58 protein-coding genes (1 of these 58 only partly in view) are annotated in these 53,787 nt (G+C 65.7%); 38 read left to right on the top strand and 20 right to left on the bottom strand.

Annotated features, from left to right (window positions below):
• A protein-coding gene (locus AC30PD_RS07525; RefSeq protein ID WP_489535030.1) for a PRTRC system protein D crosses the window boundary here: on the bottom strand, positions 1-441 show its 5' portion. The gene continues 675 nt to the left of window position 1, outside the view; only the first 441 of its 1,116 coding nucleotides appear in the window; it begins with the start codon at positions 439-441; its stop codon lies beyond the left edge, outside the window.
• A gap of 1,117 nt (positions 442-1,558) precedes the next feature.
• On the opposite strand from AC30PD_RS07525, the gene AC30PD_RS07520 reads away from it, so the two are divergent.
• The gene (locus AC30PD_RS07520) at positions 1,559-2,776 is read left to right on the top strand and encodes an integrase domain-containing protein (RefSeq protein WP_489535029.1); all 1,218 of its coding nucleotides are present in this window, start codon (positions 1,559-1,561) and stop codon (positions 2,774-2,776) included.
• Positions 2,777-2,824: 48 nt separating this feature from the next.
• Here the strand turns inward: AC30PD_RS07520 and AC30PD_RS07515 are convergent, their stop codons facing one another.
• The 6 genes from AC30PD_RS07515 to AC30PD_RS07490 all read right to left on the bottom strand — a co-directional run bounded on the left by AC30PD_RS07515 (position 2,825) and on the right by AC30PD_RS07490 (position 10,429).
• Positions 2,825-4,855, bottom strand: coding sequence for a ParB/RepB/Spo0J family partition protein (locus AC30PD_RS07515; protein WP_489535028.1), 2,031 nt, complete (start codon positions 4,853-4,855; stop codon positions 2,825-2,827).
• Between the two features lie 375 nt (positions 4,856-5,230).
• Positions 5,231-7,186 (bottom strand): DUF3732 domain-containing protein, encoded by a 1,956-nt coding sequence (locus AC30PD_RS07510; RefSeq protein ID WP_489535027.1) that lies wholly within the window; start codon positions 7,184-7,186, stop codon positions 5,231-5,233.
• A complete protein-coding gene (locus tag AC30PD_RS07505) occupies positions 7,183-7,698 on the bottom strand; it encodes a three component ABC system middle component (RefSeq protein WP_489535026.1) in 516 nt (171 codons plus the stop codon). The genes AC30PD_RS07510 and AC30PD_RS07505 overlap by 4 nt, the downstream gene beginning before the upstream one ends.
• Positions 7,695-8,909, bottom strand: a complete 1,215-nt coding sequence (locus AC30PD_RS07500) for an ABC-three component system protein (RefSeq protein ID WP_489535025.1) — start codon at positions 8,907-8,909, stop codon at positions 7,695-7,697. The genes AC30PD_RS07505 and AC30PD_RS07500 overlap by 4 nt, the downstream gene beginning before the upstream one ends.
• 100 nt (positions 8,910-9,009) lie before the next feature.
• Entirely contained in the window at positions 9,010-9,723 is a 714-nt protein-coding gene (locus AC30PD_RS07495; RefSeq protein WP_489535024.1) for an RES family NAD+ phosphorylase, read from the bottom strand.
• On the bottom strand, positions 9,716-10,429 hold the full coding sequence (locus tag AC30PD_RS07490) for a hypothetical protein (RefSeq protein ID WP_489535023.1): 714 nt from the start codon (positions 10,427-10,429) through the stop codon (positions 9,716-9,718). The genes AC30PD_RS07495 and AC30PD_RS07490 overlap by 8 nt, the downstream gene beginning before the upstream one ends.
• Before the next feature lie 487 nt (positions 10,430-10,916).
• Between AC30PD_RS07490 and AC30PD_RS07485 the strand changes: the two genes are divergently transcribed.
• On the top strand, positions 10,917-11,102 hold the full coding sequence (locus AC30PD_RS07485; protein ID WP_489535022.1) for a hypothetical protein: 186 nt from the start codon (positions 10,917-10,919) through the stop codon (positions 11,100-11,102).
• Positions 11,096-11,296 (top strand): hypothetical protein, encoded by a 201-nt coding sequence (locus AC30PD_RS07480; protein WP_489535021.1) that lies wholly within the window; start codon positions 11,096-11,098, stop codon positions 11,294-11,296. Before AC30PD_RS07485 ends, AC30PD_RS07480 begins: the two co-directional genes overlap by 7 nt.
• On the opposite strand, the gene AC30PD_RS07475 is transcribed toward AC30PD_RS07480, so the two are convergent.
• Positions 11,256-11,543: a hypothetical protein gene (locus AC30PD_RS07475; RefSeq protein WP_489535020.1), complete on the bottom strand. Its 288-nt coding sequence runs from the start codon at positions 11,541-11,543 to the stop codon at positions 11,256-11,258. The two genes, AC30PD_RS07480 and AC30PD_RS07475, sit on opposite strands and share 41 nt — an antisense overlap.
• A gap of 106 nt (positions 11,544-11,649) precedes the next feature.
• Between AC30PD_RS07475 and AC30PD_RS07470 the strand changes: the two genes are divergently transcribed.
• Both AC30PD_RS07470 and AC30PD_RS07465 read left to right on the top strand, forming a co-directional pair.
• On the top strand, positions 11,650-12,168 hold the full coding sequence (locus AC30PD_RS07470; RefSeq protein WP_489535019.1) for a hypothetical protein: 519 nt from the start codon (positions 11,650-11,652) through the stop codon (positions 12,166-12,168).
• A 250-nt stretch (positions 12,169-12,418) separates the two neighbouring features.
• Complete coding sequence (locus AC30PD_RS07465) at positions 12,419-13,000, top strand: hypothetical protein (protein ID WP_489535018.1); 582 nt, start codon at positions 12,419-12,421, stop codon at positions 12,998-13,000.
• A gap of 85 nt (positions 13,001-13,085) precedes the next feature.
• On the opposite strand, the gene AC30PD_RS07460 is transcribed toward AC30PD_RS07465, so the two are convergent.
• On the bottom strand, positions 13,086-13,322 hold the full coding sequence (locus AC30PD_RS07460) for a hypothetical protein (protein WP_489535017.1): 237 nt from the start codon (positions 13,320-13,322) through the stop codon (positions 13,086-13,088).
• Between the two features lie 331 nt (positions 13,323-13,653).
• On the opposite strand from AC30PD_RS07460, the gene AC30PD_RS07455 reads away from it, so the two are divergent.
• From AC30PD_RS07455 to AC30PD_RS07435, 5 genes are all read left to right on the top strand, one after another.
• The gene (locus AC30PD_RS07455) at positions 13,654-14,325 is read left to right on the top strand and encodes a JAB domain-containing protein (RefSeq protein WP_489535016.1); all 672 of its coding nucleotides are present in this window, start codon (positions 13,654-13,656) and stop codon (positions 14,323-14,325) included.
• A gap of 267 nt (positions 14,326-14,592) precedes the next feature.
• Complete coding sequence (locus AC30PD_RS07450) at positions 14,593-14,898, top strand: DUF5983 family protein (RefSeq protein WP_489535015.1); 306 nt, start codon at positions 14,593-14,595, stop codon at positions 14,896-14,898.
• Positions 14,898-15,227, top strand: coding sequence for a hypothetical protein (locus AC30PD_RS07445; protein ID WP_489535014.1), 330 nt, complete (start codon positions 14,898-14,900; stop codon positions 15,225-15,227). Before AC30PD_RS07450 ends, AC30PD_RS07445 begins: the two co-directional genes overlap by 1 nt.
• Positions 15,228-15,314: 87 nt before the next feature.
• Positions 15,315-15,998: a hypothetical protein gene (locus AC30PD_RS07440; RefSeq protein ID WP_489535013.1), complete on the top strand. Its 684-nt coding sequence runs from the start codon at positions 15,315-15,317 to the stop codon at positions 15,996-15,998.
• On the top strand, positions 15,998-16,534 hold the full coding sequence (locus tag AC30PD_RS07435) for a hypothetical protein (protein ID WP_489535012.1): 537 nt from the start codon (positions 15,998-16,000) through the stop codon (positions 16,532-16,534). The genes AC30PD_RS07440 and AC30PD_RS07435 overlap by 1 nt, the downstream gene beginning before the upstream one ends.
• On the opposite strand, the gene AC30PD_RS07430 is transcribed toward AC30PD_RS07435, so the two are convergent.
• The 5 genes from AC30PD_RS07430 to AC30PD_RS07410 all read right to left on the bottom strand — a co-directional run bounded on the left by AC30PD_RS07430 (position 16,474) and on the right by AC30PD_RS07410 (position 24,121).
• Complete coding sequence (locus AC30PD_RS07430; RefSeq protein ID WP_489535011.1) at positions 16,474-19,017, bottom strand: DNA repair protein; 2,544 nt, start codon at positions 19,015-19,017, stop codon at positions 16,474-16,476. The two genes, AC30PD_RS07435 and AC30PD_RS07430, sit on opposite strands and share 61 nt — an antisense overlap.
• Before the next feature lie 81 nt (positions 19,018-19,098).
• Entirely contained in the window at positions 19,099-20,418 is a 1,320-nt protein-coding gene (locus AC30PD_RS07425) for a metallophosphoesterase family protein (RefSeq protein WP_489535010.1), read from the bottom strand.
• Positions 20,415-21,683, bottom strand: a complete 1,269-nt coding sequence (locus AC30PD_RS07420) for a recombination directionality factor (protein ID WP_489535009.1) — start codon at positions 21,681-21,683, stop codon at positions 20,415-20,417. The genes AC30PD_RS07425 and AC30PD_RS07420 overlap by 4 nt, the downstream gene beginning before the upstream one ends.
• A 78-nt stretch (positions 21,684-21,761) precedes the next feature.
• Complete coding sequence (locus tag AC30PD_RS07415; RefSeq protein WP_489535008.1) at positions 21,762-22,964, bottom strand: DUF1173 family protein; 1,203 nt, start codon at positions 22,962-22,964, stop codon at positions 21,762-21,764.
• A gap of 218 nt (positions 22,965-23,182) precedes the next feature.
• Positions 23,183-24,121 carry a site-specific integrase gene (locus AC30PD_RS07410; protein WP_489535007.1) on the bottom strand — a complete coding sequence of 313 codons (939 nt, stop codon included), beginning with the start codon at positions 24,119-24,121 and terminating at the stop codon, positions 23,183-23,185.
• 627 nt (positions 24,122-24,748) lie between these two features.
• On the opposite strand from AC30PD_RS07410, the gene AC30PD_RS07405 reads away from it, so the two are divergent.
• Complete coding sequence (locus tag AC30PD_RS07405; protein WP_489535006.1) at positions 24,749-25,384, top strand: hypothetical protein; 636 nt, start codon at positions 24,749-24,751, stop codon at positions 25,382-25,384.
• A gap of 350 nt (positions 25,385-25,734) precedes the next feature.
• Here the strand turns inward: AC30PD_RS07405 and AC30PD_RS07400 are convergent, their stop codons facing one another.
• Positions 25,735-26,055, bottom strand: a complete 321-nt coding sequence (locus AC30PD_RS07400) for a helix-turn-helix transcriptional regulator (protein WP_489535005.1) — start codon at positions 26,053-26,055, stop codon at positions 25,735-25,737.
• A 485-nt stretch (positions 26,056-26,540) separates the two neighbouring features.
• Entirely contained in the window at positions 26,541-27,317 is a 777-nt protein-coding gene (locus tag AC30PD_RS07395) for a DUF1845 domain-containing protein (RefSeq protein WP_489535004.1), read from the bottom strand.
• Between the two features lie 514 nt (positions 27,318-27,831).
• Between AC30PD_RS07395 and AC30PD_RS07390 the strand changes: the two genes are divergently transcribed.
• The 6 genes from AC30PD_RS07390 (at position 27,832) to AC30PD_RS07365 (ending at position 33,441) form a co-directional block, all read left to right on the top strand.
• Positions 27,832-28,395, top strand: a complete 564-nt coding sequence (locus AC30PD_RS07390; RefSeq protein WP_489535003.1) for a hypothetical protein — start codon at positions 27,832-27,834, stop codon at positions 28,393-28,395.
• 61 nt (positions 28,396-28,456) lie between these two features.
• Positions 28,457-28,729, top strand: a complete 273-nt coding sequence (locus tag AC30PD_RS07385; RefSeq protein ID WP_489535002.1) for a hypothetical protein — start codon at positions 28,457-28,459, stop codon at positions 28,727-28,729.
• A 10-nt stretch (positions 28,730-28,739) separates the two neighbouring features.
• Complete coding sequence (locus AC30PD_RS07380; RefSeq protein ID WP_489535001.1) at positions 28,740-29,066, top strand: hypothetical protein; 327 nt, start codon at positions 28,740-28,742, stop codon at positions 29,064-29,066.
• A gap of 53 nt (positions 29,067-29,119) precedes the next feature.
• Positions 29,120-30,730, top strand: a complete 1,611-nt coding sequence (locus AC30PD_RS07375) for an ATP-binding protein (protein ID WP_489535000.1) — start codon at positions 29,120-29,122, stop codon at positions 30,728-30,730.
• A gap of 353 nt (positions 30,731-31,083) precedes the next feature.
• Positions 31,084-32,091, top strand: coding sequence for a DUF7146 domain-containing protein (locus AC30PD_RS07370; RefSeq protein WP_489534999.1), 1,008 nt, complete (start codon positions 31,084-31,086; stop codon positions 32,089-32,091).
• Positions 32,092-32,379: 288 nt separating this feature from the next.
• Positions 32,380-33,441, top strand: a complete 1,062-nt coding sequence (locus AC30PD_RS07365; RefSeq protein WP_489534998.1) for a DUF932 domain-containing protein — start codon at positions 32,380-32,382, stop codon at positions 33,439-33,441.
• A 99-nt stretch (positions 33,442-33,540) separates the two neighbouring features.
• On the opposite strand, the gene AC30PD_RS07360 is transcribed toward AC30PD_RS07365, so the two are convergent.
• Complete coding sequence (locus AC30PD_RS07360; protein ID WP_489534997.1) at positions 33,541-34,254, bottom strand: S24 family peptidase; 714 nt, start codon at positions 34,252-34,254, stop codon at positions 33,541-33,543.
• 311 nt (positions 34,255-34,565) lie between these two features.
• Between AC30PD_RS07360 and AC30PD_RS07355 the strand changes: the two genes are divergently transcribed.
• Both AC30PD_RS07355 and AC30PD_RS07350 read left to right on the top strand, forming a co-directional pair.
• Positions 34,566-34,859, top strand: coding sequence for a hypothetical protein (locus AC30PD_RS07355; RefSeq protein ID WP_489534996.1), 294 nt, complete (start codon positions 34,566-34,568; stop codon positions 34,857-34,859).
• A gap of 37 nt (positions 34,860-34,896) precedes the next feature.
• Entirely contained in the window at positions 34,897-35,520 is a 624-nt protein-coding gene (locus AC30PD_RS07350; RefSeq protein ID WP_489534995.1) for a FlhC family transcriptional regulator, read from the top strand.
• 187 nt (positions 35,521-35,707) lie between these two features.
• Here the strand turns inward: AC30PD_RS07350 and AC30PD_RS07345 are convergent, their stop codons facing one another.
• Entirely contained in the window at positions 35,708-36,190 is a 483-nt protein-coding gene (locus AC30PD_RS07345) for a GreA/GreB family elongation factor (protein ID WP_489534994.1), read from the bottom strand.
• A 330-nt stretch (positions 36,191-36,520) separates the two neighbouring features.
• Between AC30PD_RS07345 and mobH the strand changes: the two genes are divergently transcribed.
• Genes mobH through AC30PD_RS07330 form a run of 3 tightly spaced genes read left to right on the top strand, consistent with a single transcriptional unit; the run spans position 36,521 to position 40,708 of the window.
• Positions 36,521-38,176: a MobH family relaxase gene (gene mobH / locus AC30PD_RS07340; RefSeq protein ID WP_489534993.1), complete on the top strand. Its 1,656-nt coding sequence runs from the start codon at positions 36,521-36,523 to the stop codon at positions 38,174-38,176.
• A gap of 1 nt (position 38,177) precedes the next feature.
• The gene (traD, locus tag AC30PD_RS07335) at positions 38,178-40,088 is read left to right on the top strand and encodes a conjugative transfer system coupling protein TraD (protein ID WP_489534992.1); all 1,911 of its coding nucleotides are present in this window, start codon (positions 38,178-38,180) and stop codon (positions 40,086-40,088) included.
• A 26-nt stretch (positions 40,089-40,114) separates the two neighbouring features.
• Entirely contained in the window at positions 40,115-40,708 is a 594-nt protein-coding gene (locus tag AC30PD_RS07330) for an IncC plasmid conjugative DNA transfer DtrJ family protein (protein WP_489534991.1), read from the top strand.
• A 124-nt stretch (positions 40,709-40,832) separates the two neighbouring features.
• Here the strand turns inward: AC30PD_RS07330 and AC30PD_RS07325 are convergent, their stop codons facing one another.
• Positions 40,833-41,078 (bottom strand): helix-turn-helix domain-containing protein, encoded by a 246-nt coding sequence (locus tag AC30PD_RS07325; protein WP_489534990.1) that lies wholly within the window; start codon positions 41,076-41,078, stop codon positions 40,833-40,835.
• A gap of 84 nt (positions 41,079-41,162) precedes the next feature.
• On the opposite strand from AC30PD_RS07325, the gene AC30PD_RS07320 reads away from it, so the two are divergent.
• The 4 genes from AC30PD_RS07320 (at position 41,163) to AC30PD_RS07305 (ending at position 43,653) form a co-directional block, all read left to right on the top strand.
• Positions 41,163-41,471 (top strand): DUF5983 family protein, encoded by a 309-nt coding sequence (locus AC30PD_RS07320; RefSeq protein WP_489534989.1) that lies wholly within the window; start codon positions 41,163-41,165, stop codon positions 41,469-41,471.
• Between the two features lie 74 nt (positions 41,472-41,545).
• On the top strand, positions 41,546-42,118 hold the full coding sequence (locus tag AC30PD_RS07315; RefSeq protein ID WP_489534988.1) for a hypothetical protein: 573 nt from the start codon (positions 41,546-41,548) through the stop codon (positions 42,116-42,118).
• On the top strand, positions 42,108-42,452 hold the full coding sequence (locus AC30PD_RS07310; RefSeq protein WP_489534987.1) for a hypothetical protein: 345 nt from the start codon (positions 42,108-42,110) through the stop codon (positions 42,450-42,452). The genes AC30PD_RS07315 and AC30PD_RS07310 overlap by 11 nt, the downstream gene beginning before the upstream one ends.
• A 1-nt stretch (position 42,453) precedes the next feature.
• Complete coding sequence (locus AC30PD_RS07305; RefSeq protein WP_489534986.1) at positions 42,454-43,653, top strand: hypothetical protein; 1,200 nt, start codon at positions 42,454-42,456, stop codon at positions 43,651-43,653.
• On the opposite strand, the gene AC30PD_RS07300 is transcribed toward AC30PD_RS07305, so the two are convergent.
• The gene (locus AC30PD_RS07300; RefSeq protein WP_489534985.1) at positions 43,597-44,223 is read right to left on the bottom strand and encodes a hypothetical protein; all 627 of its coding nucleotides are present in this window, start codon (positions 44,221-44,223) and stop codon (positions 43,597-43,599) included. The two genes, AC30PD_RS07305 and AC30PD_RS07300, sit on opposite strands and share 57 nt — an antisense overlap.
• A 110-nt stretch (positions 44,224-44,333) precedes the next feature.
• Here AC30PD_RS07300 and AC30PD_RS07295 point away from each other — a divergent pair, with 110 nt between their 5' ends.
• The 12 genes from AC30PD_RS07295 to traC form a co-directional block, all read left to right on the top strand.
• Positions 44,334-44,474: a hypothetical protein gene (locus AC30PD_RS07295; RefSeq protein ID WP_489534984.1), complete on the top strand. Its 141-nt coding sequence runs from the start codon at positions 44,334-44,336 to the stop codon at positions 44,472-44,474.
• A gap of 351 nt (positions 44,475-44,825) precedes the next feature.
• Entirely contained in the window at positions 44,826-45,323 is a 498-nt protein-coding gene (locus AC30PD_RS07290) for a hypothetical protein (RefSeq protein ID WP_489534983.1), read from the top strand.
• 160 nt (positions 45,324-45,483) lie between these two features.
• Positions 45,484-46,029, top strand: coding sequence for a lytic transglycosylase domain-containing protein (locus AC30PD_RS07285; protein WP_489534982.1), 546 nt, complete (start codon positions 45,484-45,486; stop codon positions 46,027-46,029).
• Complete coding sequence (locus AC30PD_RS07280) at positions 46,026-46,763, top strand: OmpA family protein (RefSeq protein ID WP_489534981.1); 738 nt, start codon at positions 46,026-46,028, stop codon at positions 46,761-46,763. The genes AC30PD_RS07285 and AC30PD_RS07280 overlap by 4 nt, the downstream gene beginning before the upstream one ends.
• 169 nt (positions 46,764-46,932) lie before the next feature.
• Positions 46,933-47,289, top strand: a complete 357-nt coding sequence (locus AC30PD_RS07275) for a hypothetical protein (RefSeq protein ID WP_489534980.1) — start codon at positions 46,933-46,935, stop codon at positions 47,287-47,289.
• A 30-nt stretch (positions 47,290-47,319) separates the two neighbouring features.
• On the top strand, positions 47,320-47,619 hold the full coding sequence (gene traL, locus AC30PD_RS07270; RefSeq protein WP_489534979.1) for a type IV conjugative transfer system protein TraL: 300 nt from the start codon (positions 47,320-47,322) through the stop codon (positions 47,617-47,619).
• A 16-nt stretch (positions 47,620-47,635) separates the two neighbouring features.
• The gene (traE, locus tag AC30PD_RS07265; RefSeq protein ID WP_489534978.1) at positions 47,636-48,202 is read left to right on the top strand and encodes a type IV conjugative transfer system protein TraE; all 567 of its coding nucleotides are present in this window, start codon (positions 47,636-47,638) and stop codon (positions 48,200-48,202) included.
• Entirely contained in the window at positions 48,189-49,073 is an 885-nt protein-coding gene (locus tag AC30PD_RS07260) for a type-F conjugative transfer system secretin TraK (protein ID WP_489534977.1), read from the top strand. The genes traE and AC30PD_RS07260 overlap by 14 nt, the downstream gene beginning before the upstream one ends.
• The gene (locus AC30PD_RS07255; protein ID WP_489534976.1) at positions 49,070-50,458 is read left to right on the top strand and encodes a TraB/TrbI/VirB10 family type IV secretion system protein; all 1,389 of its coding nucleotides are present in this window, start codon (positions 49,070-49,072) and stop codon (positions 50,456-50,458) included. The genes AC30PD_RS07260 and AC30PD_RS07255 overlap by 4 nt, the downstream gene beginning before the upstream one ends.
• Complete coding sequence (locus tag AC30PD_RS07250; RefSeq protein WP_489534975.1) at positions 50,442-51,251, top strand: DsbC family protein; 810 nt, start codon at positions 50,442-50,444, stop codon at positions 51,249-51,251. Before AC30PD_RS07255 ends, AC30PD_RS07250 begins: the two co-directional genes overlap by 17 nt.
• Positions 51,248-51,856 (top strand): type IV conjugative transfer system lipoprotein TraV, encoded by a 609-nt coding sequence (traV, locus tag AC30PD_RS07245; RefSeq protein ID WP_489534974.1) that lies wholly within the window; start codon positions 51,248-51,250, stop codon positions 51,854-51,856. The genes AC30PD_RS07250 and traV overlap by 4 nt, the downstream gene beginning before the upstream one ends.
• Positions 51,857-51,867: 11 nt before the next feature.
• Positions 51,868-53,787, top strand: a 1,920-nt coding sequence (gene traC / locus AC30PD_RS07240; protein ID WP_489534973.1) for a type IV secretion system protein TraC, incomplete at its 3' end; no start/stop codon positions are given.

Raw genomic sequence — 53,787 nt, 5'->3', positions numbered from 1 at the left:
CGCCTTCTTGCCCATGAAGTGCGACACCGGCAGGCCCACCACCAAAAGGTCGATGCTGGGAACCTTCATCAGAGCGAGCGCACACCGCAGCAGCGCCATGTACTCGGGTGTCTCGGTGTAGCGATCGTGCAAGTGGGTGGCGCGAAGGTTGTCCGTCGCCAGCGCCACGTCCTGCCCCACCTCGTAGTACAGACCGTTGATCGGAATCGCCATCGTCTTGCGACGTTCGGCGGCGGGCAACGTGGCGGGATCGCGCGCGCTCGGGTAAGCCAGCGAGGGAATGCTGGCGCAACGAATATCGCCCCCGGCGACTCCGGTGATGAACTTGGTGTTGCCGAAGCCGACATCCACCGCTCTGACGATCAGTTCCATGACAAAGCTCCGCTTCAAAGTTGCAATCCCGCCAGCATCGACGGGCAGTTCCAGGTCATCCACGCGCATGTCATCGGTTCCGTGCCGGCTTTCGGGATCAGGTCCGAATGGACCGCCGCCAGAGTTCGCTGCTGTCGAACTGCAGCGTGACTTGATAGCCGGTCGCGCGAGGAGGTCTTGCATCGCACCACGGTCGCACCGGCGCCTGCCCTGTCAAGGGCTCGAATCGCAGACTGCGCGCCGCAGCGGCCTCGCACGGCAGCCTTCGAGTGGAGGGATCGAACCAGAGGCGGCCGATGCGCTTGTCAAGCCCCCGTGGCGCCTCGCTCGCGACCCTCTCCTTCAACTAATTGCGGCTCAGCCCCGCGCTTCGACGCGTCGTGTTCGCCACCCGAAATCGATGCACGACGCTTGACCCACGCACTGCTCTGTCGTCAACTGGCGGCTCCCGAAGGCTCCTTGCCCTGCTCCATCGCGGAGTCAAAAAGGCGTTGCGGTCGTTACCCGCCTTTCAAGCGCCGATCCTCGAATCGGCCTGGTCATCGCCCCGAGTTGATGACCCGCAAGCGATCTCCCTCGTAGTGCATACGCCACGGCTTTCCAGCGACCTCGCTGGGCGTTCTTCGAGAACGCGCCGCGGCATGACGCAAACGCTTTGTCGGCACCCGATGCCGATCCGCTGTTCCCGCCCTCCTTCGAGCACGCGTTCCACGCACCGTGCGGCTGTGTTTGCCCTTGTGGGCTCCCCGCACGACCTCGCTCGACAACTCGACACCGCCCTGGACATTCGGTCAGGGGTGGACCCATGCGAGTGGATGGCGCTACGAATCTCGAACTGATCCATCAGGCGCGCTGAGGCTGGACCTCTGCGCCGTTGCCGGCTGTGCCCTCGAGGCTTGCCGGCATCCACAAGCCCGTGATCGCAGAAATGCGTGCCCGGGACGGATCAACCGTTTCATTTTTAAGACCGACCGAGCTGACTTCGCCGTGGCATGCGTGCCGCTGGCCGGATCGGCACAAATCTGGGTGAGCGCAGCACCGCCGGTGGTCGCGTGCTGCGCGATCGACACGACCACCAGCCGTCCGGGCTTCGGAATTCCCCCGGACGGTGGCCCCCATCGGATTCCCCCCATTTGACTGACCTGTCCCCCGTTCGGGCGGTGGCCGGGTGATACCGGAGAGACCCATGTCCGATCCTTCCGTCCGTTCCGCCTCCCGACGCCGCCCGCAAGGCTCGCCCGTCGGCGGCCGTTCCTCGCGCCACCAGCCGGTCCGTCGCCAGGAGTGGGCCGGTCTGAGCACGAACGAGATCCTGGCCCGGCAGAAGCCGGGCGCGGCACCGCCGTTGCGCGTGCTGGAAATTCTGCTGACGCTGTTCAATGCGCAGCACACCGCGCTGGAGAAGACGGTCTCGCACAAGACGCGCCACGAGCGCGCCATGTTCCTGCGCCGCTTCTTCCGTGACCTGAAAACCAAGGGCGGCTTCAAGACCCTGCCCGACCCGCGCAACCTGGGTCACCGCCACATCCAGGCGATGGTCGACGTGTGGCGGCGCGAGCACCTGGCACCGGCAACGATCCAGACCTACCTGAGTTTCCTGCGCGGGCTGGCCATGTGGCTCGGCAAGCACGGCTTCGTGCGCGGCCCGGCGTACTACGGGCTGGAAATCGAGGAGTACCGGCGCCACGAGGTCGCGCTGCGCGACAAGAGCTGGTCGGCCCAGGGCATCGACATCGAAGACATGCTGACGCGAATCGCGACGTACGACCGCTTTGTCGGCGCGCAGTTGCGGGTGATCCTGGCCCTGGGGCTGCGACGCAAAGAGGCCGTGATGTTCAGGCCTTTCGCAAGCGCCATGTCGTTCGACGAGACTGGCCTACCCGACGCAGAGCGCCAGGCGGATCGGTATGTACGGATCAAGGCCGGCAGCAAGGGCGGGCGCGAACGCTTCGTGCCGCTGGACTGCCCGGAGCGACACGCGGCGATGGCGCTCGCCGAAAACGTGACGGTTCATCTGGACGGGCATCTTGGCGACCCAGCCAAAACGCTGGAGCAGAACCTTCGCCGGTTCAGCTACGTCTTGGCCACGTTTGGCCTGAAATTCCGTGAACTCGGCGCCACCGGCCACGGGCTTCGTCACGAGATGCTGAACAACGCCTACCAGGGCGCCAGCGGCTACCTCTCACCCGTTCGGGGTGGCGGGCCGGTACCGCCCGACATTGACCACGCGGCCCGGCTGCAGATTGCCAAACTCGCCGGTCATGGCCGGGCCAAGGCTTCTGGTGCGTACCTTGGCGCGGTTCTCGGCAAGCGTCGGCGACCCTCGGCGCGGGCGGGTGATCCGAGCGGCGGATCGTCTCCCGACCCCGCCGAGAAGGCTCCGCCGGATGTGCCCCCGGCCTGAGTGCGGGCGGCGCCGCAGCACCCTGTGCTGTTTCGCCCTTCGCGCTCGTTACGCGGCCGCCTCAAAGTCGTGTTCGAGGTTCACCGTGTCGGCTGTCGTGTCACCCACGACCGGTGCGCCTGAAGGCACAGCCGAACCCGTGCGCAACATCGGCGGCAGCCATCCCAGGCCTGTCAGCGTCTGCTCGGCGCCCGCTACGACGGCATCCTTCTTCAGCGAGGCCAGCGGGCTGGCGGCGTTGGCGCCCGCCGCTTCGGTCACGACTTCGAGCACCCGGGTTTTCGAGACATGCTCGAAATACGATGAGGCAGTGGCCGTCCACCACTTGCGCATGTCCAGGTCGAGCGCCTCGGCGAGCGCATCGGTGGTCTGCGTCTCACGTTCGATACCGCTCACACCTGTCACGCTTGATGCGACGAGGAACGTCAACAGGCGCATGACCGTGGCCTGATCTTGCTTCATCACCCACGGAAACAGGGTCGGCCCGGCCTCCGGAAGCAGCGACACCCAGTGCACGCGTTCTGTCTCCATGGCCTTCCACGCCGCGCTGCCCGCCATGTCCTCCGTCTCCCGACGCAGACCGTCGTGGGTGTCGCTGACGCTGAGGGTCAGCGCATCGTCGCCGCCGCGATGGCAGCGAAATCCGTCCTTCATCAGTTTCACGGCCAGATGCGCGGTGATCGCCGCCAGCGCGACGTCAGGTCGCTGGATCAGTTCGGCCTGCACGGCCGCGACGCGATGCGCCGTCAGGCGACGCATCAGCTTGTCCGAATGGACGGGTCGGCTCTTCCCCGACGGCAGGGACACGAGCGCATTGTCCGGACCGTCGGTGGGACGCGCCTGCTTTGCGGCCGCGGCCATGCTCGCGCGATCGTCCGGGCGGATCAGGCCAAACTTGACCTCGGCAGTCCCCTTGCTGCCGACGAACAACACGCACCCGGCCTCGGCCATGAGTTCGACCGGCCAGACGCAGAGTGATTCCAGCAACGCCTTCAGTTTCGTTTGCAGCGTCTCTTCCTCGGCTTCGAGTTGCAGGAAGACTTGATCGCCTTGCTCATCGTCATCACCCTGATCGACAAGTGCTTCCATCTGGGGATGTAGTTCAGCGATGCGCGACTCGATGCGCTCGATGGCAGCGGCTTCTTCTTCGCTGGGCTCTCGGCGTGACTTCCGAAGCTCGCCGTAGCTGACGAACTCGTCGAAGGAATAGCGAGCTCGCACTTCGATCCACTTCCAGCCCTGTGCGGCGATCTGCTTCGCTTTCCGTTCGAGCTTCTCGCTGGCCAGCCGGTCCAGCAGGGCCGCATCCAGCAGGTAGGCCTTCTTGTCGTCGTCGCAGAACAGGTCTCGGCGCAACGTGCCGCCGGCCTTCTCATAGGCGGCGAGGGTCACATACCTCGCCACCGGATCGCGGTCGGACTCGATCTCACCCTGCGCGAGCATCTGGCGCAGACAGTCGGGACGGCGGTTCCACGACGGCAGGTTGGCCCAGACCTGTTCCTGCTTCGCATGGTCGTCCACCGAGGCGAGCGCCATGAGGCAGTCGAGGCCGATCTGGTCCGCGCGGAACTGCGCCATCAGCCGGGGCGACACAGTGGCAAGTTTCATGCGCCGCTTGACCACCAAGGGCGTGACGCCGAACGCCGCTGCCACATCTTCGACCGACTTGCCCTGGGCGCTCAGCTTGGCGAAGGCAATGTATTCATCGGCCGGGTGCATGGGCTCGTGGAACACGTTCTCGGCGAGGCTGGCGAGCAAGGCCTGATCGGCCGGCACGATCAGAACAGGTACCGGGTGGTTCTCGGCGATGTCGGCGTTCTGTACCAGCAGCGCCAGCGCGTCGAGGCGGCGACCGCCTGCGCAGACCTCGTGCAAACCACGCGCGCCCTTGATGACGACCAGGTTCTGCAGGACGCCACTGTCCTTGATCGAGGCCGCGAGTTCGGCGATGCTCAACCGGGACCTGCTGTCGCTCGGTCGCGCCTGATAGGTCTCGCAGAGAACGAGCTTGTCGAACGGGACGGTGGTGCGGGGCGACGCCGCGATGATTGCGTCGATTTCGGCTTTGGAGAGTTTCATCTGAGGCTCCTGAACAAGGGCAACGGGACACGCCCTGTGCGTGTCCATGCGTTCAGAATCTCATCCGTGCACGGGCTTTCAAGTGCTTCGGCAGCCGGGGAGAGGCCATGCCAATAGCTGAGTCAGACGGCTCGGTCACGAAGCTACTGCGTGACGTCGGTGCGCAAGAAATCGCTCCACTCCCTCCCCGTTCAAGGCCTCACAGCCTACTCAGCACGGCATTCGCCTCCAGCGACAGCGTCCGCGCCAGACAGTCGGCCGGCAGGCTCCATCATTGACGCGGTACTTCCACGGCGCGCAAGTCCGCCCAGCAAATACCTTGTGACATTGCTCGCGGCGACACGAATCCCGTCAGCCTTGCAACTGCAGCGACGATCACGCGACGTTGTCGGCCTTCGGCCAGTCCTCCGGCACGAATTTCAACCCATCGCGCCACCGCTCCCGCAATGCCGCCTGGAACCGCGCATCGTCGCTGAAGTCGGGGTGGTCCGTGATCAAAACCTGAAACCGCCCCTGAAGGCTCTCGACCACGTCGAAGATCAATCCGAAGAGCGCCTTGACGGCCTTCCTATCCGAGTCCAACTTCTCCTGCTTCACGCCGTCGCGCGGTGCTGCATCCGGCGAAAAGTGAGCCTGCGACAACTGGTCCAACAACAGAAAGGCGGGAACCGGCCGCTGTCGGTTAGCAAACCACGTGTGCAACGCGAGGTGCGCAACGATGTGATAGCCGACATGGTTCTCGCCGCTGCCGATCTCGGACATGGGAACGGGGCGCTCGGGGGTGTCGGCCACGATGGTCAGCGCACGAGGGTCGAGCCGGAGTGGGCTCTCCGAATACTCCAGCCCGATCCGCCGGGCGTAGTCCGACAGGTAACGATTCACGTTCGACAGGCAGGACTCGAGTTTCTGCTGGATCACGTCGGCGCTGACGGCCTGGTCGAGATCCTGCTCCTGCAGCTTCAGTTCGTCCAGCCGGCGTTGCTGCGCCGTGAGGTCGGGCATCTGAGGAATGTTCTCGACATAGAGGCTGATGCGCCCTAGAACCATCGCCCGCCGCGCTTCGGTGTCGGTGGCCAATTGCAGACGCTGGCTTGACCGTTTGACCGCGGTCAGCAACTCACGGTTGCCGTCCATGCGGCGACGGACCTCGACCAACTTGCCCTCCACCTCCTGGATCGCTGACTCGATGCGAGGGGTGGCCGAGTCCATGGCGCCGCTGCGCTCACCGATGTACGCCTGGGCGGCGCGCAGTTCGCCAATCGACGGCGCATTCGATTCCGCAGGCAATCCCTGCAGGCACAGCGGACAGGCATGTCCGTCCACACCCTGCTCGAAGACCGACACGGCATTCAGCCGAGCCGCATGCTCCCTAGCCTCCGACGAGAACCCACGAGAGTTGCCTTCGAAGGCGCGTGCTCGCTCGAGCGTGGCAACCAAGCTGCGTTGCTCGCGGAGCAACTCGTTTCGCTCGTCCGTCAGGCGGCGGAACTCGGCGTCGTCACCACCTTCTGCGAGTGCACTCGGCACGGGCGAGCTTTGCAGCAGGCGCAGCGTTTCGACCTTTTGTTGCCATGTCGCACCGTCTCCCAGCGTTGTCAGGCCCGCCGCCTTGGCCTCGACCAGTAAGGTGTCCGCGCGCGTCACGCCCTCACCTCGAATGGCGGAAGCCTCTGCCAGCCGGCGCTCGATCTGGCGAAGTTCAGTGCGAACGCGTTTCAGCTCCAGTTGCTTGGCGACATAGTCGTCGGTCACCGCACCCAGAAAGTACGGCAGCGTGTCCTTGATCGCTTGAGCCACAAAGCGGTCGCTTGCCCCATGGAACAGGTGGCGGCGCTGGGCAATCTCGTTCTGCGATTGCAAGCAGAACGTCAACGCATGGCCGATGGTTGCAGCCAGCGGCACCCGCGTTTGGCCCGGCGGCGGTTCATGCAGGTAGTCCGACATACCAACCCACGACGCAAGCAGCGATCTGAGCCCTTCCCTGTTCGTGGTCTGACGGAGCTCTGCGTGCGCGGGGATCGTAAGTTCCGAGTCGGCCTTGACGTACACGACCTCGCTGGACTTGGCATCTCCGGCGGGCACTTGCCTCGCCACAAACGCCTGCCCACGCTCGGTTTGAAGCAGCAGACCGAACCAGGAGACGTTGCGGCGCACCTTGCCTTCGGGAACGTCGCACTCCGAGGCCCCGAAGCAATAGTCGATCACCCCCAGCAAGGCGGACTTGCCAGTACGCGAATCGCCCGAAATGATGTTGACGCGCCCCGGCTCCATCTGGATGGCCCTGGACCGTCCATCGTGGCTGTACGCAACGATGGCGACGATCTGAATCATGCTTGCACTCCCAACATTGCCATCACCGTCGATGGTGTACCGCCCTTGTGCAACCAGCGCCCCACAAAGTGAGCCTGGCCAGCGCAGTCCCTGACGTCGGCGCTCGATTGTTTCAAGTAGCTCTTGATCCGCTTGGCGGCGCCCGGCTCACTGGCCACACCACGTCCGGCTATCAACAAAGCGCCATGCTGCGCACCGAACAGCAGGGCCTCGCGCACATACGGACGAAGAATCTCTATACCCTTGGCGACAGCAGAGCGCTCCAGCGGGTGGTCTTGTATCCAGGTGGCGAGTGAAGTGCGCACGGTGCCCGGCAGTTGGCGGCGCGTCTGGCCGCGCAGCACGAAACTGGCACCGACGAAGGCCAGCTCGACGGGCAGCGCCGCCGTCGCGTCGATCACCGTTTCGGCTTCCGCCTGATATCCCGTGGCCACCTGCCACAGCACCACAGCGCAGAACGCCGGATTCAGCAGATTGCGTTGCTCGATGGTTCTGTCCTGCCACTCGGTCATGATGCTGCGCCACCTGAGGGCGCATCGAAGATCGCCTGCATGCGGGCCTCGAAGTCCGGATGCCAACCCAGGCGCCGATCTTCAGCGAGCATGTGAAACGATCCCCGGCACACCCAAGGCACATTGACTCCGGACTTGATGGGTAGGGGTGCGTCCTCAGCCCACTTGAGGATGGCCCGCCCCGCCTTCGTCATCTCGTCTTCGCCGGCCCCTTCACCCAGTTCGTCGCAAACCTGCTCGCGCAGCAGCGCCCACTCGACGAGCAGGCGCTGGTCGTACTGCCGCAGGTCGGCGTCGAACAACAAGTCGTCGCGCATCCAGGCAGAACGCTGTCGAAACGCCTGCAGGTAGCTCGTGATTGCGTTGCGTATGCGACGCGGCCCGGCGCCGACGATTTCGACCTGGCGATAGAACGGGCGATTGGCGAACTCCGGAAGTTGTTCAAGGGCCACCATCAGCGCGTCGATCTCTTCGTCGATGGGCAGCGCATCGCGCTTCAGCGACTCCTGGACCTCGGAAATCTGCGCATCGATCTCTGCCCGTGGGATGCCGGCACCGCCGTGCGCCAGTTCGTGAATCACTCGCTTGAACCACCAGCCCTCGATCATTTGAACCGACAGTGTCTGGTGGTGAAGCGCCACGTGATACAGCTCTGCCTGCAGCTGCGAATGGATGGCGTCCGCATCGGGCTGACCAGCCACCACGTAGATGCTGCTCAACAGTTGCCGCCGCTCGGTCTCATCCAACGCGAGGAACGCCCCGAATGCGTCCTTCAGCTCGGCATTCGTCGAGGTTGTAGCCGCCTGCTTGAGCCGAGTGGACGCGGCTTCGACATTGCGGCTCTCGCTCTCCGGTACCAGCGCCGAACAGGCGGTGCCAGCTGATATCTCCGAAGTGGAGATCAGAAACTTTGCGGTTGTGATGGGTACCTCGCCGCTGAAGCGGCCGACCATCCAGATGCGGAGCGTCTTCCAAAGGTCCGGGCTGAGATCGCTCAAGCCTGATGTGCTGTGGACCGAGTGCTTGGTCTGCAGCACCGCGATGGGATCGCCGTTCGACTCGAAACTCACGTCGTCAAGCGTTTCGACGCTGACCGAGAAGTCCCCGATCCGGCTCTGACGCACGGCCCACAGCAGTGCCACGCGCACTTGGTAGAGGTAGCCCAGCATCGACGCACCGGCATTGAACGTCGCGACAGTTGATTCGCTCATCCTTGCTCCCCTACTCCTTGGTTCTTCGACTCAAGCGCAGCTTCGCACAGCACCCAGCGAACTCCAATCAGCCAATCTGCGGGACCCGATCCGTCCACCGTCAGGCTCGTCCGGCGACGACGAAAACGCCGATCATGTCAGCCAGGGTAAGCAGTTCCGCATACGCCGGCCCGTCATCGAGCAAGGCGCGCGAAGACCCCCGCCGCGTCAACACGCCTGCACCAACGCGGTCACCGAACAGCATCACCGCCATGGCGCTGTCGTCCTGCCGCGAGGTCCAGCACAGGCCCTGTATGTGGGCGTGCTGCGCGTGGATCGCTTGGGCCCACTTGCGGGTCTGCCCGTAGGTGTCCTTCTCGGTGTCGATCAGCTGCTTGCGTTCGACGCCCAGCTTGCGTAGCGGCACGTTGCGCAGATCGGCCAGCGTCAGTGTCGCCGTGATGGCCAGCACCGAATGCAGTTGTCCTTCGAGCTTGTGCTTGGCGAAGGTCTTCAGCCCAGGTGCGAACGGCACGTCGTGGAAGACGGTTTCCATGGCCGCGCAATTGAAGCTCGTGCCACCGTACAACGTCGGGATCGGTTTTCCTACGGCGTTGACGATGGGGCTGAACCTCGCATTGCCTTTGATGCCCGGATTGAACGCGTCTGCTGCGTAGACGTCCAGGTGAACGCGGTGCAGCACGGTGCCGGCCTTCCACGTTACCGGGGTGATGTGCAGAACAGCCGGCGGTGCCGGCACGGTGCTGGCCAACACCACCTTTGGCGTCGACCGGGCGGCGCGCCGCGAACGGCTCGCGCCGGCCGGGTCAGCCATGGGCGATCTCGGCCATTTCGTCGGTGGCCGCCGCGAGCACACGTTCGGGCGACTTGAGCAGCGCGTCCTGGGGACGCTTGCCGCCGAGGAAGCTGTTGGCCGAGGCAAACCAGTAGGCCAGGCCCCATCCGTCCTTGGCGGTCCCGAAGACCGCCAGGGTCTTCGCCAGCAGCTTCAAGGGCCTGTAGCCTGCCTCGGCATCGAGGCCGTAGGCCGGGAAGTAATCCAGGCCCTGGTGGCGGATCGCAAAGATCTGCCCGTCCTTCTTCCACTTGTTCGGCTGCGCGCTGAGGTTCGAGGCGCTGAAACCTGCCAGTTCGGCCAGTTGCGCCGCGGTGAGCCAGTCCCCCGAGGCCAGGACTTCGCTGCGCGCGTGTGCCGTCATCCGTGCCTCGACCAGCATGTGCTCCGGCAACGGCACCGTCGGCACCAGTGCATCGACTATCTTGTCCAGTGCCTCGCGCTGACGCCGCTTGACCAAGCCCGCGACCATCGGTGCCAGGTTGCCCAGGGCTTCGGCGATCACTCGCACGGTGCCTTCGCTCTCATGCGCAAAGGTCAGGGCAATGGCGCGCTCGGCGCCGGAATGCCGCAACTGCTCGCCAATCTCGCCGGGCGTGCCAGCCAGCGTCCCGACGCTCGACACCACCAGCCCATCCCTGACTTGACGCATCACAGCTCCCAAAGCGGTGATGAATATTATCATGTTTTTTGATAACCACCATCACTCAAAAGTCGCCAACCGGCTGCGCTGTCGATGGGCAATGTCGGCGCGACAGGCCTGTTCAGCCACCTGCCGGTCGCGGCGCGCCACCGCTGAAGCCTTCAACGGCTCGGCGCTTTCGGGTGGCATCTTCCGACACGGTCCGGTGCGATCTTGAGCTTGCGCCCCCCGAGTGCCAGACTGGAAGGGCAATCTGTGGGCATCGTGCCTGCACAGCCTTCATCCGAGGCCCTGGCCTCCTGAAGTCCAGCTCGCTGGCGTCGCAGTCGTTACCTGCCTTGTAGAGACCGGACATCGCTCCGGTTCAGCCACGACCGTGGCTGTGTGATCTGTTCAGCCCTCGGGCTGAACGCCGTGGCCTCGTGCCACAGAGCCGCTCCGCTGTTCTCGGCTGGAGCATCCCGAACGGGGAACCCCAAGTTCCCCGCCAGGGATGGGTGTTCCCTTTCATTCGATGAAGGAGAACACCATGTTCGATGTCCATGTGACAAAAGCGCTGCGCCCCGTCGGGGTGCTGCTGGGAGGCTCCGGGCGTGCCCGGATGCTGACCTTGCGTGCGCCGCAGATCGCGGCGCTGATGAAGCCGCTGTTGCCTGCGTTCGCGCAGACATTCGGGGCTTGCGAGAACCGCGCTGCGGGAGACGGGTCGTGCTGACCAGCCTCTACCGCAAACGCATTTCAGCCTTGGCAGTTCAACTCGCCAAGGATGACCCACCGCTGGTCAAGGAAGTGATCGCCCGGCTGCGAAAGTCTGGCGACATCGAGCCCGACGATCTGGTCTATCTGGACGAGATCGCCGACCGCTGGATCAAGATTGCCGAAGGGAATCGGCAGAAGGCGCGCCGCTGACCACCCTGGTCAAACGTGCGGAGCATTTGACGCCCTTCGCCTTCGCCTTCGCCATCTCCACGACGATCTTGTCCAGCAGATCAGGTCGCTCATCGGCGAGCGCACCGGCCCATGTGGCCAGCGCCCGTTCGATGTCGTCCTGTGTTCGCGCTCCTTCGAAGTCGAGATCGAGTGATCGGTATTCCTCGATTTCGTCGGGCGTGAACCGTCGCGTTGTGCCTGCACGAAGCATCGTGTGGGCCTCCATGTGTGGGCTGGTCAGCGTATCAGCGCCACACGCCTTTGCAACCCTCGGGGAGTCTACCGTCACCCCGCCGGGGAAAGGTGTTCCCTCTTTTACCGGAGCCAACACCATGTCCCCTGAGAAAATCGAAAGAGCCCGCCCTCGTGCCAAACGCTTCGGCGTCGAGTTTGAGGAAGAGCGAGCCTGGGTCACCTTCTACCGGCGCGTCGGTCACGACGTGACGATCGCCACGGAGGTGCTGAACCAGCTCGAAGCCGATCCGGAAATGAAGCGCGCCCATCTGGCGTTGTACCTGTGCTGCAAGGAATCCCTGCGCAGCCACAAGGCGCGCCAGGCACGCAACAAGCGGATCGGACAGTTCGTCCGGTGGCTGTGCGCTGGACTGTTTGCCGTGCCCGCGCGCCTGCTGCGCCGAGGCGGCGACGTGGCACTCGAATGCCTCCCGGAAACAGCCAAAGAGCCGGCCGCGCCTCAAGTTCGCCGGCTGACGCGTGAACCTGAATTCGCGCGAGCGCAAGCGAGCTTCGATCCGCAGGCCGCCGTGCCTGCCATGGCGCCTGCCACGACGGGAGCCGAGTTGTCGCCGTCGAACTCGACCCGGCCCAAAGCTGCTCGCACGGCGGCTTGACTCGTAGCGCCAGGAAGTCACCTTTCTGGCACCGGCATCCCAGCTCTCGCCGCGTTGCCCGGATCGTCGAACCCTCACACCCACCGCCCGGTGGCGCGTGAGGCGTTCGACCCCTTTTTCTTTTGACCTAACTCGTCGAGGCGCGCACATCGCTGCCTCCGATCCCTGCCTGCGGCGACCGCCCGGGCCGCCCTCCCTCACCACCGCGACTTGCCTGAGCCAGGTCGTCATCTGCTTGAAAGGATTCCCCATGGCCTCTGCGACCGAAACCCTGCGCGCCATCGAAGCGCGTGCCGAACGTGCCATCGTTCAAGAACTGCGATTGATGGTGAAAGACATCGTCGGGCTGCGCACCCAGCTCGCCCTCGATGACTGCGCCCATGCCGATGCCCTGCTGCTCAAATTGGGCCGCCTGGAACGCGACCAGGTCGTCGCCCCCGCGAGCACCCTCGATGTGGCCAGGCACTTGATGCCAGCGTTGCGGCTGGACCTGACCATGCCATCGCAACCCGCTTACAAGGTGTCCTTCTACGACCGCGAGTACGGTGACCTGACGGACGTGGTCACGACCGACACCTTCGATGCCGGTGTGCAACTCGTTCGAGATCGTTTGCCGCAAGACGCCGACTACGAGGTCGACGCCTCCTGGACCCACGGGCTGGGTGACATGGAGGTGCGTACGCCCCACGGCACCGTCGTGGCCCATGTCGAAGCCGTGAACGGCGGCGACGTCACGGTGCAGCCTCGCGTGATCGTCGCGTGTTCCGCACTTCAAGTTGGAGATGTCGCGCCGCTCGATCACCTGTTCGACCCGATGCCGGAAGCCGCTTGAGCTTGCGCTCGATCAATCCGGCGCGGCATGCATCCGGACCTCCGAACGTCGTTGATGGGCCCTCTTCGGAGGGCCCTCCTTTTGATCAGGTCACCAAGCTGCAGCTCACCCTGTCGCCGCAGCAGCGATCACGCTCGCGGTCGATCAGCCAATGCAGGAAGCGGGTGTCGTGAGACACCCCCCAGTAGTGGGCCTTGCAACGGGCGATGTAGGCGTCGAAGTCCGCCAGCGTTCGAATGTTCTCCGGCGGCAAGTCGGTGATCTTCACGAAGCGTTCGACCTCGCGGCGGGTGAGTCGGACTTGCTGGTTCAAACGGATCATGGCGTTGCTCCAAAGGGGAGCCGAGCGGCCATGGTGCCGCATCTCAAAACACCTGTCCGCAGGTTTTTGCGCTCTTCTTGAAAGTCGATGTCAGGTCGGACTCCAACTCGACTGCAGCGATATTCAGATCTCAGCCGTGGCCATCGCGCGACGACGTGCAATGCCCGGCGCATTCGCCGCCGCTTTCGGGTGGCAACGCGCGACCTCCGGTTGCCCGCTCGCCCCCCCCGCCGCCAAACTTCCCATGCCCCTCGGTCTTCGGATCGATCCCTCCGCATGGAGGACCTGACCTCGTCAGGCGTTGCAGTCGATACCTGCCATTCAGCCGCGCATGCCCATTCATGCGCATCCCTCGGGAACCCCGTTCCCGCTGGGGACGGCGTTCCCACCCTCACCCCTGGAGAACGCCATGCAGAACCTGTCCGCGCTGTCGCGCGAAGCACTGGTCGGCGAGTTGCTCTCGCCCCCGATCCCCGAATCTGCCGCCGTGGTGCTGGCCGATGCAGCACCGACCTACCTCAGCATCTCAGGCGCGAACGTCGCAACCGTCGAGGATCGTCTGCAGCGCAAGCTCACGGTCGCCCGTGAACTGCTGCTGCGCGACCTGCACGCCCGAATGCAGGGCCGCCCGGTGATGGACTCACCGCAGGTCTTGCGCGAGTGGCTGCGCCTGTACTGCGCGGGTCTGGAACACGAAGTTTTCATCGTCGTCTACCTCGACGCGCACCACCACGTCATCGAGGCGGCGCAGTTGTTCCGCGGCACCCTGACTCAGACCTCGGTCTACCCCCGCGAAGTCGTCAAAGGCGCGCTGGCACACAACGCCGCCGCCGTGGCGCTGGCCCACAACCACCCCTCGAGCGTGGCCGACCCAAGTCGGGCCGACGAGTACCTGACCCAGACCCTCAAGTCGGCGCTGGGTCTGGTGGACGTGCGCGTCATCGACCACCTGATCGTCGCCGGCGACACGGTGCTGTCGTTTGCGGAACGTGGCCTGCTGTAGCCAGCCGTTGGCGCACTGCGCCGTCTCGCTCGTCACCCTCTCGGGGCACTCCGCCCGTCGGGCGGTGCCCCTTCCCAACTTGCGAAGGAGAGAATATGTTTACATCTGCCGCGACCTCCTGTCCGCTCTGCCCTGGACAGGGTTCGTTGCTTGGCCGTCTCGGGCGCCTGCGCTGGTTCCGTTGCAGGGACTGCGGCATGGACTTCAGTCGTCCGTGCCGCAGCCCGGTGAGGCCCGCGTCGTCGCGCGAGAAACAAGGAGCCCGCCATGGATGAATCCACCGTGGCCCGCCTGCTGGAGCAGGCCGAGCCGCTGGCTGCCCTGTCTGTTTCGCACCTGTCTGCGGCGACACGCCGCAAACTGGTCGCCGACGAGTTGTCGGTCAATGCGTACCCGACCGATGACGGTGGTTTCGTCTACGTCGGGGCACCGCGCTATGACATCCCGGCCGAGACCGACCTGGCCGCCATCTTCGAACTGGCCGAACACGCTGGCGTGGTCTGGCTCAAGTTCGATGCCCACGCGGCCGTCATCGACGGGCTCACCGTGTTCAACGAACCGGGAGCCGGGTGATGAGCCGCCACCATGCGCAAGCACGTTGCGGCGTCCGGGATGTGCTCGTCGTGGCCGGCTACGACCGGCCACTGCATGAGGTGTTCCTGCAAGTGCTGACGGCGCACCGCGGCGATCCCGGTGCCGAGGAGGAAGTGCTGTACGCCAGCGTGCACGAGCCGTGGCGCGACTGGACCGACGTGGCGACCGTCACCGGTCAACTCGCTCGACTCGGCATCGTCGTTCCGGACAGCCTGCTGAAAGCAGTGCACCTGGACCAAAGAAACGAGGCCGGCAACCGCGTGGTCGAGCACCACACCGGCCGACCGCCGACCGTCCTGGCCGGCTAAGTCACCCACCGCCACCGCAAGGTGACCCCCCTAACGCAGGGCGTCGTGCCGAATGGCCGACGCCCTGCCCTCATTTTGGAGACCCACATGCAACCAGCGGACTTCCGGCAAGCACCCCTGCTGCCGGACAACGAAATTCAGCAGGCCGCAATCCTTTTGCCCGACGACACGACGATCTACTGTGATCCGCGCTACGTCGCGGTCGCGTGGACCCTTCATCCGTCGAACGACACGACCGCGCAGGTGCTGGGCAGTCAACGTCGGTGCCTGCCCTTCCTGGCACGCTACGAGGTCGTCGACCTCCTGTGCCAGGACCGCGCGATGCGAACCGTCGATGGCGGACTGCTCGTCGACGGAGGTCTCGTGACACCGGAGAACTATCTCGCGCAGTGGCGCCGCACCCTCTGCCACCCGGTGTCGGCGGCGCAGTTCGCACGCCGGTTCGGCATTTACGCAGCCGCCGTGTTCAACGCGCCACTGCCACCGTTGCGGGGGCGACGCAGTTCCTGGAGTTCATCGCCCTTCGAGCGGTTTGACGATCTCGAGTCGCGGTACGCATCCCGCATGCGGTATCGGGCGGGCCACCAGACCTTCGAGTTGGTGCTCGACCTGCGCGAGCCCACTGCGGCGCGTGACGCCTTCTACCTGGAGTCCTTCGTGTTCGCCGCCGATCTGGGTGACGCCGCAAGGATTGAGCTGCAACTGATGCCCACGGAAGAAGGTGCACCCGCACGGCCTGTTCAACCCACGCTGTTCGCGGAGGCCGCCTGATGAGCCACCGACTCGAATACCAATGGACTGCATTCCATGTGTCCGCGGCCTCGCTCGGCATGACCGACGATCGCTTCCTGATCGCCATCGAAGGCGGTGACAACAACGTCTGCGACGCAAGAACCGGCAAGCGTTCGCGCAGCTGGAACGTCGGCATGATCGGCAGCCGCGTGCAGGTGCTGCGTCAAGCCGTTCGCGTGGCAGGCGCATGCGAAGGCGGGAGCCTGCAACCGAACGGGCGACGCTGCACGCCGGAAGCCTATGTGCGGCGCATCCGCGCGCTGCTCGATGGTCCGGAGTGTCTGGCGCACGGCCACTGGCGGGCTCGGCTTCGCGTGGGTCCGAACCACCCCGTGCTGACCGAACTCGATTCCGCCGGCCATGGCTACCGGATCGAGAAGCGGTACGGAGAGGACGAAGCTTCTGCCGAGTTCGCCACCGCCCGCTGGCCGGATTTCTTCAGACTGGTTGATCGCTACGGCCTCGACGTCCCGCCCTGGCGCTGGGCCGAGGTGGTGGGACTGTCGTCGTCCTGACTGTCGGCAGTGAGTGGATCGAGTGACCATGCCCCAACAGGTGTGGTCACTGATTCCACCAGCGCCTCCATGTCGATCACCGCGTCCGCCATCGCCGTCAGTTCGGGCGTCTGCGACACGAAGAACTCGCGCTCGTAGCCGCCCAGCCGCAGCACCTCCCGCTTCATCGCCATGAACATGCGCTTGCGGTCTGCATCGAGCGCGCCGTCGGCTTCGTCCGAGAACAGCGTGCCGTAGCGGCGACCTGAATGCCGCGCGAGGTACAGCGCCACCGCGCGGGTCAGGCATTCGTTGATCCACACCCGCTCGCCGCCGCTCATCAGGCTCACGCTCTTGCTGTCCCCGGAATCACCATCGTGCACGACGATGTCGAAGCCCTCTTTCTGGTCCCCCTTGCCGGTCTCGACAAGCGTGTGGATCGACACCGTGAAGCGCGGCCCGTAGCAGGCCAGCAGCAGGTCGTTGGCCAGCCAGGACAAGGCGGGACCGGCATCGTCGATCGCCAGCGCAATCAGACCGTCGTTGCTCATGCAGCGTGCGAAGAGTGTCCACCCGCCCAATGCCGACTCGACACGGGCCAGTCGAGCCGCGACCTCCGCCCGTCGGTCGGCAACGCCGGCCAGTTGTCGTGTCGCCGCCTCTAACGATTGCCCATCCCTGACGGCCAGCAGATGGGACTGTTCGGCAGCGCTCAGCGCGGTCGTGGCACGCACGACCGAGTCGTTCGCCGCCACCAGTGCCTGTTCCGCAAACGGCGCGGGCAACGCAGTCAACGCCGCGTCCAGTCGGCCCACGCGCTCGCGGGTCTGCTCGGTCTGCTGCTGGCGGCGTACCGCAATCTGCTCACGCGACGCCGAAATCCGTGCGCGTTCCGACCGCTCGTCCGGGCTTTCATCAGCGGACGCGGTGGCGGCCAACGCGGCGAGCTCTTGCTCGACAGCGGCCACCTCGGCGCGTGCACGGTCAACTTCTTCGACACGTGCCGCCAGCAATGCCAGCCGCGACACGCGGTCGCGGGCCAGCGTCTCTTGTCGCTCAGCCCTGGCGCATTCGCCCGGGGCATGCGCCAGCGCCTGCGACATCGTTTCGCTCTGATCCAGCTGAATCTGCACACTGCGCTTCTCGACGGCCAGCCGGTGAATCTCGGCTTGCGCGCTCGGCACCAGCGCATGGGCCTCATGGGCGTCTGCCAACAGCTTGCAGCGACCCTGCAGATCGCTTCCTGCGCAGGGCACTTCGCCGGTCAGTCCAAAACGCCGGGCCAGTTCCTCGGCTCTGAGCACCGCCTGACCTGCCTCGCGCTCGATCTGCGCCAGTCGCAGTTGTGCAGCCGTCCGGGCGCTGGCGCACTGCGTCCACTGCTGCACCTCCCGGCGCCAATGCCCGACCCTGTCAGTACGGATCGACAGAAAATGTTGCGACCTTGGAAGGACCCTTGAAGCCCGCAGGACGGCGGGTGCAGCGACCAGCACCCGCAATTGCTCCTGGCGCCGCTTCTCCAACGCGTCGCGCCGCTTGCGCCCCTGGGCGACGCGCTCGGCGATCCGCTGTCCCAGGCTCGTCATGCGCTCCTGCTCCTGCCGATCCTGCGTGTCCAGCGCAGCCATGCCCTGCGCGCCAGCCTCGATGGCTGCCTGCCGTTCGTCCGTCAGTCGCCGGCGCTGTGCCTGCGTCTCCAGCGTCTGTTCACGTTCGGCCACCAATCGCGCCTGGAGGGTACGCGCGGTGTCCCGTGCCGCATCGGCAGCGGCGCGCGCGGCCAATGCTCGTGCGATGCGCGTCCCCGCGCCCTCCACACGGCGTCGTTCGTCGCCGATGCGCAGGCTTTCGTCGTCGAGCCCGGCCAATTCCTGGCGAACACTCGCCAACCCGGCCTTCAAGGTGCGTGCGACTTCGCCGGCTTTCTGGCCCAGTGCCCGAATTTCCTCCTGCCCCAGCAGATCGGCCAGCAGGGTCTTGATCTCCGCGTTGCGGTAGTGGCTCAGTTGCCGTTTGCCCTGCGCCGAGAACACCGATGTGAAAAACGTGTCCGCGCTGCCGCACACGGCTTCGACACAGCGGGTGTAGGTGTCCACCTTGCCGTCCGAGACGGTGCCGTCGGGCAATTGCAGCGGGTGCCAGGCCGAGCCCGACTGCTCGAACAGGAAGGCTTCCGTGCGGCGACGTGTTCCCGACCGAATCACCACTTGCGACCGGCAGCGCACGCCGTCGTGCGTCCAGACCAGATCCTTCTCGCTTTCGGGCAAACACACATGGTCGTAGTACGCGAAGCCGCCCGGACCCGCTGCCGTGGCACGCGAGGGCATCGTCAGGTACGGGTGCATGTTGTCCATCAGGGTGGTTTTGCCGCGGCCGTTCCCGCCGACGATGGCCACCAGCGCGGCCTCGCCTGCCAGCGCTTCGAAGTCCAGCGTCAGTGTGTCGCGACGCAACCCGTCGCGGATGCCGCGGAACCCCTTGAGGGTCAAAGAAAGAACTTGCATCGGTGGTCTCCAGGTGCTGCGTCAGGGCCAGTCTCTCGCGCCGAATCGGCCTTGCAAGGTCACGGTTCCGGATCGAGAGGTTCAGGTCAACAACATCGGCTCGTTCGACATGCCGGCCAGTCCGGCAGAGGATGAGCCCGATGCTGACGGTGGGCCTACGTCCCGTCGGCCCAGCACGCTGGCGGCGATGGACTCGACGGAGCAGGTCGACAAGGCCTCCAGGCAGGCCAGCAAGGGGTCTGGCTGGCTGGCCGTGACCTCTGCCCAGGCCTTCACCTTCTCGACGAGGCTGTGGGCCTGTGCGATGCCCGCCGCACGGGTGCGCACCACCGGCACGATGCGCCCCTCGAGCTTGACCTCGGTGGCGCCGGCCAGCACGTTCATGATCGCCGCACGGTCGACCTCATGGCGGTCTTCTTCGGCAATCGTCCAGCGAACCCGGATGAAGGCACCCGCGATGTCCTGCTGCGCGACAGCGGTCCGCAGTGCGTCGAGCGCCGGTCTGCCCTCGAATGTGATGTCCACCGTGCGACGCGCAGGTGTCGGGTGCAACGAACATCGCGCGCCATGCGCATCGACCTGCCAGAGCAGGAAGCCCTTGTCGCCTTCTTCCCCGTAGTGGAAACGCCCGATGGAGCCGGGGTAGGCGATGCACTGCCGGCCCGCCCCACCGTCGCGTTGCCATGACTGGTGCCGGTGGATGTGACCCAGCAGGAACGCCTGGGCTTCTGCGGCGAACAGGCTGCCGGTGCTGAACTCGTGGTCGAAACCCGCCATGGGAACGCCGTGCTCTGAGACGCAACCGAAGACGGTCCCATGCGACACGCCGATGGTCGGCGTACCGAGTGCGCGAGCGGCGCGGTGGATCGGTGCGAACCCCTGCAGCAGGTCGGCCAGTTGCTCGCCCACGGCCTGCGCCGCAGCGCCGGCACCGACCGTTGACGCGACGACCGCCTTGTTCACCGTGGGCACGCAGGTGAACAAGGCGAGCAAGCCGGCCGGTACTGAATCAAAGCGCCAGCCCTCGGACGCGATCCAGACGCGATCGGCCGTCAGGCCCACCTGATGGATGCGATCCGCCACATGCACCGCATAGCGCCCGCCGAGCAATCGGAAGATCGCAAGCGTTCCCGGTGGTTCGTGTGAGTACGTGCCTTGCAGCATCAGCACCGGGCAGTGATCGGCCAGCCTTCGAACCTGAGCAGCCAGCCTGGCGGCGGCCGGTGCGTGCAGGTCCACCGCGTGATCAGTGGCGTCGCCGGAAATGACCGCCGCCTGAGCGTTCAGTCGGATCGCCTGATCGATGGCGTCGCCGAAGCAGCGGTCGGCCTCGGCCAGATTCTTCGGACCGTAGTGCAAGTCGGAAAAGTGTGCCACCCGGATCGAGGTGGGGGCAGTCACGACGCCACCTTCGTTTCGCTCTCGACCTTGTCGACGTAGCCCTGTGGATCGTTTCGATATCGCTCCAGTTCGTCCCAGGCTCGACGGCGGCCCTGCCGGTTGAGCTTCCAGCCGCTGCCCCAGCGACGGTCGGTGTAGGCCAGATAGACCCCCGCGCTGAGGCCGATGGCGCCAGCGCGAGCGATCACCTTGTCGAGCGCCGGCTCTCCACCCTCCCCGGCCGACACCGGCTCGGAGTCCGCCACGCGGTCGGCGACGCCTGAGCCGTCAACTGCTGGCTTGACGCCTTCGAGCACCTGGCTCGCGAACTCACCCTGAACGATGGCGGCATCGTCGTCTTCCGGACCGCGCAGAAGCGCCGACACATCGACCGGCGCTTCCAGTTCGATGATCCATTGCGGCACGCGCACTGCCTTGCCCTGTTCGTCGATGTGGCTGACCTCCATCAGCCGCTTGCTCAGATAGAACGGCGTTCGCTGCCGATCAAGGAAGCCGGAGATTCGTCCGCCGCGCAGGAAGCCAATCGTCTCGAACTTCTGGATCGCGGCGTTCATCGCGTAAAAGCTGTTGGTGTGCAGCTCGAAGGCGCTGATCGAGCGGATGCCGGGCACGAAGAATAGGAAACGTCCGTTCAGATTGCACTGCTTCGTCTGGTACTCGTGGCAGGTTTCCGGCTCGCAGACGCCACCGTTCTCCTGCCGCAGCATCGACTTGCGGCCGCCGAACAGCCGGATGGCGCGCTTGCCGTTGTCGGCCAGCGGCACCGGCGCATGGCAGTGGCAATGTCGCACCCGACCATCGGCGGAGTACTCGGACCAGAAGCGCTTCTCGTTGGCACCCCAGGCGGCCAGTTCGTGCGGCATCACGGTCTGCCAGTGGTCCGAGGGAAACACCACCGGGAAGCGATACAGCCGATGGCCCTCGCCCCGATCCTCGCCGTGTGCGTCCAGCAATTGCGTCGCGAGTGCCGGGTTCGCGAAGTCCTGACCCCGCACCGTGAACCAGGCCACGTTGCGCGGGATCAGCGGCGTCTTCAGCTTGGGCAATGCTTCGGCCAGTGCCTTCTCGATCTGGTCGAACGATTCGCCGGCGGCCACACCCTGATCGTAGATTTCGCGGGCGCGCGGCTGTTCGGCCGCGGCGCGCGACAGCACCTTGATGCCGGCCCTGATCTTGCCGGCCGTGGGGATGCGAGCCGCCGAGGGGCCTAGCAACGTGGCGGGGGCCATCGGCCCGCCGTGGATGGTCACGATGGCATTCGCCATGATTGCGCTCCTTCATGCGTGTCGAGACATCTCGACAAAACATGCTCTCGCGCGAACGGACCGCGTCAAGGGCGCGAATCACGGACTTGCAAGCGGCAGCGCCGGCATGACGGATGCGTCCGCCGGCCAGACCCAGCCATGATCGCAGGCACGCAGGGCGGCTTCCTTGATCTCCCGGTCCCTGGCGGTCATGAAGGGGCTGAAGACATGCAATGGCACCGGCGTTGCGCCCACGTCCAGCAGCAGCGCGTTCGGAAACCTCGCTGCACCCTGCGCGTCATAGCGCAAGGGCTTGACGAAACGCCGCCGTTGCTCGATCAGCGACTGCACCAGCGGCAGTTCGTGCACGCCCTCCAGCGGAATCCAGTGCTCGTTGGTCAGCACCAGGCTGGCCGCGTCGATCTCGTAGGTGTGCTCCCGGCGCGCGCGGATCAGCGCGGCCATCACGAGGTGCACCCGGCAGCCCGTATCCGCATCACTTGCCTCGAACAGCGGAGCGAACACCTTCTCGATCCGCGCCCATGTCTTACTGTCCACCAGCAGGGGCGCATCGGGCATGTGTCGAATCCAGACTCGGTGGCCCGAGGGAGTGGACTCGACGGCCTTGAACTCTCCGAGAACGATGGCCAGCGGACTGCGGCCTTCGACCGGTCGCAGGATGTCGAGCTTCACGCGGCGCCGATGTGCCACCACCGGGTGCGTCGCCTCGTTGAACGGCTCCGGCACATACAGCCGTTCCGCCAGTGGAATGCCCTTCGCCATCACCTCCTGTGCGGCCGCGGTCAGGTATTTGTGGAGCACACCCTGGTTGCGCTTGCCCTCCATCGCAGGCGTCCACCGGTTGAATCCCGCACGCTCGAACAGGAAGTGGATCAGGCCACGCAAGCTGATGCGATGTCGTGCCACCTCCACATCGCCCGGCAAGTCGACGCCCGAGCGTGATCCACCGTGGCCAGGCGATCGCGTCCATGGGAAGTCCACGAACAACTCGATGGCGCCGACGTCGGACTCGCGAACCGCGTCGCCTACCAGTTCCCCCAATCCTGACAGCGCCGGGTCCGGCTCGTAGGACGGGCAGCCTGGGTGGTGTCGATGGCCGGTCTCCGGCATGCGCTTGACGACGAAGTGCCGAAGGCGGGAGACATACATCTCGATTCCGCCCGCGACGCAAAGGCATCGCGGTCGTTCGGGTGTGTCATGAACTTGCGCCAGAGCGTCTTGCAGCAGCGGGTCATCGCCGCTGAGGACCCGTCCCTTGATCGAGAAGCGCTGCATGTCCATGGCTTCGGAACCTTGCTCGATGCCTCGTCAGCATGCCAGCCGAAAGGTCCGCCCAGCCGGCAGCCATTTCGGAACTGCCTCTCTTGCAGGTCGGCCGATGATGGCCGAGACACGAACCGATGCAACTCGATGGTGGCAAGCCCCAAATTCCGGGAGGCGGCGCCAGACAAAGACATCGGCCCTCCCAAGGCGTCGACATTCGCTGCTGGAAGTTCAGTTCAGAGCAACTCATCCACCAACCGCGCCATCGTCGGCCGGGAGCGCGGGAACAATCCGCGCACCGCACTGCGGTCGCTGATGCCCAGCACCAGACCGACCTGCTCCTCGTCGGCGCCACGTTCGTAGAGGCGGGCCACCACCGTGTGCCGCACGGAGAGCGCGGTCGCTCCTTCGACGTCGGCATACCGGAACAGCTTGCGATAGGTCTCCAGGATGGGCCGGCACAGAAAGCGATGCTGCCCCGGCCCTCCGTAAGGCGTGATCTGGAACCCACAGCCCGTCGCGGTCAGGAACAGCCTGCTGTCGGGGTCCAGGCCACGGAACGCAGACGTAGGCCCCAGCCTCTGTCGGCTTTCGAGCCGCACGCGCAAGTAGGCGCTCAATGCGTCATCGAGTTTGCTGCTGGCGAAGAACAGCGGGCGCGACTTGCCGGTGATCGTCGCTTCCGCGCGCAACTCGGATTCACGCCGCACGTTGCCGGCGGAATCGAGGTAGTCCCGCACCTCGATGCGCGCAATCTCCAGCGGCCGTGCGCCGGTGGCGAACAGCATGTAGAACAACGCGATGTCCCGCGCCGGCTGCGCGCTCCGTCCCCGGATTCGATGCACAGCCTGGTCGATTTCTGCGGCCGACACGATTCGCGCCTGGCGTGTGCTGCAGAACGGCTTCGGCTCGAAGCGTTCGAGTGCCGCCAGGATCGCGGCCCGCTTGTGGCGCAAGCGGCGAACAAAGGCGGCTCCGCCTTCGTTGAGGCCTGCGATGCCCACCTCGGCACTCAACCGTCTGGCGATCCCCTTGACCCGGCGTTCCACTGCGGTTCGCGTGATGCCGTGGTCGACCGCCACGGCGTCGTAGGTGCGCCCTTCGATGACGGCTTTCAGCATCTCAATGGACCGTGCCGTGGTGTCATTCACCCCTTCCTGTTTGGTGTTGTGCACGTCTTGCTCCCCTGCTGCTGTCGAACGTCTCCATCGTCAGTCGCACGGCCAGGGGCAGCCACGCGAAAGCGCCTGTGAAGGCGCGGGGTTTCGGGGTCAGGGACGCGGTGCCAAGGCACCGGCGTCCGACACGCCTTCACCCACGTTCTGGTTCTTGCGCATCGCCATCGTCGCAGCCCAGCGAGCGAACGGCGCATCGCCGGACGCTGAATCGGTCACGGCGGCGGGCACCTTTGAGTGCATCGTATGGGACACCGATCCGCGAAGGGATGACTGTTTGCAAGGCAATGCGACATCTGGTTCAGGACGTTCCTGAAGCGACACGGCGCGTTGCCATCCGAAACCGACTGCCCTGCGCATCGATTGCCGTGACCGCCGCGGGTTGAAGGCCACACGCAGCCCGCACTCGCCGCACACTGACCTTCGCTTTGGCCTCTGGCCGACGCGCTCACCCGAGCGCCCCTGAGTCTGCTCAGGCGTCGCGGTCGTTACCCGCCCTCTTCCACTCAGGCTCCGCGCTCGCGCGCGGCGCGCCTCGAAACCCTCCGGACCTCCGCGTCCATGTCCCACCGGGAGCACGTCTCCCTGCTGGGCGGCCGTGTTCCCCATTTTGATTGGAGAACACCGATGGCCCGCATCACTGCGCCCTCTTTGTGGCTGCCCGGCTTCGCACCGGACATCCCCACCCTCAGCCCGCTCGACACCGAGCTGGAGTTTCAATCCCTCTCGCCCGCTCTCGCGGTACGGGATGACATCGACCTCACCGAGTCGACCGGCAACGCCGCCGACGAGGAGTCGACCGAGTTCAATCCCACTTCGCCGGCTCCCACCGCATGGCGCGTCGGCAGTGGCAGCCCGCAGCCGCAAGTTCGTCATCAGTGGCCCTTGCTGACGCGTGACCACCTCGTCCATCCCGGTGGCGCCGTCGCCAAATTCGGCTCCAATATGGCGGCCATCGACGTGCTGCGCCGGATCGAAGCCGAGCAGCGTCCGGCAACGTCTGTCGAGCGCGGCATCCTGCTGCGCTACACCGGATGGGGCGGCCTGCCGGCCAGTTTCAATCTCGAAGCGACGGACGCTGCTTGGCAGGCACGCGCTCGGGAATTGCGCGCACAGCTGGCGGACGAAGACTACGAGGCCGCACGTGCCTCGGTCAACAACAGCCACTACACCGCGGTCCACGTGATCGAGGCAATGTGGCAGGCCATCGAGCGTTTCGGCTTCAGCGGCAGGCCAGATCGGAGTCCGCTGCGGTGGACGTGAACACTGGTTCTGCTGAGGCGCCCTGACGGGGCCTTTCTGAGGCGTTCAGTCTCGCTTGTTGGCGTTCGACCGGCAAGATCGGCATGCACGCGAACTCACGCCCCTTCAAGACGAACCGACCAGGTACACCTCGCCCTATGGATGCCCTGACTTCAACGCAGTCGCGCGGTCGCGGGCTACCCAGCCCAACCTACATTTTCGGCGCCATCGTTTTCGGCCTGATCGGCCTCGTCGCATTTCGACGAGGTCGGAGGGCTGGGCAGCGAACAACGCTTTGGTTGGGCGTCGCGTTGATGGTCTATCCGTACGCCATCTCGCGGACTTGGCTGCTCTACGCCGTCGGGGTGGCGTTATGCGCATGGATTTATCTCGACAACAGGGGATGATTGCACGCATCGCCCCGGCGTCGCCTGCTGCCCACCACCGCCCTGCTCCGCGATCCAGCGGCGCACATCCTCGGCCCGCCACGCGGTGACCCGCGCCGACAGCTTGACCGGACCGGGAAACGTGCCCGCCTGAATGCGGCGCCACAGCGTGGACCGCGAGATAGGCACGAACACCAGCACCTGCGGCTGGCGCAGAAAGCCGGTCTCGGGCAATCGCACGACATTGCCAGTTTGTCGGTGGGGCGAAGTATCGGTGGAAGGAGGTAGAGCAGGAAACGTGGTCATTGCGACCGCGTTGGTTTGATTGCGCATAGTCGGGCCTCGCAGCGGCCATGGCCGCCAGCAGACGTGACCGGCTCTGTCGTGGCGACGCTAGGTCAGGGTTGCGTGGCCGATAGGGGCGCTACCTCGGCTGCACGGCGCGGGCGTCCCGGTCTCGCGGCGTGGAAGGAAGGCCGACCTGCGCGTAGCGGGTGGGCCTGTGGGGGGCACTGCGGTCGAACCGGAACTGCCCGTCAACCTGCTGATGGGCGCGCATCACGGCGGCATGAAGCAAGGCAGGTATCGACTGCGACGCCATCGCTGCGAGCGACGGAGGGTGCGCGGCGCGCACGGGGCGCCATGGCGGGCGACCTGTTGGAACGATATGAGAGTTTCCGGGCGCCTGCCTCATTGCACGAAGGCCGCCGCCGCCGTGGGCCTGACATTCCTGTCGATTGCGGGTGGCATGTGCGGCGCTGCTTCCACAGATGCGGTCCCAACCAAGCTGGCTACTGGATGGTTTCGGCGCCTGTCTCGAACGCCTGCGATTCGGCGGCCGGGATGGGATCGGCTTCGCCGACTGCGACGGCGTCGGCCGTGCCTTCGTTCGGCGAGCCCCCGCCACGCTCTGACTCATCAACCCGCGTCGGATGCGCCTCGGCCTCCGTTGGCGAGCCCGCATTCATGCGCCGACGCAAACCGGTCGCAAAGTTTCGGGCAGCATTCGCCACGTCGCGCACCTGCCGCTTGAGCCCGGCGCGCTGGATATCGACGGTCTGCGTCGTGATGACCTCGTGAATCTCCAGCGTTTGCAGCAGGGGCATCAGCTGGTCGAACTTGCCGAGGACTTCGAGGTAGCGCCTGCCGCTGGACGACAACACGCCCACCTCGATCTCCAGCGCCTTGGTGTCATAGGTCGCCACGCTGGTGATGCCGTTCGCCTGGAACAGCGCCTCGGCACCATCGATGGCCTTGTTCAGGGTGTCGGTCACTTTCTCCATCCGCTCGCGCAGCGCTGCCTCCACTTTGGCGATGTCCTCGTGATCCAGTCGCGTGCGCGCAATCACCGAGATGAAGTGGGCATTGAGCTGCAAGGTGCTGAACAGGCGCACGAAGAATCGCTTGCCTTCGGCGCTGGTGAAACGCGCCGGCATCTTGATGCTCGCCGCCTCGATGCGCCGGAAGTCCGCCTTCGTTTCCTTGGCCAGGATGCGTTCGTTGACACCGCCCTGATCCATCTTCACGATCTGCAGGCTCGGCGGGCTCGGTGGCGTGACGACGGACATGGCAATGCTCCTCGGCGGTCGGTGCTGGCCACCATGTTCCGCACCGCACGCTGCATTCGCCACGGGAAAGGCACCCCGGCTGCCTGCCCTTTCGGCATCAGCGTCGATCGGAGGCCATTTGCGCATTGACCGCCACGCGCCGCCCCGGTACCTTGACGATAGGCAGCAGCTGGCCCTGCATTCGATTCGGCAAGCCCTGGAGTTCACTGTCCTTCGCATGTGATCGCGGACCACCGGTCCTGCCCATGTGAAGGAGCGCCGATGCCGACCACGGCATCGCATCCCAAGACTTCTATCGAAGCACGTTTTCGAGGCGGCAGCACTTCCGCCCTCGCCCCCAAAGCGTACTTCGATCGGTAGCTGGCACACCGATCACGCGGCCTACGCCGCGCCAAGCCAGCCCCTGCAGTTTCCATCCGCAGCGCCGGTCCCAACGATCGGTCGTTCATCACCCCACGGGGGCGCACGCCTCCCGACAGGATGAGTGTCGCCTCTGTTTTCCATGGAGGCCACGATGTTGAACCCCACCGATCCACCCGCAGCCAGGCACCACGCCCACGCCGATCTCAGGCTGGCACCTCCCGCTGGACAACGCCGCGATCCCGGCGACAGGCATCACGGAGTCGTCCATGCGGACGAACCGGACGATGACGAGTCACCGATCGAATGGACCGAGGAGGACATCGTCTTCCTGCACTGGCGATTGCTCCAGGAGGTGAGCGACCTCTCCGACCCGGAGACGCCGCTCGAAACGAAGCTCGACACCTTGCGCTGGGTCTTCACCGATCGCAGCAAGGATCGCCAGCCCTTTTCGTTCGTGAGCTGCCTGCGAGTCGTGGGCTGCAGCCCGCTGTCGCCGATCGCGTACTGCGGCCTGGTCGATGCCGAAGAGGTCCGCGACCGCATCCGCCAAAGCGTCAAAGCCTGGCTCGCGGCCACCCTCGAACGCTACCCCGAGTGGGTGCGCGAAGCCGTCGTCCGCAACCCTGAGTGGGTCGAGGCGCGGCTGGCGAGAAACCCGCAGTGCATCAACGAGCAGATCAGGGCGCAAACCTTTCAGGGCGACCTGTTCGCCTGATCCGCCTTCCCGGAACTGCCGTGGCTCGCACCGCAGTTCCATCCGACTCAAGGAACACACCATGTCAACCGCCAAGTCATTCCTGTGTCTGGTGGCCATCGTTATCGCCTACGGCATCGCGGGCCACCTCGACTACGAGGACGCCGTGATGCTGGAGGAGATCGAACGCCCATCGCTCGTCGTCGTTGCAGACGACTGCGCTCCAGGCGAAACGAACGAGGCCTCAATGCGCCGGCCAAGCGAGCGCCGGAGCCCGGATCAACTGTTGGCCCGCGATGCAACCCGCTCCAGCGCCGCCGCCTTCATCCCACCCTGCCCCACCAACCAACGCTGAGGAGCCGACGATGCACACCGAAACCCAACGCGGCGAAGCCAGCCCTCTGATGCTGGCGGTCCGCTCGACCGAGGACATCGAATTCCTGGTCAAGGAAAGCGAGGTCCTCACCGGTCTGCCCGGCCGCAGGTTCGTGATTGCCGGCGCCGACCGTCTGACCTATCGCCTACTGTGGCATCCGCTGGGCTTCAAGGTCCAGCGGCTGGACGACCGAGGGAAGGTCCTGCACACGCAGAACCTGATGACCTTCGAATTCCTCGACCACAGCCTGCTCGAAGCCCTGCACGCAGGGCAGTTGTTCACCGTGCCGGTCGATTTCCCGCCGCGACGCGGTTGACCGAGCCATCCCCCCACCGGCAGGCCCACCCCGCCAAGGGAAGGGCCGCCTTCATGGAGACCATCATGCAGATTCAGGTTCGCATCAACGAAGAGGGCGCATTGCGCAACCAGCGCTACGCCTTCTCCGACAAGTTCACGCTCGTCTCCGAGCTGTTGCAAAACGCCCGGCGTGCCGGCGCAACCCGCGTCGAGATCGACCACGACGCGGCAACGAAGACCCTGCGCGTCGCCGACAACGGCGGCGGCATCGACGACTTCCAGAAACTGTTGACGCTGAACGAGTCGGGCTGGGACGCCGCGACACGCGACGAGGAGCAACCGTTCGGCATCGGCTTCTCGAAGTGCCTCTATTCGGCCACGCGCTGCATCGTCACGTCACGCGCCCAGCGCGTGGACTTCGAGACCGCTGCGGCCTTGGCCAGGATGCCCATCGATGTCGTCAGCGTACCGGGTGCGGACGGCATGGCAGCAGGCACCGTCATCGAGCTGCACGGCGTTGAACTGCCCGAACTCGATACGCGGATCGCCACCATGTGCCACGGCTTCCAGGTCACGGTGGTTTCGAACGGCAAGACCCTGGAGCGGCCGTTCGCCGCAGAGAACCTGCCGCTGACACCGACACCCGTCGGGGCGGTGTATCTCACTGGTCAGCGAAACGGCAAGCATCACCACAACACGCTGGTGTTCCTGCAGGGCTTCTGCGTGATGAAGCCGACGTACCACCAGCTCGACAACGTCAACGTCGTGCACCTGGACTCACGCCAGTTCGTGGCCAGGCTGCCGGACCGCGACAAGCTGATCGACGAAGAAGACCAGCGCAAGCGGATCGACGCTGCCCTGAAAGCCGTGTGGCGTCAGGTGCTGGAGGGTGCAAAGGCGGTGCTGCCTGCGGGGCAGTTCGTCGAAACCTACTACGCCGCCATGCGCGCCTGGGGGCACCACGACCTGATCAACGACATCGACGAGCTGCCGAGCGCGGTCTGTGACGACATCGTGAGCTACCCGTACCAGCAAGGGGGTGGCGACTGCGACTACCTTCGCACCTCGGCGTTGGTGCCGACCCGGCTGGCCATCGAGCGTGGCGAGGTCACGCTGACCGCACTCGACCCCGTCGACGAAGAAAACATCGGCCGCTGGATGTTCGCACGGGCCAGAGGCCATGTCGTCTTCAACAGCATCGGCCTGCACCTCGACCATTGGGTGCAGCGGCATGTGCGGTATCCGGAAGACGAAGCGTTGCAGGTCGAAGCCATCGACGAACGGGCGCGTGCGACCCTCGAGGGTCGGTGGATCTGGCCGGACGTGGTGTTGTGCCGCGCTGTCAGGGTACGGGTCGGCGACGCATTCGCCGACATCGCCGACGACGGCGTGTTCCACGACGGCACGCTCTACATCCCCGACGGCGAGGCGACGGGCCTGCCGGTTCGGCAGGCGTCGGATTTCACCGACGAGCACGACCAGTTCCTGGAGGCCGATCTCGACGCCGACCGGGAGGGCCTCGCGGACCTGATCCGGCGCCTGCGATCTGTCGATCCCAAGGACACGCTGGACTCGCTGCTGCAGGAGTTGAAGCTGGAGAAATACCCGCTGCTGCACGGCAGGACGTTTCGTCTGACCGTGGGGCCGGTGGCGCTCGGCCATTCGGTCGAGTTGGTGAACTGAGTAGTGAACTGAGAACGCGAATCGGGAGGAAGCCTTGTGCTTCCTCTCCAGAGCGCGCGCCGTGGCCTGAAGGCCTCGCGGACGCTCCGGAGAGTGTTCCCGCAGGTAGCTGACAGACCTGGAACCCATCGGGGTTCGCAAGTCAGCCCAGGAGATTTCTGGCGCACTGCGCCCCATCGACCCACCGTCCACGCAAGGCAGGAGAGCGAGCCCGCCAAACCCGGACCCGCCTTGCTGCGTGGCCCTCACCTTCACGGAGATCATGATGAATCCGAACCCACTTGCACCACTCGACACAACAGATCGTTCGGCGAGCCATCGTCACGGCACCTCCCCAACGCAGGGAGACCGCCATGCATAGCCCGGAGTACGCCGCCCGCATCGACGAGGCCAAGCGCCGTGCACACGGACGCTGGACCGAGATCCTCAAAAGCCTCGGCGTCGAAGAACGCATCCTGATGCGACGCAACCTGCCCTGCCCGCTGTGCGGCGGCACCGATCGCTTCCAGTACACCGACAAGTTCGGTGAAGGCAACTACCACTGCCGGCACTGCGGTCCCGGGGGTGGTTTCAAGCTGCTTCAGGCCGCGCTCGGTCTGGACTTCGCGACCGCGCTGCGCCAGGTCGAGTCCTGCGTTGGCACCGCCCCTGCGCCGGCGTCGGCCGGATCGAACGAGCCGTCTGCCGAGCGCATGAAGAAGCTCGCGCAGCGCATCTGGGGCGAGGCTCGGACGGTCACCGCCGGTGACGAGGTTGATCGTTACCTGGTCGGCCGCGGCCTGCGCCTGCCCCTCGTCCCCAAGGTGTTGAGATTTCATCCGGCACTCGGGTACTACGAGAAGGACGCCGCCGGCAAGTCCGTCAAGGTCGCTGAGTACCCCGCCATGCTTGCCTGCATCCAGGGTGCCGATGGCCACGCGGTGACCTTGCACCGCACCTACTTGAAGGACGGGAGCAAGGCACCGATGAGCGACCCGAAGAAGGTCTTGTCAGCCGGCATCAACGGCGCCGCAGTGCGACTGTTCGAGGCCACCGAGCAACTGGCGATTGCGGAAGGTATCGAGACCGCCCTTGCCGTGCGCCTGGCGACCAACAAGCCGGTGTGGGCGGCCCTCAACGCAGGCAACCTGGAGAAGCTGTGGTTGCCAGCGACGGTGAAGCGGGTGTGCCTGTATGCCGACAACGATGCCGACTCTGGGTACGACGGCCAGGCCTTCGCGTTCGCGCTCGCGCGCCGCCTGAAACGAGAAGAGGCCGGTAGTGGCCCGAGGCAGATCCAGGTGTTCCTGCCCAAGCAGCCGGGCCTCGATTGGGCCGATGTGTGGCGCTCGCGCATGGAAGGCATGCAGCGCGCCGCGTGAGAGTGGTGGCAATGCGGTCGAAAGACCGCATCCGCCTTGTCAGCGTCATCGACGGGCAAGCGCCTCGCGATGACGGCGACAAGGTTTCCCAACTGGTAGTTGTCAGACCAGGCTGCGCCGCAAGGTGCAGCGAAGACAGCCCTGGAGACGTTTGGAGTTCCCGGCGCGACCTGTTCGCGCCATCGTGGATCGGGCCCGGCCCGATCCGTCATTCACCCATCGCGGGGATGCGCATCCCCAACGATGGGGGCATGCCGTTCCCGCAACACCCTCGAAACGGAGATTGTTATGAAGAGCGGACGTTCTCTCGTGAGCCTGGCCCAGGAACTGCAGCGCCAGCTTCACTCGAAGAAAGACCTGGTCGTGCCGTCATCGCTGATGCGCCACGACACCGACGATACCGGCGACACCCGGCTCGTCATCGAAGAGGCCGGCGGCGCCAGCCGCTACGGCATCACCACGTTGGCGCGGCGCCAACTGGCCGACAAGCTGAAGATCCCCTATGCGTATTTCGAGCGCATGCGCAGCGAGCAGCCGGTGCTGCTGGACCGCAACGTCAACACCTGGCTGCAGAGCGACGACGACCGCCGCATGATCCGCACGCTCGACGGCAACGTCAGGGCAGTGCTGTCAGATCGCTACCGTCGGCTCGACAACTTCGATCTGGCCGAGAGCGTGCTCCCAATCCTGCAGCGGCTGCCGCAGGTACGCTTCGAATCGGTCGAACTGACCGAGACGCGCATGTACCTGAAGGTGGTGACGCCATTGCTCAAGCACGAGATGGCGCCTGGCGACGTGGTGCAGGCCGGCGTCGTCGTGAGCAACTCGGAGGTCGGCCATGGCACCCTGTCGGTTCAACCGATGCTGTACCGCCTGGTGTGCAGCAACGGCCTGATCGCGTCCGACCGCTCGATGCGCAAGACCCACGTCGGGCGCAGCATCGGAACCGAAGAAGTGATCACGGTATTCAAGGACGACACCTTGCAGGCCGACGACAAGGCATTCTTTCTGAAGGTGCGCGACGTCGTCGAAGCGGCCGTATCCGAGGCCACGTTTCTGCAGGCAGCCAACAAGCTGCAGAAGACGCTGGGCATTCCGCTGGTGGGTGACCCGGTGAAGACGGTCGAGGTGCTGGCCAACCGCTACGCCCTCAACGACACCGAACGCGCCGGCGTGCTGCGGCACCTGATCGCCGAAGCCGATCTGTCGGGCTATGGGCTGGTGAACGCCGTGACCCACTACTCGCAGGAGGTCGAGGACTACGACCGCGCCACCGAGTTCGAGGCGCTGGGCGGCAGGCTGATCGAGCTGCCGGCGGCCGAGTGGAAAGGTCTGGCCGAGGCGGCCTGATCCCCAGAGTGAGTCTCGGGCTCGACAACGGCGCGCCGCCCGCATCGAGCCCACCTGAAGCAAGGCGAACGCCACCGAGCCCCAGGGCTCGGTGGCGCTCTACCCCCCCATGAGGCGCTGCAAGCCGATAGCGCCGTTGACCCGGCCGAGGACACGCAGGCCCATGCGCCGCGCGGCGGCAGCGTCCTTGATGACGTTGTCCTCGTAGGCGTCGTTTTCGCACCGGAACACCAGGCCGGTGCCGATGCGGTTTTCGACCGTGCGGATCATGACCCGCCCATCGAGTTCGATGACATAGATGCCGTTTCCGGCCAGGCTCACGACGGTGCGGTCCACGAACACGAGATCGCCATCATGAATCCTCGGCGCCATCTCGTCGCCGCTCATCCGCGTCGGCTCGCAGTCATCGAACAAGCGCATCATTTCGCCCAGCAGTTCCAGCGCCGAATGAATCAGCCGGGGCTCTGAGTGCATGGCAGCGGTTGCCCGCTTGGGACCACGCCCCGTGGGCGGCTGCGGGAGTGCCAGCAACCAATCCGCGCTGCAAGCCAGCACGCGGCACAGCCGATCGAACGACGCGAGGTCGGGCAGCCCGGGTCGTTTCAGGTCCAGCCAGCGGCTGACGGTCTGCGCCGCCCGTTCGGTCAGCGCAGCCAGGTAGGCCGTTCGCGCGTGGGCAGGAATTCCAGCCTCATCGAGCCGGCCAACGAGACGTTCCCTGAACCCTGAGTTCAACGAGGAAGGGCTGGCGTCGTCCACCTTGTAAGAAGACTTTTTCGTGCCGGTGGTTTTTGCGGACTTTGCAGTGATCATCGTTGTCGAGCGAGCGCACGACCTTCCGTCGCTGGAGCACATGCGCCGGTCCTTTCCTGAACGAGTGTGCGAACTTGCTTCGTACTGCCAAATGGCGCCGCGCTCCGCCGCGCTCACGCATTCGTCCGCAAATTCGTGCGATTGCGGATGGCAAACCGGTAAGCAATTGCACGCACCAGTTTTTGCTATTGCCGCCCAGGTTTCGCCCAACATATGCTGGCGCACACCCCGACAACTCATGCGAGCAAACAGGACACCGCCCATCGACGACCCACACCACGCCCCGCGCGGGCCCACCCGAGGCAAGCACCATGAACCATGCGCAGCTCTCCGACGTACAGATCGCCAACCTGACCCTGTTGCTCACCATCCGTGACGGCGTCATGCAGGATCGCCTGGCCACCTGTTGCAAGTTCGCACTCGACGCCGCGCAGGCAGAACGGCTCGGCACCCTCGGTATTCAGCAGATCATGGCCATCGTTGCCAACGTCGGCGACGCCACCCTGTTTCCCCCGCGACGCGACCTGCTCGCCCTGCTCGATCTGCCGCTGCCGCTGGCGCGACCCCTCGCTGCGGTGCACGCTGCCAACCATCTGGTGGCGTGACTGAAGCGCCCGGTGCAGATGCAACCCGGAGCGGCCCATGCAGACGCGAATCGACCGTCAGCTACGAACCCTCGCGCTGGCCAAAGAATGCGCCGTGCTCGGTGCGCGGGTGCGCACGATCAGCCATCTCACCGGAATGAGCCCGCGAGACCTGCTGCGGCTGCTGTTCCCGGATCGGCAAGCGGTACCGCGCGGACGCCCACCCGATTCACCTGAGTGGTACCACGGCGCGAACCTGCTGTACCGTGCGGAAGCATCCATCGTGGTGTCGATCTACCGCCGGCTGCGCGTGGCCAACTTCAGTGCGGCTGATGCGCTGGTCGGGGCCTACCGTCACTACCTGGGCGTGTGCCAGCCGCCCCATCGCATCAGCTTCGACCGGGCCTTCGATCTCGCGGCGCACACGGATGGCCTGTGGCTGACCGAGGCGCAGAGTTTTGGGATCGTCGTCTGCCCGGCGTGCCACAGCGAGTTCCTCGCAGCGTTCGGCTCGGTCGCAATGTCGAACGACGACTGCCCGTTCTGCAAGCTGGTCCAGCGCTATGGCACCGACCAGCGCGTGCAGGCTTCGTTTCCAGCGCGGCCGTTGGCCGATCCGACGTCGGTGCAGATGGGCATGCTGACGCTGCTGGGAGCCAACCAGGCTCACGGAAATCCGTGAACGCGGTTCGGATGCAAGCCACGCGATTTACCGGCGAGAGCGGACTCTCGCGAACTCGCCTCGCGGCCATGAGCAGCCGTTGGTCGGGGCCCGGCTGGCGGCAGCTTCGTGCCCGATGCGGGTATGCAGCGTGCCGGGCTCGAATTCGACAAATTCAGCGTCGGCGGCCGGTGAACTTGCTGGCGGCTCAATAAACCCGCAGCACCTCGAACTTCTGTCGGATCGGAGCGCCCGGTATCGACACTTCATCACCCTCGCATTTACCCAGCATGGCCCTGCCCAACGGGGCTTCGCTGCTGATGACCTGAACGAGCTGAGCGCCGCTGACCAACTTCATGCTGCCCCCATTCGGGCCGAGAAAGAGCTGTTGCTGCCTGTCGGCGGAATCGACCAGGCAGACCAGCGCGCCGAGTTGTATGCCTTCGCTGGCGTCGTAGGGGCGGGGACGGAATTGGCGCCAGCTGGCCATCGCCTGGCGGATGGCGTCGGCGCGACGAGCTTGGCCGGTGGCCAGGTAGGCAGCTTCGAGACCCAATGTGTCGTATTTGTTTTCGGCGACGTTTTCATCGTGAGTCGCTGTTTCATGGGCCGCCCGCGCTGCCTGTTCGGCTTGCATCAGGTCTTCGGCGAGCCGTTCCAGCACCTGCTGCTGAAGCAAGAATTTATCCATGATGGAACGCGAAGCGTCTCGAACAAGCGGGGTCAGATCTTGATTATGAAGGGCTCCACCAGCTGCGACGCTTCTGTTGGCTGCAAGTCAACTTCAGCTATGCGCACCCAGCGGTCACCCGATACGGTAGCGGCTATGACAGCAGCGGGTCGGTACCGACATCGAACGACCGCTACCGGCACGTCCCGGCTCGCGATGCCGGCCAACAGCTGAAAGTGAAAAGCTGGTGGCGAAATGCCTCGCCAGTCGATCCCGTTTCGACAAGCCCTTCCCAACGGCTGACCGAAGAATGCCTCACCCCGCTGCGCTGCATTCGCGATGGCCGTACACATGCCGTCAGGCAACCCCTATCCCTCCGCTGACCCCGGCTTCGCTGCCCTGCCGGTCGAGGAACTGCTCGCCTCCAACGACGACCTGATCGGCCGAATCCGGCTGTGCTTCGGCATCGACCGAGAAACCTTCGAGCGCGACGTGCTGGTGCTGCTGCAGCGCTATGCCGCCTGCGTGCACCTGCTGCCGGCCACGGCCGACAACTACTTCAGCGCCCCGGGCGGGCTGCTGCGGCTGGGACTCGAGGTCGCGTTCTTCAGCCTACAGGGCACGGATGCCCACATCTTCGCTGGGCGGTCGACGATCACAGCGCGGCGGCAACTGGAACCACGCTGGCGCCACGCCACCTTCATCGCCGGCCTGTGCTGCGAGTTGCACCACGTGCTCAGCCACGTCATCGTGGCAGACGCCGCTGGCGACGAGTGGCCGGCCTATCTGCAGCCGCTCGCCGGTTGGCTGGAGTCCCGCGGCGCGCAGCGCTACTTCGTGCGCTGGCGGCCGAACGCCGTCGAGACGCGCAGCCTGGGCGTTTTCGCCCTGCCCCATGTCGTGCCGCTGAGCGTCCTGCAGTATCTGAACGCGGACAACGCGGTCATCGTGCCGCACCTGCTGGCCAGCATCGGCAGCATGCCCATGTACCGCGACCACAACGTGCTCGACGGCTTGGTGCGGCGCTCGCTCGCGTTGGTGATCGACCGCAACCTGCAAGCCAATGCCGACCGCTACGGCGCACCTCAGTTCGGCTCGCACCTGGAACGGTATCTGGTCGATGCGCTGCGGCGGTTGGCCGCCAGCAACTCGGCCTGGGTGCCGAACCGCGAGAAGACCCGCGTGTGGTTCGGCCGCGAGGGCCTGTTTCTGGTCTGGCCCCAGTCAGCGGGCGATGTGCAGGCGCTTCTGGAGGCCGACCAGTTGCCTGGCATTCCCAAGGCGCCCGAGACCATGCTCGAAGTCCTGCTGGCTGCCGGCGTTTTCGAGGCGCAAGACGCCGGGCATGCCACCTGGACCATCCAGCCGCCGGACGCGAAGACTCTCCTGGAAGCCGTCAAGCTGTCGTCGCCGGCCATCCTGTTCGCAGGTGTCGATCCCACACCGCCGCCGCTTGATGCCAGGCTGGTGCGCAGACCGGGTGAACCGCCACCAACGGCGCCCAAAGTGCCGGCCCCTCCCACCGTGCCCTCGGGTGTGCAGCTCTCGTTGATCGAGCCGCCGCCGCCGGCCGACGACGTGACGCGTGCGCCCGCGCATGATCCGTCGGGGACGCCAGCACCTGTAGCGCCGCCAAGGGCTCTGGAGCCGCCATCGCCTCCGGCCCTCGCCCTGAAAGCGCCCTTGCGACTCAACCCTGCGGTCCGGGATGCAGTGGCTGCAGTGGTCGAGACACTCAACGTGGGCGCTTCGCCCGTTGCGGCCTGCACCGTGGCGAACGGCCTGTTCATCCCGCTTCACGAACTGGAGCGCCGTGGCATTCAGCCCGCTTTGGCCCTGCGCGCCCTCGCCGACCTGCGCATGCTGGTACACGCCGACCGAACACGGCCACCCACCATCTCCCGAGACTTCGGCGGCGACATGACGGTCGGTCTCGTTATCGATCCGCGCTTCATCGAGGGATTCGATCTGGCGGGCTTTGTTCTCTCCGAGCCCGTGAAGGATTGACATGCTGGCGCGCCGCTACGAGATGCCCTGGCGGCGCGCTTATGAAAGCTACGCCGCCGCCGCATGGTTCGCCGCGATGGCCTACTTCGCGTTCGTCGGTGCAACCTCCCAACTTCCACGCTCGCTGGCGCTGCCGCTGGCGCTCCTGTGCTTCAGCGTCGGCGTGCTGCGACTCACCCAGGCGTTGCGAACGCTGGTGCTGCGCGCGTCGCTGTCCGGTCGCGGTATCCAGGTCATCACCACCGGACAACTCGCACGCTGGTGTCGCAAGCCCGACGAGGTGTTTCTCGGCTTCGGATTCGAGTGGCGCCCGGTGCATTCGCAGCGCCTGTACGAACTGGCCAAGATCGACTACCGCGACTTCACCGTCTCCCCTCGCCTGCTGACATTGCTGGGCTATGACTCGAAGCCGCAGCCCGACGCTGAAATCGGCCTGCCCTATATCCACGGCCTCGAGCCCAAAGAAATTGCGCTGCATCGACCGCTGCAGAACTTCGAGGGCGGCACGCTGCTGGTCGGCACCACGCAGTCGGGCAAGGGCGTCGCGCTAGCGAATCTGATCACGCAGGCCGTCCGGCGCGGCGATGTGGTGATCGTCATCGACCCCAAGAACAGCCACCGCCTCAAGCGCGTGACGCAGCGCGCCTGCCAGGACTGGCGCGAGCCCGACACCTTCCTCGACTTCCACCCCGCCTTCCCCGAGACCGGCGTGCGGCTGGACTTCACCTTCAACTGGCAGAAGCCCACCGAGATCGCCTCGCGCATCCAGTCCATCATGCCGCCGGACACGGCCGGCGCTTTCTCCGCCTTCGGCTGGGACGCCGTCAACGTGGTCGTGCAGGGCCTCGTCGAATTGGAGGAGCGACCGAACCTGGTCAAGCTCACCAAGTACATCGAAGGCGGCATCGAGCCGGTGCTGGAAGGCACGCTGCGCCGCTACTACGAGCGCGCGCTTGGCGCCGGCTGGCGCGAGCTGCCGGAGATGAAGAAGCTGCTGCACGACGCGCACCGCGGCAACATGAAGCGTCCATCGGAAGCGGCGAGCGCCGACCTGATGGCCTTCGTCGCGTACTACGAGCACCACGTCGCTCAGTCGCAGCGCAACAAGGTGATCGACGCGCAGGTGCGCACCTTCCGCCACAACCGCGAGCACTACCAGAAGATCACCGCCAACCTGCTGCCCGTGCTGTCGATGCTGACCTCGGGTGACCTCGGCCGCAGCCTGTCGCCCGAGCCCTTCGACGCCGACGATCGGCGGCCGATCATGAACTTCGAGAAGATCGAGCGCGCCGGCCACGTGCTCTACATGTGCCTGGATTCGCTGCCCGATCCGTCCGTGGCCACCGCCATCGGTGCGCTGGCGCTGGCCGACCTGGCCGCGCGCGCCGGCATGCGCTACAACCTCGGCGGCTACCGGCGCATCTCGCTGTTCGTCGACGAGGTCTCGAACGTCATCAACCAGCCGCTGATCGAGATCCTGAACAAGGGCGCCGAGGGCGGCATCTTCACCACCTGCGCCATGCAGACGCTGGCCGACCTGGCCAAGCGGCTGGGCAGCGAAGACGCCGCGCGCATGGCGCTGGGTAACCTCAACAACCTGATCGCGCTGCGCTCGAAAGACCGGCCGACGCAGGACTTCGTGGTCGAGACCTTCGGCAAGACCGCCATTCACACCATGCGCGTCGGCCTGAGCAGCGGCGCCGATGCTCACCTGGGCGACTTCTCGTCGAGCTACTCGACCCAGCTCACCGAAAGCTTCGAGGAGATGGTGCCGGCCGATGTGCTGGGCAAGCTGCCGAACCTGCAGTACTTTGCCTCGGTGTCCGGCGGCCGGATCATCAAGGGGCGGTTCCCGATCCTCGATCCGGATGCGAAGGGCATGCCCGCACTGAAGGTCAGGGCCACACCGTGATCCGCGCCGTAGCGTTGTTGTCGCTGGTGAGCTTGCTGGTGTTGGTGCTCTACCTGCCGTCGGCCCACCCACCCGAACGCTTCTTCGCTCAACTGCGCACCGAACATCTGGCCACGGCGCAGTTCTGGGGAAACGAGCCCGCGCTGCGCATCCTCTCGCGTGCGTTGAGCGTGCAGGACTCGGCGCGCCAAGTCACCCCCGTCCCGTCGGCCGGCGATGCGCCGCGAACCGCGAGCATCGACGGCGCCGTGGCGCAGGAAATGGCATCGGTCAACGAGCGCCTTTTCAACAACGCCTATTTCCGGTCCATCGACGCGCTGTTACTGCTGGCGAGCTTCCGTTTGGCGACGCTGCTGGAATGGTTGCCCTGGCTGCTCGCCTTCGCGGCGGCCGTGATGATCGACGGCTATTTCGTTCGACTCATCAAGGCCAAGGAGTTCCTGCAGCACGACCCGGAGATGTTCGCGCTGTATGCCTGCGGTGCGATCGTGACCACCTGCGCCACCGTGCTCGGGTTTGTCGTTCCGATCACCTTGCACCCGCTGGTAATGCCTTGCGTGCCGCTGGTGATCAGCGCGCTGCTCAGCCGGGCGTTGGGAAGTTTTCACCGGCGGGGGTAGCGAAGCTGGCGCGGTGCGCCGGCTTGAACTTCTCTGCGATGGACGCGTTTCCTCCAAACTGACCTGCATGTTGGCGCTGGTCGATGTCGCGACTGGGTGATGGCACCGGCCCAGCTGCGCGCCGCTACAACTCGGCTTCGGCCATGAGCTCCGTCATCGTCACGTCCATGGCGCGCGCAATGCGAACCACGGACATGATTCCCGGATTCTGTCCTCCGCGCTCGATGCTGCTCATGTACGAGCGATCAACTGCACTGCGGTGCGCAAGTTCTTCCTGGGAGATCCCTTTCGCCGCCCGACACCGGCGAATGGCTGTGCCAAGCGCAACAAGCACCGGATCGTTCCCGTGCTTGGGCGACGTAATTGGCATCGGCTCATGGTGGCCATATGATGCCAATCGCACCACGGATGATCTTCCACATCGCACGAATCCAAGAGGCACGGAGAGCCCAACATGGACCGCAACCTCATCGCCCGTCTGCGAGAACAGGCGGAGCCGCTGGCCGCGCTATCGCTGTCGCATCTGACGCCGGCCACCCGCCAGAAGCTGCTCGACGATGAGCTCTCGGTCAACGCCTACCCCACCGCCTTTGGCGGTTTGGTGTTCGTGGGCGCACCGCGGTACAGCCTCCCCTCAGAGACCGACCTGGCGTTGATCTTTGAGGCCGCGGAACAAGCTGGAATCGTCTGGCTGAAATTCGACAGAGAAGCGGCCGTGATCGACGGACTGCAGGTATTCAAGCCAGCAGAGCCACCTCGATGAACGAGCTGTTGAAATAGCTGACCAATCGGTGGGGGCTTGCGTCGGCCCATCAAGAAGCGTGTACATTCTCATTCATGAAAGTGAGTGAACGAAATGTCCTTCTGATCCGCAACGCCCTAGGAGCCACGACGCTCGCCGGTGCGGCATCGGGCCGGGCCGCGGCCGCAAAGCTTCAAGCGGCTATGGCGAACCGTCTCGATCCGTTGGTGCTGGACTTCACGGGTATGGAGTTGATCACCGCGAGCGCCTTCCGCGAAGCCGTCCTGTCCGTGATGCGCTGGGCCGCCCATGACGGACGCCCCTGCTTGCTCGCCAACGTGGGTGAGGTCACGCGAGAAGAAGGCCTCATCGCCGCCGCCCAGGCTGAAAGCATCCTGCTGTTCTGCCGGCTGCATGCTTCGGCGATTGGCCAAGTCGAGGCCATTGGCCCCTTGGATGCGAAGCTGGAAACCACCCTGCGACTGGTTTTACAACTTGGTGAGGCCGACGCCAAGGCGATCGGCGATGCATCCGGCGAAGACACCGTAACGACGGCCTGGAACAACCGCCTCGTGGCGCTGACGCGCATGTGCTTGCTCACCGAACGCAAGGTGGGCAAGACGAAGTACTACTCCGCTGTGGTGAAGGGCATGTCGTATGGGAAATGAGTTTCTACGCAAGCAACGTGAAGGCCGCGCCAAGGGCTGGAACCGGCAACTCCGCGCTGGCGCCCAGGACATGTTGGTGGCGCTGGAGCCGGGCCAGGAGTTGGGCTGTCGCGCGTCGGTCCACGGTGAGATGCCGCCGGTCGGTCGCAAGTTGATGCTCCAGCTGATCGGCGGCGCCATCGTCGTACGCGACGAGAACGTGTGTATCGGCGAAGTGAATCAGCCAAAGCCTGAACTGCTGCAGGATCTGCAACAAGGCGCAGGTCTCGCGGTCGCCCAGGTGCGCTCCCAACTCGAGGCTGCCAGCTGCATCGACCTCGTAGTGGAGCGCTGACTTGCTGGCCGCCGACGCCATCCGATTCGCACCAACGTTCAAGGACGTCGGCCCTGGTCAGCCTCTATTGGGGTGCGGAAACTGCATCGACCGTCCAGTCTGCGGCGGCTTGCACCTGCGCAACACGGGTTCGCTGCTCGTGTCGTGCATGTCGTACTGCACATGCGATGACGTCAGCCGATGCGACATGGTCTGTCCGCGCAAGGCCAGCGACTACGTCGCCCGACATCGCGAAGTCGACGGCTGGGATCTGACCAACATCCCGTCGGCCCGCATGGTCGAGCTCCCACGGCTGCCGGACTGGATACCCTTGTTCCAGGGCAGCCTGGCCGGCGGCGGTATGACCGCACTTGACGACTGCGTGGCGTTGCCACTTACGTACGCGCTGAGGGGCCGCGGCCACGCGACGCGTGCGCGAACCCGCAAGGAGCTGGCGCAAAGCTATGGCGTGCGCCCTCGCCACGGCTGGGTTCTCTCGGGTGTTCAGGAGGACCCCGCGGTCGAGCGCATCTGGCCGCTGCCTGACATCAGCCGCATCGCTCGCCACCTGGTCCATGCCGGCGCGGTCTTCGCCACATCGCCGGACTTCAGCACGATTCTTGACAGCCCCCGGCACGACAATCTGCATGCGATGAAACGTATCGCCTGGGTCTGGTACCACATGACCCAGGGCGGTTTGTGCACCGCGCTGCATGTGAACGGGCGAACCGACCACGACTTCGTGCGATGGGCAGAGTTCATCCGCCTGCAACCGGCCGTGAAGGCCATTGCCTTCGAGTTCCTGACCGGTACGGCGACCAAACAAAGCGCGGAGTCGTCCTGCAAGCGGCTCACGGACCTTGCGTCCGCCGTTGGACGGGATCTGACGCTGGTTGTGCGCGGCAACGCAGAGGCGGCGAGATCGCTTCGCGCATCCTTCAAGCAAGTCGTATTCATCGACTCGACAGCCTACATGCGATCGATGAAGAGGCGCAGGGCCTTCGTGAGCGAGAGCGGCAAGGTCGCGTACCTTCCCATCCGGACCAGCACCACCCGCGAGGCGCGGGCGCTACTGCGCCACAACATTCACACGCTTCGCCTGGCGGCCGCTGCACCACTATCGCCGGCCGAGACAGACGCCCAGGGTCGGCTCGACTTCAACGCCTTACCAGCGCAAGCGCACGCTGACAACGAAACCCCGCAGCTGGCCCTGTTCCCGTAGCAGGAAGCGTGATTGTTCTGCCTGCTGCTCCAGCTCGATGCTGGCTGCGTCGCTGCGAACGCGAATGCAGCCATCCAACGACCGCACCGACTGGACCACGGTCTGGAATCCGGTACCGCGAGACGGATCACCGGTGCGGGAACGATGGTCGATCACAGCCCATTTGAGCGCCTCCTCCGCGCCGGCCGGCTTGTGGGCGAGCGGCGACTCCTGGTAGCCGCCCAGCACGCCTCGTCCACTGTCCGCCACCACCATCCAGGCTTCGCGGTCGAGCACCTCAAATGCCCCGAGCCCGTCGACGGCTTCACCCGCGTGCTCATCCACATTGGTCAGCAGTTCGTGCAGGGCACCCGACAGTCTGCGCGCCGCTGGCTTGGCTACACCAGCCGCCACCAACTGCGTATGAAACGTTTCGGCGAAGTCGTTTGCGGCGGCCTCATCGCATCCGCTCGCGGGCCGGTGGAGCACGCCGGTCCGGCCTTCGCTGCAATAGGCCTGGCGGGACTTCAACAGCCGACGGATCAGCCGCCCTCGGCGTGACGAATCGGACACCGTGACCGCCCGGTCCACTCCCCGCCTGAGCATCAGTAGCTCCAGAAGCGCGCCGAGGCTGCCGCCTGACGCGTCGACTCTTAGGATCTGATTCGGCCTCGCGGCCAACACCGCTGCGACATCGTCTGATGCTGAAAACCGTTGCTGAAAGCTATCGCGATCGGAAGTTCCGTGCATCCATCACCTGCGTCGAAAAGCGGATCCGCGATACGTTCCACAAAGTCCGCAGCGCCACGCAGCGTAAGCCGGTAGGCGACGAGGCCGGTTGATGGGGCTGCAGGTCATGGTTTGAGGTGTCGCAGTCTGATTGTCAGCGCTGCCAAAGCAACGCCACAGCGCCAACAGGAATGAGGACCCAATCGACGACGCGGTGAGCCAGCCACCACATGCTCGAGGCCGCAAAGAAGTGCTGTCCAAGACATCAGCCCTTGAAACCGTACGGATCGCCGGCCACTTGCGATGGCAGGCCCCCGGGCCCCCGGGCAGGTTGCGCGCGTTCAATGACGAAACCCCCCTCACAAACCCCGCATTCCGCCCGCCCCGGCTCCTCACCGCCACCTACCCTTCGGTCACTCGCTCAACATAGCCCCACCCGCAGCCACCGACCGAAGGGATGCGCCATGTTCACCGCCCTGCCCATCGCCCGCCAGGAACGCACCGCGCACGCCGCCGTCGAGGCCGAGCACCCGGACACCATCGAAACTCGGCTCTGGCTCGAAGAGCACGAGTGGCTCTACGGCCTGCTGCGCAGCGACGACAACGTCTCGCCGACCTTCCGCTTCCCGGACCTGATCAGCGCCTGCGTGTCGCTGGTCTTCCTGCATGAGGACGCGGCGCCGCGCATCTTCGACTTTCTCGGCACTCAGCTGGTGCTGCGCTCACCGCAAACTCCACGCCGCCGCGAATCGATGTGGCGCCAGCAGTACGACCTGCTGCTGGCCGTGCAGCGCTCGCCGGCCAATCGTCACCCCAACCCGAAGTTCCAGCTCGACCAGCTGACCACGGCTTGCGTGGCGCTGTGCCGCCAGTTCGAGGACGCAGACGGCCTCGTCCTGCGGCAGGCCCGGCTCAACATGGCCGACCGCGCTGCACGATGGCGTTTGCCACGCGCGGGCTGACACGACCGTTGCCAGCGACCCGCACCACGACCTGACCCGACTCCGCCGGCGCGCTTGCCGGCTCACCCGAACTCGACCCTGGCCGAACGCCGGCCCTGACCTCGTTGCCCACCTCGCGGTGGGTGTTGTCGATGTCTCGCATTTCGGGACGGGTTGAGCCATGCGCCTGCTGCTCCTTGCCGGATGGGTTCTCTCGCTGGTCATGCCGACGCATGCGCTGGCCTGCTGGGAGCAGGCCGCGCAACGCTACGGCATGGCAGCGGAGCTGCTCTACGCCATCGCACGGGTCGAGTCCAACCTGAACCCGCAGGCCGTCAATCGCACGCACCTGCAGCGCACCGGCACCTACGACATCGGGCTGATGCAGATCAACAGCTCGCATCTGGGCGCGCTGGCGCGCCATGGCATCACCGAGGCGCAGTTGTACGAACCCTGCACGAACATCCAGGTCGGCGCCTGGTTGCTGGCCGACACGTTCGCCCGGCACGGTGCGACATGGGATGCCGTCGGCGCGTACAACGCCGCCTGCTCGCAGCTCAAGGGCGCGGCGTGCAGCGAAGCACGATCGCGCTACGCGTGGCAGGTCTACCGCAAGCTGCCGACCCAGCCGTCCGCACTTGCTGGCGGAAGCGCCGCTCGGGCCCGCGACGCGGCGGCATTGCCGGCCACCAGACCGATCATGCTCACGGCACGGGTGTCGCCATGAAGCGCGGCGGCATTCGCCTGATGGGCGGCCTGAGCGTCGCGGCGCTGAGCACGGCGTTCGCCTCTTCGTGCAGCTCGCCGCCCCGAACTTCGACTGCGTCGGCTCCGCTGAGCACTTACGCTGTGCCCTCCCCCCTGCCGACCGGGCGGATCGCCCAGATGGAGTTTGGGCGCCGTGCAGCCTTCGCCCGATGCGTGTCGCCCGCGTGCCCCGCAGTCACGCCGAAGACGCTCGCGATGGAGCCTCCGGCAGGTCCTGCGACCTTGTCTTCCAGCAATCCCGGATCGTCGCTGGCTGCCGGGGAAGCGTTCGTCACAAGCGGGGCCGCTCCTTCCCCGCTGGCGGCGCCCGTCGAGACCCTGAGTTCCGCCGCCACCGCAGCGAAGTCGACACGGCAGGTGATCGTGCATTTCGAGTTCGGCGACGCGTCGTTGACCGCCACCGCGCGTGCGCAACTCGACGAGGTGGCGAGGTCATTGCCCTCGGCGAGCCGGATTGCCATCAGCGGGCGCACCGACAGCGTCGGGTCACCTCAAAGCAACCAGACGCTGGCCGTTGCCCGCGCGAACGCGGTGCGCGACCACCTGCGTACCCGGTACCCGCATCTGGCCCCGGCCGTGACGCTCGAGGCTAAAGGCGCGTGCTGCTTCGCCGCCTCGAACGATACGCAGCAAGGCCGCGCATTGAACCGGCGCGTCGAGATCGTCTTCGAGCGCGACGCAGAGGACCTGTGATGAATCCGCAGAGGCCCTCGCCCCTCGCCACCCGCTTCCACCGGATCCCACCCGGCCTGACCTGCTTTCTACCCGCCGAGCCGCAACGGCCTGCCGACACCACCGGCTCGACTTTCGGTATCCACCTTCAACAGCCCGCCCACCGCTCGATCACTTCTTGGAGAACTTCATGAGCACCGCACTTCTCGCTTCCCCATCCACGTTCCGCAACCCGTCCCGTCGGCCGATGGCTGTCATCTCCCTGCTGATGCTGCTCGCAGGGGGTCTGTGTGTCGCGTTCCCCGGCTACGCGCTCGACCTGGTGGCGTTCACCGGGATCACCGGCCCGATGACGTCGGCACTGACGCAGATCGCCGCGCTCGGGCCGGGCATCAAGGCGCTGGTCGGATTCGTCGGCTTCGTGGTTGCGCTGATCTCGCTGTCCGCGCTACGCAACTTCGGCCCAGTGCTGTTCTACGTCGGCCTGGCCATCTTCGCGGCGGTCGGTCTCGTGATCGCCGGCGCGATCATGGGCGCCGTCATCTGAGCGGCTGCAGGCGCCACTCCCGGAGTCCGCATGTACGCCGACACCTTCATCCCGCGTCGTCTCGACGACCAGTGGAAGATCGGCTTCTGGGACGTCGACGTCGCCGCGCCGATCCTGTTCGGCCTGTTCATGGGCTACATGTCCGGCTCGAAGGTCTCCTTCGTGCTGTGCATCGCGACAGGCCTGTTCACGTCGCGCTGGATCGCCCGCATCAAGGCCGACAAGCACCCGGCCTTCGCGATGCACTGGCTGTACTGGCACCTGCCCACCAGCCCGATTACGGCGATGCGCGCGACGCCGCCCTCCCACATCCGCCGCATGGTGGGCTGACGCCTCGGAGCAAGCCATGGACTTCGAACGTCTGAACGGCGACATCAAGGAGATGCGCCGGCGCAACCGGGCGCTGGGCCTGACCGTTGGAGCGCTGGCCGGCGGCCACATCCTCGCGCTCGTCGTGATCCTGAACCTGCTGGGCAGCGTGCGCACGGTGGTCGTGCCGCCGTCCATCAACAAGTCGTTCTGGGTCACACGCGACAAGGCGAGCAACGAGTACCTGGAACAGATGGGCAGTTTCATCGCGTGGCTGGTGCTCGACGTGACGCCGGCCTCGGTGGACTGGAAGAAGGACATCCTGCTCGGCTACGTCGAACCCGAGCAGCACGGCGAGCTGAGGACCCGGCAGGACCTGGAGGCTGCGCGCCTGAAGCGCATCAACGCGAGCACCTTCTTCATGCCGCAGCAACTGGTGCCGAGCGAAGACGCGCAGACGGTCATCGTGCGCGGGCGGCTGCGCACCCAGGTCAACGGCCTGGAGACAGCGAACGACCTCAAGGCCTACCTGGTCGAGTTCAGCTACAGCGGCGGCCGCATGCACCTCAAGACTTTCAAGGAGATGCCTCATGTGGCCCCATAGTCTCCGTGCCCGGCCGTCGCGTGCAAGCGGCCGGCGCCAGTGCCTGCACTTCACGGCGCTTGCCGGACTGGTCGTCGCCTGCCTGTACGGCACGTCGGCGCATGCCCTGCAGACGCTCGAAGCGCGTGACGGCGTCGCCGTCGAGGCGATTCTCTCGATCAAGGAGCCGACACGCATCCGCATCGAAGGGGCCCCGATCACCGACGTCTTCGGCAACATCCATTCGAGCAACTGCGGCAACGGTGCCGCGACGGCTGGCGCCGCCATCAGCACGCCGGTGGCCAACCCCGGCGGCGAGATCGTGCTGGAGTGCGACCGCGACAAGGGCGAGATCTACATCCGCCCGGTCGGTGAATCGACCAAGCCGGTCAACCTCTTCATCTCGTCGGCGCAGGCCACCTACACGCTGGTGCTGCGCCGTTCCGACACGCCGGCCGACACCATTGTGATCCGCGACAAGACGCCGCGCCAGATTCAGCTGGCTTCAGCAGGCGGGCAAGCCCCTCAAGGCCCTCAAGGCACGTTCGGCCCCTCGGCCAACCATGTCCGATCCATGAAGGCGATGCTGGTGGCGATGGCCTCGGACCGGGTGCCGACGGACATCCGCGTCGATGAGGTCAACCGGCCGATGCAACTGTGGGCCGAGGCCAGGTTTTCGCTGATGCGGCGCTACGAAGGACGCGGCCTCCTCGGCGAGAAGTACCTGCTGCAAAACGTCAGCCCGGCCGTGATGGTGCTGGCCGAACAGGAGTTCGACCGCCCCGACACCAAAGACGGCGGTCAGGTCGTCGGTGTCGCGATCGAGAACCACAACCTTCGGCCGGGGGAGAGCACGAACGTGTTCGTGATCCGGCGGGGGACTGAACGATGAACACGCCCGTTCGCACCCCCGCTGCGATGCTTCGCGACACCTTGCAGCGCCTGTCACCGAAGCAGCGTCAGTACGCGATGCTGGCGGCCATCCTGCTGGGCGGCGTCGGCATGCTGTGGTTGATCTTCGCCTCCGCAGACAACGGGCCGAAGGACAAGGGCGCCAAGGTATCGAGCGGCAACCCGAGCGCGGTGACCAACATTGGGGTGATGCCGCCCGGGCAGCAGGTGAACCCGGTGGATCAATGGGTCGGCACCGCCGGTAGCAAGCTCGCGCAGTACGAGAACGAGCGCGAAGAACAAGGCCGGCTCAACAAGGACCGCCAGGCCTTCGAGGCGCGCACGATGCAGCGCTTTTCCGACCTGGAACAGCGTCTGACTTCGGCCAGCCAGGCGGCGCACATGCAAGCCGTCGCGCCTGCGGCGCCGACTCCTGCGCTCGCCATGGCGCCAACCTTGCCGCCGGCGTCGAGCCTGCCCCTGCCGCCGCCGCCCTCGGCCGCTGCCCGGTCCTCTGCATCCGGCGTGATGCCGCCGGGTTTGCCCAATGTCCCGATGGCACTGGCCGCGCCAGCGGCTCCTGTGCTGACACGCATCACGCTGGTCGACCGCTCCGTTCCTGCAAGCGTTACGGCGAACGGGTCGCCCGGCGCCGCATCGACATCGGTCGAGACCAAGACGGTGTCGACCTATCTTCCGGTCAGCTTCACGCGCGGCACCCTGCTGGGCGGCCTGGATGCGCCCACCGGTGGCCAGTCGCAGTCCAACCCGCACCCGGTGCTGATCCGTCTGTCCGACAACTCGGTGCTGCCGAACCGGTTCCGGGGCGAGTACCGAGACTGCTTCGTGGTCGCGGCCGGCTATGGCGACATCAGCTCCGAGCGGGCCTACCTGCGCACCGAGAACCTGTCTTGCGTGCGTGCCGACGGCGCAGCGCTGGAGGTGAAGATCCAGGGCAGCGTGTATGGCGAAGACGGCAAGGTCGGCATGCGCGGCCGGCTCGTCACCAAGCAGGGCCAGATGCTCGCCAACGCGTTGCTAGCCGGCGTGGTCAGCGGCATTGGTTCGGGGCTCGCGACCTCTTCGACCAGCTACAGCACGTCTGCGCTCGGCACCATCGCCACGGCGTCGGGCGCCGATGCCTACAAGGCCGGTCTGGGCACCGGAGTCGGCAAGGCGCTCGACCGGCTCGCCCAGTACTACATCAAGCTGGCCGAGAACACCTTTCCGGTGATCGAGGTCGATGCCGGCCGCGAGATCGATGTCGTCATCACGAAAGGCGTGCGCATCGACGTGCCGATGGCAGCCGCTGCCGATCGCAACACCCGCGCCGATGCGGCGCCCGCTGAGCGCTACCTGGAGGTTTCCGATGATGGCAACTACTGATCGCCTGCGCAGCCGTCGGCACGCGTGGGACGCGTTGGCCGCCGGGCTGTGCGCCCTGATCTGCACGGCCGCAACACCGACTCAGGCCGCAACGCCGGACGAGGCGCGCCTGATGGCGACCCTCAAGAAAGCCCATCCCGGCACGCAGTTCACTCAGGTATCGCGCTCGCCGGTGGAAGGCGTCTTCGAGGTCTGGATGAACGGCAACGTCGCGTACGTGTCGGCCAGGAATCCGCGCTTCTTCATCTTCGGCCGCGTTTTCGACACGCAGACGATGAAGGACCTGACCGGGCCAAAGCTCGCGGTTGCCGCACAAGCTTCAGGCGGTATGCAGGCAGCCGTCGCGCCGGCGGCGGTGTCCTTCGATCAGTTGCCCCTGGCCGATGCGATCAAGACCGTGCGAGGCAACGGCCTGCGCAAGGTCGCGGTCTTCAGCGATCCCGCATGTTCCTTCTGCAGGCGGCTCGAACCCGAGCTGGCCGGCCTCGACAACATCACCGTCTACACCTTCCTCGTGCCTTTCCAGGGCCAGGACAAACCCATCGCAGTCTGGTGTGCGGCGGACCGCGAACAGGCCTGGCAGCGCCTCATGTTGCAGGGCGACGCCTCGCTGCTCAACGCATCGGCCGCCTGCGACCACCCGGTGGATCGCAACCTGGCACTGGCCCATCGCCTGGGCGTGCAGGGCACGCCGACACTGATCTGGGCCAATGGCTCGCGCACCGAGGGGTACGTCGAACGTACGGTTCTCGAGGCGCGGTTGAGCCAGTCGACGCAGGAGGTGCGGCCATGACCACGCACCGCCCTCGCCTGCGCGCTCTGGAATCAATCTGCATCGCAGCGGCGCTGGCTGGGTGCACCAGCATCTCCGGGCTCACCGGCAGTTCAAGCTATGCCTGCAAGGCACCCGACGGCGTCACCTGCGACTCGGTCTCCGGTACCTATGCCAACGCAGTCCAAAACAACCTACCGAGCCAGCGGTCGCGCACCGTCGCACCCCCCGTGGCGGCTGCGGCCGCTGGCAGTGCAAGCGCGCGTTCGGCGGGGCCGACGCAGATGGCAATGTCCACGGTGTCACCCACACCGCTGCGGTCGTCGGCGCGCATCCTGCGTTTGTGGTTCAAGCCCTGGGAAGACGCCGACCGCGACCTCTACGACCAGGGCTACGTTTATGTGCAGATCGACAACGGCCAGTGGCTGGTCGATCACGCACAGCGGCAGATTCGGGACGCCTATGCACCGCTGCGACCACCGCCCAAAGGCGCGGCGTCGGCCGGTGACGGGAAGGAGCGCAGTGCGCTGCCGCCCAACCTGATGAGCGGCCCGAGGCCGCCATCCGCCGACGACCCCTTCCCCGGCCTCGTGCCGCCCGCCGCGCGCGTCGAGAGCAGCGATTGAGGGCCGCGGTCATGCCGTTCAACACCACTCAACATCGCCCGACGGCCGGCCCGTCGCCGTTCAGCTTCGGCCAGACGATGGACAACCCGGCCGAACAGTTCGCCGCCTGGCTCCCGTATTCCGCGTACCTCGCCACCGAGAAGCTCTTCGTGAACCGCGACAGCCTCGGCTTCATGCTGGAGGTGATGCCGCAGTCCGGCGCCGACGAGCGCATGGCCGAGGTGCTGATCTCGCTGTACTCGACCTGCCCGCCCGGTACCGGCATCCAGTTCCACTTGTTCGCGTCCCCGCATTTGCGCGACCAACTCCGTCGCTACGCCAACCTGCGCGTCGAAGACACCGACCAAGCCGAAAAGGCCAAGCACTGGGGCCGCCCTGCCCGCAACGACAACCTGTTTCACCGCCTCGCGCGTCAACGTGTGGGCCACCTGCTCCAAGGCGCCCAGTCGTCCTTGACGTCCGGCTTTCACTACACGATCCGAGACTTCCGTTTGATGATGAGCGTGGCCGCTCCCGGCGACGCCGAGGACCTGACTCGGCGTGAAGAGTTGCTGGCCTTGCGCGAGTCGATGTCGTCCACCCTGCGCTCGGCCTCGTTGCCCAACCGGGTGTGCGACGCGGCAGACCTGATCAACTGGTGCGCGCTCTTCACCAACCCCGACCGCATGTCGCAGACCGACGCGCCGAACCTGCACTACGACGACGGCCGCGAGATCCGCGACCAGATCGTCGATTTCGACACCATCCAGGACCCGCACCCGGGCGGCCTGACCCTGTGGAAGGAAGGCAGCGACGACGTGCTCGAAGCACGCTTCTATTCCATCAAGTCCTTCCCCGAGCGATTCGCGCTCTGGCAGATGGGTTCGCTGATCGGCGACCTGATGCAGCCGGCGCTGCAGTACAGCGCGCCGTTCCTGCTGACGATGGGCGTGCATGTGCTCGACCCGAATGTCATGAAGTCGGTGGTCACCGCCAACCACGTGCGCGCCACTCAGAACGCCAAGAGCAAGATGGCCGACGTGATGCCGGACGTCGGCAAGAAGCTGCAGGACTGGACGGCCGCGGCGAACGCGATCGACATCGGCAGCAACCTGGTGAGCCTGTACCACCAACTCGCGATCTTCTCGACCCCGCACAAGGCGATCGCCGCTCAGGAGACCGCCAACGCCATCTGGCGTGGCCGCGGCTTCCAGCTCAACGCCGACGTCTACATGCACCGGCAGGCATTGCTTGCCAGCCTGCCGATGACGCTGTCCGAGAAGTTCCACAAGGACCTGGCCAAGATGCGCCGCGTCTCGCGCAAGACGATGGCCAATGCGATCCACCTGGCACCGCTGATCGCCGAGTGGCGCGGCACTCGCACGCCAGCGCTGGTGTTCGGCGGCCGACGCGGCCAGCTGATGACGCTGGACATCTTCGACAACGACCTGGGCAACTACAACTTCGCGATCATCGGCGCGCCCGGGTCCGGCAAGTCGGTGCTGATGAACGAGATGGCCTGGTCCTACCGCGCCATCGACGCCAAGGTCTGGATGCTGGACCTCGGCCGTTCCTTCGAGAAGCTGTGCCGCAAGGCCAAGGGCACCTACATCGAGTTCAAGCCCGATGTGGACATCTGCCTGAACCCCTTCTCCAACATCGTTGACATCAACGAAGACATCGACATGCTCGTGCCGGCCATCTCGAAGATGGCCTCGATGTCCAGGCCGCTCGACGAGGTTCAGTACAAGGCCATCTCGGCGATGGTGCTCAAGCTGTTCAAGGCGCACGGCAACGACTTGACGATCACCGCGCTGCGCGATGCCTTCAAGGCCGGGACGATCGAGGAACTCGGTGCCGTCAACGACTCGCGCATCAAGGACCTGGCGATCATGCTGAACCCCTATGCGCGGGGCGGCCAGTACGAGCGCTTCTTCGAGGGCCGCAACAAC

It is taken from the genome of Rhizobacter sp. (genome assembly GCF_032229685.1).
Lineage (GTDB): Bacteria > Pseudomonadota > Gammaproteobacteria > Burkholderiales > Burkholderiaceae_C > LMDS01.
Note: the sequence above shows the minus strand (reverse complement) of the source record. Positions and strands in the feature narration are given on the sequence as shown.

What these genes read in the sequence shown, in the direction of transcription:
- AC30PD_RS07520 (WP_489535029.1), top strand. Translation starts at nt 1,559, where the DNA reads ATGTCCGATCCTTCCGTCCGTTCCGCCTCCCGACGCCGCCCGCAAGGC.
- AC30PD_RS07515 (WP_489535028.1), bottom strand. Translation starts at nt 4,855, where the DNA reads ATGAAACTCTCCAAAGCCGAAATCGACGCAATCATCGCGGCGTCGCCC.
- AC30PD_RS07510 (WP_489535027.1), bottom strand. Translation starts at nt 7,186, where the DNA reads ATGATTCAGATCGTCGCCATCGTTGCGTACAGCCACGATGGACGGTCC.
- AC30PD_RS07505 (WP_489535026.1), bottom strand. Translation starts at nt 7,698, where the DNA reads ATGACCGAGTGGCAGGACAGAACCATCGAGCAACGCAATCTGCTGAAT.
- AC30PD_RS07500 (WP_489535025.1), bottom strand. Translation starts at nt 8,909, where the DNA reads ATGAGCGAATCAACTGTCGCGACGTTCAATGCCGGTGCGTCGATGCTG.
- AC30PD_RS07495 (WP_489535024.1), bottom strand. Translation starts at nt 9,723, where the DNA reads ATGGCTGACCCGGCCGGCGCGAGCCGTTCGCGGCGCGCCGCCCGGTCG.
- AC30PD_RS07490 (WP_489535023.1), bottom strand. Translation starts at nt 10,429, where the DNA reads ATGATAATATTCATCACCGCTTTGGGAGCTGTGATGCGTCAAGTCAGG.
- AC30PD_RS07485 (WP_489535022.1), top strand. Translation starts at nt 10,917, where the DNA reads ATGTTCGATGTCCATGTGACAAAAGCGCTGCGCCCCGTCGGGGTGCTG.
- AC30PD_RS07475 (WP_489535020.1), bottom strand. Translation starts at nt 11,543, where the DNA reads ATGGAGGCCCACACGATGCTTCGTGCAGGCACAACGCGACGGTTCACG.
- AC30PD_RS07470 (WP_489535019.1), top strand. Translation starts at nt 11,650, where the DNA reads ATGTCCCCTGAGAAAATCGAAAGAGCCCGCCCTCGTGCCAAACGCTTC.
- AC30PD_RS07465 (WP_489535018.1), top strand. Translation starts at nt 12,419, where the DNA reads ATGGCCTCTGCGACCGAAACCCTGCGCGCCATCGAAGCGCGTGCCGAA.
- AC30PD_RS07460 (WP_489535017.1), bottom strand. Translation starts at nt 13,322, where the DNA reads ATGATCCGTTTGAACCAGCAAGTCCGACTCACCCGCCGCGAGGTCGAA.
- AC30PD_RS07455 (WP_489535016.1), top strand. Translation starts at nt 13,654, where the DNA reads ATGCCCATTCATGCGCATCCCTCGGGAACCCCGTTCCCGCTGGGGACG.
- AC30PD_RS07450 (WP_489535015.1), top strand. Translation starts at nt 14,593, where the DNA reads ATGGATGAATCCACCGTGGCCCGCCTGCTGGAGCAGGCCGAGCCGCTG.
- AC30PD_RS07445 (WP_489535014.1), top strand. Translation starts at nt 14,898, where the DNA reads ATGAGCCGCCACCATGCGCAAGCACGTTGCGGCGTCCGGGATGTGCTC.
- AC30PD_RS07440 (WP_489535013.1), top strand. Translation starts at nt 15,315, where the DNA reads ATGCAACCAGCGGACTTCCGGCAAGCACCCCTGCTGCCGGACAACGAA.
- AC30PD_RS07435 (WP_489535012.1), top strand. Translation starts at nt 15,998, where the DNA reads ATGAGCCACCGACTCGAATACCAATGGACTGCATTCCATGTGTCCGCG.
- AC30PD_RS07430 (WP_489535011.1), bottom strand. Translation starts at nt 19,017, where the DNA reads ATGCAAGTTCTTTCTTTGACCCTCAAGGGGTTCCGCGGCATCCGCGAC.
- AC30PD_RS07420 (WP_489535009.1), bottom strand. Translation starts at nt 21,683, where the DNA reads ATGGCGAATGCCATCGTGACCATCCACGGCGGGCCGATGGCCCCCGCC.
- AC30PD_RS07415 (WP_489535008.1), bottom strand. Translation starts at nt 22,964, where the DNA reads ATGGACATGCAGCGCTTCTCGATCAAGGGACGGGTCCTCAGCGGCGAT.
- AC30PD_RS07405 (WP_489535006.1), top strand. Translation starts at nt 24,749, where the DNA reads ATGGCCCGCATCACTGCGCCCTCTTTGTGGCTGCCCGGCTTCGCACCG.
- AC30PD_RS07400 (WP_489535005.1), bottom strand. Translation starts at nt 26,055, where the DNA reads ATGACCACGTTTCCTGCTCTACCTCCTTCCACCGATACTTCGCCCCAC.
- AC30PD_RS07395 (WP_489535004.1), bottom strand. Translation starts at nt 27,317, where the DNA reads ATGTCCGTCGTCACGCCACCGAGCCCGCCGAGCCTGCAGATCGTGAAG.
- AC30PD_RS07390 (WP_489535003.1), top strand. Translation starts at nt 27,832, where the DNA reads ATGTTGAACCCCACCGATCCACCCGCAGCCAGGCACCACGCCCACGCC.
- AC30PD_RS07385 (WP_489535002.1), top strand. Translation starts at nt 28,457, where the DNA reads ATGTCAACCGCCAAGTCATTCCTGTGTCTGGTGGCCATCGTTATCGCC.
- AC30PD_RS07380 (WP_489535001.1), top strand. Translation starts at nt 28,740, where the DNA reads ATGCACACCGAAACCCAACGCGGCGAAGCCAGCCCTCTGATGCTGGCG.
- AC30PD_RS07375 (WP_489535000.1), top strand. Translation starts at nt 29,120, where the DNA reads ATGGAGACCATCATGCAGATTCAGGTTCGCATCAACGAAGAGGGCGCA.
- AC30PD_RS07370 (WP_489534999.1), top strand. Translation starts at nt 31,084, where the DNA reads ATGCATAGCCCGGAGTACGCCGCCCGCATCGACGAGGCCAAGCGCCGT.
- AC30PD_RS07365 (WP_489534998.1), top strand. Translation starts at nt 32,380, where the DNA reads ATGAAGAGCGGACGTTCTCTCGTGAGCCTGGCCCAGGAACTGCAGCGC.
- AC30PD_RS07360 (WP_489534997.1), bottom strand. Translation starts at nt 34,254, where the DNA reads ATGATCACTGCAAAGTCCGCAAAAACCACCGGCACGAAAAAGTCTTCT.
- AC30PD_RS07355 (WP_489534996.1), top strand. Translation starts at nt 34,566, where the DNA reads ATGAACCATGCGCAGCTCTCCGACGTACAGATCGCCAACCTGACCCTG.
- AC30PD_RS07350 (WP_489534995.1), top strand. Translation starts at nt 34,897, where the DNA reads ATGCAGACGCGAATCGACCGTCAGCTACGAACCCTCGCGCTGGCCAAA.
- AC30PD_RS07345 (WP_489534994.1), bottom strand. Translation starts at nt 36,190, where the DNA reads ATGGATAAATTCTTGCTTCAGCAGCAGGTGCTGGAACGGCTCGCCGAA.
- mobH (WP_489534993.1), top strand. Translation starts at nt 36,521, where the DNA reads ATGCCGTCAGGCAACCCCTATCCCTCCGCTGACCCCGGCTTCGCTGCC.
- traD (WP_489534992.1), top strand. Translation starts at nt 38,178, where the DNA reads ATGCTGGCGCGCCGCTACGAGATGCCCTGGCGGCGCGCTTATGAAAGC.
- AC30PD_RS07325 (WP_489534990.1), bottom strand. Translation starts at nt 41,078, where the DNA reads ATGCCAATTACGTCGCCCAAGCACGGGAACGATCCGGTGCTTGTTGCG.
- AC30PD_RS07320 (WP_489534989.1), top strand. Translation starts at nt 41,163, where the DNA reads ATGGACCGCAACCTCATCGCCCGTCTGCGAGAACAGGCGGAGCCGCTG.
- AC30PD_RS07315 (WP_489534988.1), top strand. Translation starts at nt 41,546, where the DNA reads ATGAAAGTGAGTGAACGAAATGTCCTTCTGATCCGCAACGCCCTAGGA.
- AC30PD_RS07310 (WP_489534987.1), top strand. Translation starts at nt 42,108, where the DNA reads ATGGGAAATGAGTTTCTACGCAAGCAACGTGAAGGCCGCGCCAAGGGC.
- AC30PD_RS07295 (WP_489534984.1), top strand. Translation starts at nt 44,334, where the DNA reads ATGCTGAAAACCGTTGCTGAAAGCTATCGCGATCGGAAGTTCCGTGCA.
- AC30PD_RS07290 (WP_489534983.1), top strand. Translation starts at nt 44,826, where the DNA reads ATGTTCACCGCCCTGCCCATCGCCCGCCAGGAACGCACCGCGCACGCC.
- AC30PD_RS07285 (WP_489534982.1), top strand. Translation starts at nt 45,484, where the DNA reads ATGCGCCTGCTGCTCCTTGCCGGATGGGTTCTCTCGCTGGTCATGCCG.
- AC30PD_RS07280 (WP_489534981.1), top strand. Translation starts at nt 46,026, where the DNA reads ATGAAGCGCGGCGGCATTCGCCTGATGGGCGGCCTGAGCGTCGCGGCG.
- AC30PD_RS07275 (WP_489534980.1), top strand. Translation starts at nt 46,933, where the DNA reads ATGAGCACCGCACTTCTCGCTTCCCCATCCACGTTCCGCAACCCGTCC.
- traL (WP_489534979.1), top strand. Translation starts at nt 47,320, where the DNA reads ATGTACGCCGACACCTTCATCCCGCGTCGTCTCGACGACCAGTGGAAG.
- traE (WP_489534978.1), top strand. Translation starts at nt 47,636, where the DNA reads ATGGACTTCGAACGTCTGAACGGCGACATCAAGGAGATGCGCCGGCGC.
- AC30PD_RS07260 (WP_489534977.1), top strand. Translation starts at nt 48,189, where the DNA reads ATGTGGCCCCATAGTCTCCGTGCCCGGCCGTCGCGTGCAAGCGGCCGG.
- AC30PD_RS07255 (WP_489534976.1), top strand. Translation starts at nt 49,070, where the DNA reads ATGAACACGCCCGTTCGCACCCCCGCTGCGATGCTTCGCGACACCTTG.
- AC30PD_RS07250 (WP_489534975.1), top strand. Translation starts at nt 50,442, where the DNA reads ATGATGGCAACTACTGATCGCCTGCGCAGCCGTCGGCACGCGTGGGAC.
- traV (WP_489534974.1), top strand. Translation starts at nt 51,248, where the DNA reads ATGACCACGCACCGCCCTCGCCTGCGCGCTCTGGAATCAATCTGCATC.